This window comes from Xanthomonas sp. 3793 (assembly GCF_024806835.1).
Taxonomy (GTDB): Bacteria; Pseudomonadota; Gammaproteobacteria; order Xanthomonadales; family Xanthomonadaceae; genus Xanthomonas; species Xanthomonas arboricola_F.
On the sequence record NZ_JANTYU010000007.1, the window covers coordinates 113,637 to 169,291 of the forward strand.

Sequence of the window (55,655 nt, forward strand, 5' to 3'; positions counted from 1 at the left end):
ACCGCACGCTCGGCTTCCGGGCGCAGCGCGTAATGCTTGCCATTGGGCGCATCGAAGCTGAGGTCGCCGCGCACGGCGGCGGCCAGGGTGCGCTGGCCGGCCAGCAGGTTGCGCCAGGTCGGCGCGGTGGAATCCTCGAAGTCGGCCATGAACACCTTGGCGCCGGAGTTCAGCGCATTGATGACCATCTTCGGATCGGTCGGGCCGGTGATCTCCACGCGCCGGTCCTGCAGCGCCGCCGGCAGCGCGGCGACGCGCCAGTCGCCGGCGCGGATGGCGTGGGTGTCCGCACGAAAGTCCGGCAGCTGGCCGGCATCGAAGGCGGCCTGGCGGGCACGCCGCTGGGCCAGCCGCTGCTGGCGGCCGGGCTCGATCGCCCGATGCAGCGACACCAGCAGTGCCAGCGCGGCTGGCGGCAGCAGCTCCGCCTGCCCTGCAACCTGTGTGGTCAACGACAAACCGGGCGTGGCGCGGTCGGTGGGACGTGAAGCGAAAGCGGTGGCAGACATGTGGAGGTCCTTGTGCGTCCGGACCTGCACCGTGCGCCGCCAGCAACTATTTGACAAAGCAGTTTTATCAATGCTGTAAATAAGCTGTACTTATATTCAATCCGGAAGCCAGCTCCATATGGCGCCAACCCCTCGATTTTCCTACAAATCCGACCGTCTCAAGCCGCTGCGTGCGTTCTGCCAGACAGTGCGGCTTGGCTCGGTCTCACGGGCGGCTGAGGCGCTTTACGTCAGCCAACCGGCAGTAACCCTGCAGCTGCAAGCCCTGGAGCGCGATCTCGGCGTGGCCCTGTTCGAGCGCTCCGGGCGCCGCCTGGCCCCCAGCCGCGAAGGACAGCTGCTGTACGACATGGCACTGCCGCTGGTGGAAAGCCTGGACGGGCTGGAGGCCAGCTTTCGCGAGAAGGTACGTGGGCTGGATGCCGGCGAGCTCAATATCGCCGCCAACAGCTCCACCATCCTGTACCTGCTGCCGCGCATCGTGGCGAACTTCCGCGCGCGCCATCCGGACGTGCGCCTGACCCTGCACAACGCGATCAGCGCCGATGGCACCGACCTGTTGCGCGAAGACGCCGTCGACCTGGCGGTCGGCTCCATGCTGGACGTACCCGCCGACCTCAACTACGCGCCGGTGTATCGCTTCGAGCAATTGCTGATCACCCCGCCCGACCACCCGTTGGCCGGCAAGTCCACGGTCACGCTGCAGGATCTGTCGCCGTATCCGTTGATCCTGCCGCCACGCCGACAGGTGACCTATCGCCTGGTCGACCTGATCTTTCAGCAGGCACGCGTGCCGTACACCGTCGCGCTGGAAGTGGGCGGCTGGGAAGTGATCAAGCAATACGTGGCGATGGGCATGGGCATTTCCATCGTCACCGCGATCTGCGTCACCGATGCCGATCGCGACAAACTGGCCACGCGCTCGCTCAAGGACTACTTCCCCACCCGCAGTTATGGCGTGGTGGTGCGCAAGGGCAAGTATCTGTCGCCGCAGGCGCGTGCCTTTATCGAGCTGATCCAGCCGGATCTGTTTACGCCGCGCGGGTACGACGAAGGCGGCGATTCGGAACGTTGAGCCACCCGCATGCGTGCTGCCGTCGGGCTCGCCACGCGCACGGATGCCGCACGGTTCGCCTGCAAGCAGCCTCGCGCGGTGCAGCGCGGCTGTGGACCGGCGCTGTAAAGCGGCAGGTCAACCGAGGCGGGAACGTGGGATTGCCGCTTCGGTGCGCATCGGTGCGGGTGCTTGCCTGCGCCATTGCCAGCGCGCTGCAACGGCGCAGGCCTGGCGCCTGGAGCGGGAGCGATCATCGGGACCAAGGCGCCGCACAGGCAAGGCAAACACATCGGATCGCCGTGCACCGCTCGCAGGCCACGCTTGCGAGCGCCAGTCCTGCGCTGTGACACACGCCAATGCTTCTGGCCACGGATCAAGCTCTGTGTCGATGCAGTACAGTGCTGTGCGGCCGGTCCGCAGGGAAGGCCGGCCATGCCCACGCCGCCTGTCCTGCGGCCGTGCCGACGCAACCCATGGAAAAGCGAAGCAGATGAATCCGACCACGTTGTTATTGGTGCAACTGGCAGTGATCCTCGGCGTGGCACGCGGATGCGGCGCGTTGCTGCAACGCGTCGGGCAGCCGCCGGTGATCGGCGAAATGGCGGCCGGTTTGTTGCTGGGTCCGATCGCCTTCGGTGCCTGGTTCCCGCAGATGCATGGTGTGCTGTTCGCGGCCAAGAGCTTGCCGCCGCTGTCGGGCCTGGCCAACATCGGGGTGGTGCTTTTCATGTTCATCGTGGGCGTGGAGCTGCGTGCGCCGGAAGGCAACAAGGCGCAGATCCGCTCGTCGGTGACGGTCGGCATCGCGGGGATCGTATTGCCGTTGCTGCTGGGCCTTGCCGCCGCGCCTTGGTTGTTTGCGCGCTTTGCTCCGCACGGCATCGGCTTCTGGCCGTTCGCGTTGTTCATCGCTGCGGCGATGTCGGTGACCGCGTTTCCGGTGCTGGCGCGCATCCTCAAGGACCGCAACATGACCCGCACGCCGGCAGGGCGCCTGGCATTGGGCGCGGCAGTGATCGACGACGCCACGGTATGGATCTTCCTGGCGGTAGTGCTCACCCTCACCGGAAACAGCGCGCACGGCGGCGTGGCGTTTACCGCAGTCGGTGCGCTGGTCTTGCTCGCCCTGGTGTTCGGCGTGCTCAAGCCCGTGTATGCGCGGCTGCTCGCGCCGCGCGCGCGCGACGGCCGCCATGCGTCCAGCGCATTGGTGTGGGTGCTGATCGGCCTGCTCGGCTGCGCCGCAGCGGCCGAATGGATCGGGTTGCATGCGATTTTCGGTGCCTTCGTGTTCGGCATCTGCCTGCCGCGCGAAGACCGCTTGCTGGAGCATCTGGCCGAACGCATCGAGCCGCTGGCGATCGCCTTGCTGATGCCGGTGCTGTTTGCCGTCGCCGGCCAGGCCACCAGCCCCAGCGCGTTTGCCGGCGCCGGCATTGCCGGTTTGCTGCTGGTGATCGGCGTGGCGGTCACCGGCAAGCTGGTCGGCTGCACCTTGGGCGCGCGGCTGAGCGGCCACGATTGGCGCGACAGCCTGACCGTGGGCTCGCTGATGAACGCACGCGGCCTGATGGAACTGGTGGTGATCAAGATCGGCCTGGACAGCGGCGTGATCGGGCCGGACCTGTTCACCCTGTTGTTCGGCATGACGCTGGTGACCACAGTGATGGCCTCGCCGATGGTGGCCTGGTTCCATGGACGCCGGTACGCGGACACCGCCGGAGCACTGGATACCGGTCGTTCCGGTCGCTGACGGGTTCTGCGACGTTGCGCGCGTGCTGATACCCGGCAGCGAGAGCATTTCGGCTATGCGCTACAGCAGCTGACGCTATTGCCGGTTGCGCCAGGCTGCAATCAACCAGGAGATGAGGTCCATGCCTACCGCTACCCGGAACGATCCTGCCGCGACACCGGGCCGGCCCGAGCGCCCGGGCGGCCGCGTCGACACATCGGCAGATGCAGCCATCCGGCTGCGCTGACGCGTCTTGCCACAGACCGCTTCCATGCCCCCGGACTCCGAATCCCGCTACGCGCAGCTCCCGCCGCCGCCCGACCTGCACACACAGCTGCGCTGCAGTTGGCGGTATCGGCAGGGTGCGGCGAGCGCACCGGTGCGGGTGTTGCCGGATGGCTGCGTCGATCTGATCTGGGATGGCGCCTCGCTGTTCGTCGCCGGCCCAGACCAGACCGCGAACATGGCCTGCCTGGCGGCCGGCAGCGTGCTCACCGGCGTGCGCCTGAGCGCGGGTGCGGCCGCAGGCGTGCTTGGCGTCCCGCTGCATCATCTGGCCAACCAACGTGTGGCGCTGGAGGAGCTGTGGGGCGCCCGTGGACATCACTGGCAACAGCGGCTGCACGAGGGTGGCGATGCGCTGCAGGCGCTGCATGCGTTATGTCGGCAGCATGCCACGCCGGTGGATCGGCGCATGGCCTGGACCTTCGCGCAGCTGGCAGACCATGCAGCGCTGCGGGTGCCCGCGTTGTGCGCAGCGCTGGGCATCAGCGAGCGCCAGCTGCGGCGGCGTTGCCACGTGGCATTCGGCTACGGCCCCAAGACCCTGGAACGCATCCTGCGCCTGCAGCGCTTCTTGCGCCTGGCTGGTCACTACCCCACCCTCACCGCTGCCGCACTGGAAGCAGGCTACGGCGATGCACCGCATCTGGTCCGCGATGCGCGCCAGCTTGCCGGGTTGAGCCCGCGCGAGTTGGTGCAGCAACACGCGCGTTGATGGCCGTTTTCGCCAAGTCGGTCGAGGCCTGGCAGCCCATGCTGTGCAGCCACCCGACACGCGAGATCACCATGCACCGCAGCGAACAGCATCACCGTATCGACTACCTGGAATTTGCAGTCACCTCGATCGAGGTCGCCAAGGCGTTTTACGGCGCGGCGTTCGAGTGGACCTTCCAGGAGTACGGCCCCGACTATTGCGAGTTCCGCGACGGCCGACTCGCCGGCGGGTTCTTCCACGGCATACCGCAGCCGGGCGGCGCACTGGTGGTGCTGGCCTCCGACGATCTGGCGGCCACGCAGGCGCGCATCGAAGCGGCCGGCGGCACCATCACTCGCCCGGTGTTCGCATTTCCCGGCGGGCGACGTTTCCACTTCACCGATCCGCATGGCTATGCGCTGGCGGTGTGGGCGCAGGACGCTGACGGCACGTGAGTGGCTCTGCGCGGTTTGCCTGCCGCGCCAGGATGCGCGCCCACGCCGTCGGCTGCGCCGGACGCGTGCAGCAATCCGCAGCGCGCACATGCCGCCGGTGACATGCGCTGCATGCCTTGCCGCTCTGCGTGTAGCAATAGCTCGGCATTTCTCGCTCGCAGGCGTCAGCGCAGATGACACCACGCGCTCGGCCGCGAGTGCGCACAGACGCCGCTGAGCGACCGACAAACCGAGCAGGTGCGTCAGGTGCGCGAGGGCCGTGCGCAAGGGCCGCAGTGCGCGACCGCTACTGCGGCTTCCAAGCAAGAACCAGCCAGTCGGCGCACGCGGCCGCGCTGCCACGACGCTTACTCGCGCCCGTAGAGCGCCAGAAACATCTCCACCGCCGATTCGGCCACCTGCGCCTGCTGGGCGGGCGACAGCGGCGGCTGCCCCATCGCCAACTGCGGCCAGAACGCAAACCCCTTCACCAGCGCCTGGAGTTGTTGCGAGGCGAATTCCGGATCGACCTCGACCAGGCGGCCATCGGCCAGTGCGGCACGCAGCCAGGTGGTGGTGCCCTCTTCCTTGCTGCCCAGTTGCGCCAGCAGCGCGCGGGCGCGTTCGGGCGAGTGGATACCTTCGGCGATCGCCACGCGCGAGAGGTCGATAAAGGCGGCATCGTCGAGCAGCCGCAGCTTTTGCTGCAGCAATTGCGTCAACTGCGTGCGCAATGATTGGTCGGGGCGGTACGCCAGATTCACCGCTTCGGCACTGCGCTGCCACAGCCCGCGCAGGATCTCGCCAAACAGCGCGTCCTTGCTGGGGAAATGGTTATAGACGGTGCGCTTGGACACGCCGGCCGTGGCCGCCACGCGGTCCATGCTGGTGGACTCGAACCCGTGCTGCCGGAACTCGGCAATGGCCGCCTCGACGATGGCGTGGCGCTTGCGGTCGGTGAGCCGTTGCTGCGCCGGCGCCGCGTCGGATGAACTGGACATGGCGCAATGTTACACCGCCTGGTTTACATTTCCCAAGATAAAACTACACTGTGTAGTGTACTCATACCACCGGCGCTGCCGGTTCGCCCGCCCTCATCGATGGATCGCGTCGTGCTCACCCAGTCCCGTCATCTGCCACGCACCGCCTCGCATGCCGCCTCGCCGCAGTTCCGCAACGGCCGCTTCCGCAACGCACTGCCCACCCGCCTGAGCCAGCCCGGTGTGTTGGGTGGCCTGCGTCTGTTGTGGGAGGTGCTGTTCAACAAACCCACGCACACGGTGCCGTCGCAGGCGCTGCCGGTGCTGCCGCTGAGCGCGGCGCAATTGCGCGACGCGCCGGACCACAGCCTGTTCCGGCTCGGTCATTCCACAGTGCTGATGAAACTGCGTGGCGGCCTGTGGCTGACCGATCCGGTGTTCTCCAAGCGCGCCTCGCCGTTCACGTTTGCCGGGCCCAAGCGCTTCCACGCGCCGCCGATCGCGCTGGATGCGCTGCCGCCGCTGGCCGGGGTCCTGCTGTCGCACAACCACTACGACCACCTGGACCGCGCCACCATTGCCGCCCTGGCCGACCGTGTCGGGGTGTTCGTCGCGCCGCTGGGCGTGGGCGACCTGCTGGTGCGCTGGGGCGTGGACCCGGGCAAGGTGCGGCAGCTGGACTGGTGGCAATCGGTGGAGGTGGGTGGCCTCACCCTCACCGCCACGCCGTCGCGGCATTTTTCCGGCCGCGGCCTGTTCGACCGCGACCGCACGCTGTGGTGCTCGTGGGCGATCCAGGACGCCGACCTGCGGGTGTTCTTCAGTGGCGACGGCGGCTACGGCCCGCACTTCAAGACGATCGGCCAGCGTCTGGGGCCATTCGATGTGGCACTGATCGAAAACGGCGCCTACGACCAGATGTGGCCAGACGTGCACATGCAGCCGGAACAGAGCCTGCAGGCGTTTATCGATGTCGGCGGGCGCACCTTGCTGCCGATCCACAACGGCACCTTCGATCTGGCCATGCATGTCTGGTCCGAGCCGCTGGAGCGCATCGTGGCGCTGGCCGCAGCCGCGGACGTCGCGCTGGCTACCCCGCAGATGGGCGAGCGGGTGGATTTGCGCCGTCCGGCCAGCGGGCAGCGCTGGTGGCGCACATTGCCCGAAACGCTGGCATTGGCGCCATGACCGGCTGGACCCTGGCCGACCTGCCACCGCAGCGCGCAAAGGTCGCCGTGATCACCGGCGCCAGCGTGGGCGGGCTGGGCTATGAGACCGCACTGGCGCTGGCCGGTGCAGGCGCCAGTGTGGTGCTGACCGCGCGCAGCCCCGACAAGGGCGAGACCGCGCGGCAGGCGCTGCTGGCCGTGCATCCAGATGCCACGGTGCGCGTGGAACTGCTGGATCTTGCACGCCTGGCATCGGTGCGCGCGTTCGCCGAGCGGCTTGCCGCGGACCAGCAATGGGTGGACCTGTTGATCAACAACGCCGGCGTGATGGCGCCGCCACAGCGGCAGACCACCGCCGACGGGATGGAGCTGCAGTTCGGCAGCAATTATCTGGGGCATTTCGCGCTGACCGCGCAGTTGCTGCCGCTGCTGCGTGCGGCGACGGCGCCGCGCGTGATCAACCTGTCGAGTCTGGCGCATCGCCATGCCCGCATCGATTTCGACGATCTGCAGACCGCGCGCCCGTATCGCCCGTGGAAGGCGTATGGCCAGTCCAAGCTGGCCATGCTGATCTTCAGCATGGAACTGCAGCGACGCAGCGAGATGCACGGCTGGGGCCTGCAGGCGCTTGCCGCGCATCCCGGCTTCGCGCGGACCGCCCTGATCGCCAATGGACCGGCGATCGACGGTCGCCCCGGCGTGCTCGGCGCGGTCAACCGGGTGCTCAGTCCCTACATCAGCCACTCTGCAGCCGCCGGCGCGCTGCCTACCCTGTATGCCGCTACCGACCCGCAGGCACGCGGCGGTGGGTATTACGGTCCGGACGGCCTGCTCGAACTGAAGGGTGCCCCCGCCCCGGCAACCATCGCCCGCCAGGTCCACGACCGGCAGGCGGCGACGCGCTTGTGGGAGACCTCCTGCACGCTGGCGGATGTGGCGTTCTGATCAGCGCGCAACGCAAGCAGTTGCGCATCGGCTGCGCGTGTTCGCTGCGCGTCGCCACGCGCCGTGCGGGCGCCAGCGACTACAGGCGCTTCCACTCCAGGCCTTCGCCGCGCCGGTAATACACTGCCACTGCCTTGCCGTACACCGCCGAAGCATCGACGAAACCGAAATAGCGCCCATCCTGGCTATTGCCGCGGTGGTCGCCGATGGCCAGTATCTTGCCGGCCGGCACCCGCACATCGTGCAGATCCGGCCCACCGCCGGCATCCAGGTTCAGGTGCGCAATACGTGCGCCGAAGCGCTCACGCTCACCATCGTCATCGATCTGCAGCGGTTGGCCGTTGATGGACAAATGCCCACCGCGCAGATCCACGCGGTCCCCTGCCACCGCCACCACGCGCTTGATCAAGCGCGTGCCGTCGTGCGGAGAATCGAACACCGCCACATCCCCGCGCTGCGGCCGATCGCCACCGACGACGATGCGGTTGCTCAGCGGCCAGCGCCAGCCATAGGCATGCATATCCACCACCACGCGATCGCCTGGCTGCAAGGCGGGCTGCATCGAGCCGCTGGGGACCTGATAGTGATTGGCAAACGACGAACGCGCGGCGGTGAGTAGTACCAGCATGACCAGCAGCGGCAGCAGTTCCTTGCGCGACCACTGTGCGGCGCGCTGGAGGCGGGAGGTAGTCGCAGTGGCTTGGCTCATGAGGCACCTGTCGGCTGGAATGGGGGTGGCTGGCGATGGCCTGAGCAAGATGCACCTGGTGCCGGGCCGGTGGAAGTGACGAAAGGCATGGCACCCGTTGTGTCGTTATTCTGGATGCCGCTTGAGTGACTGCTCCGCTATCGCCAGTCTTGCTGCGGGGGTAGCGACCCAAACGACAAACAACGCAGCGCCACAGGCAGAGGCAATCGCAACGCCATCATCTGAAGCACCATCCGCAAACAAGAACGGGATGGCGCGTGGCCATCCCGTCTCGATTGCTGACTGCAGCGACTCCACATGCATGCGCCAACCACGCGCATGCACCACTCAGTCACTCACTCCGTCAAACCGCGATTTTCCAGCAGCGCCTTGACGCTAGGGTCCTTGCCGCGGAAGTCGCGATACAAGGTGGCCAGATCGACCGTGTTGCCGCGCGAGAGGATCTTGGCGCGGAAGATGTCGCCGTTCTTGCGGTTCAAGCCACCGTTTTCCTTGAACCATTCGAACGCGTCGTCGTCGAGCACTTCCGACCAGAAATACGCGTAGTACCCGGCCGAATAACCGCCGCCCCAGATGTGGTCGAAATAGCTGCTGCGGTAGCGCGGCGGCACTTCGGCCAGGTCGACCTTGAAGCGCTTGAGCGCGTCGGCTTCGAACTTGCTTACGTCCTGCAGCGGCGCGTCGGCCGGCTGGGTATGCCAGGCCAGATCGAGCAGCGCGGCCGACAGATATTCGGTGGTGGCGTAGCCGCTGTTGAAGGTCTTGGCCTTCTTGATCTTTTCCACCAGCTCGGCCGGCATCGCTGCGCCGGTTTGATAATGCTTGGCGTAGTTGGCGAAGACCTTCGGATCGGAGGCCCAATGCTCGTTGAACTGCGAGGGGAATTCCACAAAATCGCGCGAGGTGCTGGTGCCGGCGATCGAGGGGTACTTCACCTTGGAGAACATGCCGTGCAGCGCATGGCCGAACTCATGGAACAGCGTGGTGACGTCATCGAAGCTCAACAGCGCCGGCTGGCCGGCGGCCGGCTTGGTGAAGTTGCAGACGTTGTAGACCACCGGCTTGGCGCCGGTGAGGCCGTCCTGCTCGACGAACACATCCATCCAGGCGCCGCCGGACTTGCTGTCGCGCTTGAAATAGTCGGTATAGAACAGCGCCATCGAGGTGCCGTCGGCATCGAAGACTTCATACACCTTCATGTCAGCGTGATAGGTCGGGATGTCGGTGCGCTGCTTGAAGGTGATGCCGTACAACTGCGTGGCCGCATAGAAAACGCCGTTCTGCAGCACGTTGTCCAGCTCGAAATACGGCTTGATCTGCGCCTCGTCCAGGTCGTACTTGGCCTTGCGCACCTGCTCGGCGTAAAAATCCCAATCGGAGGCGGCGAGTTTGAAATCCCCCTTCTGTGCGTCGATGACCTTCTGCATCTCGCCCACTTCGCGACGGGCCTTGGCGGTAGCCGCCGGCACGGTGTCGGTCAGCAGCTTGAGCGCGGCGTCCGGGGTCTTGGCCATCTGATCGCCCAGGCTGTAGGCGGCGTAGTTGTCGAAGCCGAGCAGCTTGGCCTTTTGTGCGCGCAGCTGCGCCAGGCGCTGGATGGTCTGGCGGGTGTCGTTGGCATCGCCCTTTTCTGCGCGGGTTTCGGAGGCCTTCAACACCTCGGCGCGCAGTGCGCGATCCTTCAACGAAGCGAGCACCGGCTGCTGGGTGGTGTTCTGCAAGGTCAGCAGATAGTTGCCATCGAGCTTGCGCGCCTTGGCGGCATCGGCGGCGGCGGCGATGTCGCCCTCGCTCAGCCCATCGAGTTTGGCCTTGTCGTCCACCACCACTGCACCGGCAGCGGAGGCTGCAACCAGACGGGTATGGAACTGCGTGGACAGCGTGGTTTCTTCCACGTTGAGCTTGCGCAGGCTGTCCTTGTCGGCATCGGAGAGCTGCGCGCCGGAGCGCACCAGTTCTTCGTAGTCGCGCTCGACCAGGCGCTTTTGTTCCGGCTCCAGATTCAGCGTATCGCGCTGGTCGTAGAGGGTCTTGACGCGTGCGAACAGCTTCGGATCGAGGTTGATCTCGTCCTGATGCGCGGCCAGCTTGGGCGCGATCTCTTCCTGGATCTTCTGGCGTGCATCGCTGGTATCGGCCTGCACCAGCCCGAAGAAGATGCGCGAAACGCGCGTCAGCGTCTCGCCGCTGCGCTCCAGTGCCTCGATGGTGTTGTCGAAGGTGGGCGCTTCGGTGTTGTCGGCGATCTTGCGCACCTCGGCCAGATGCAGGCGCATGCCTTCTTCGAACGCGGGAAGGTAATCGCTGTCCTTGATCTTGTCGAACGGCGGCGCCTGGAATGGCAGCGTGCTGGCGGTCAGCAACGGGTTCGGCGCTGCGTCCGCGGCCGGCGTGGTGGTCTTTTCGGGCACGGTGGTGGACTCCTTACCGGATGGCTCTTTTCCAGAACATGCGGCCAATGCCAGGGTGATGGCGGCGGCCAGAACGACGGTACGCGACATGGCGTGTGATTCCTGAGTGGTTGTTACGGCAGCCGGTCACGCTAGCGGGTTTGCCGGCCGCTGGCATGTGCCGTTGGCTGGGGGATCGATGACTGGTTGTGCAGCTGACGTGGCCAGCATGCCTTGATCCGTGCGCTGATCTGTATGCTGGGCCCCGTCAGAGCGTCTCGTCCTTGAAGATGGCCACATGCGCGGTGCCGTCGGCACCGATCCAGCCGCGGTACATGCCCTGGGTATTGAACGGGAAGGCGATGTTGCCTTGCGCATCCAGCGCGATGGCGCCGCCATCGCCGCCGGCCTTCGGGATCTGCTGATCGATCACCGCCTCGGCGGCCTGTTGCAGCGATTGCCCGGCGTACTTCATGCGCGCGCAGATGTCGTAGGCGGCTACCGCGCGGATGTAGAACTCGCCCCAGCCGGTGCCGGACACCGCGCACTGCGCATTGGCGTAGGTACCGGCGCCGATGATGGGTGCATCGCCCACGCGGCCATAGCGCTTGTTGGTCATGCCGCCGGTGGATGTGCCGGCGGCCAGATGACCGTCGCGGTCCAGCGCCAACGCGCCGACGGTGCCGAAGTGCTTGGCGGTTTCCAGATCCAGTTCGGCTTGTGCCTTGCGGTCGCCGGCCTCGGCCTTGAGCGCTTTTTGCAGCTGCTGCCAGCGTTTGTCGGTGCGAAAGTAACTTGGGTCGACCAGGGTGACGCCCTGCTCGCGCGCGAACTGTTCGGCGCCATCGCCGACCAGCATCACGTGCTTGGAATGGTCCATGACGCTGCGCGCCAGCTGGATCGGGTTCCTGATCATATGCACGCCGGCGATCGCACCAGCCTTGCCGCTGGCACCGTCCATGATGGCGGCATCCAGTTCGTTCTTGCCGTCATGGGTGAACACCGCGCCGCGCCCGGCGTTGAACTGCGGCGCATCCTCCAGCACGGTGATGGTGGCCGCCACTGCATCCACTGCACTGCCGCCGCGCGCCAACACAGCATGGCCGGCACGCAGCGCGCGTTGCATCGCCTCGCGCGCCTGGACTTGTTCGTCGGGTGAAAGACTGGACTTTTCCACGCCCGCCCCTCCGTGGATCACCAGCATCGGGGTGGCGGCCAGCGCGGGGCCGGCACACAGCAGCAAGGAAAGGCACAACGCACGGGTGGACGAAGCGATCATGGTGTTTCCTCAAACCTTCATGGCAGTGAATGGCGACACTGGCGCTGCGGGAGGTGCCATGAGCAAGACAGTCTCGTCTCATGCACGCTTCCCTGCTCTATCGAATACGCCCTGGATACGACAGCAACGCGAAACGGTGTCGGCCTGAATGAAGCAGTAGCTGCGTTACTCATAACCGCGCCCAGCCCAGAGAAATAGAGCGAACGCCTGCCAAGGATTGCTTGGCTTGGGTCCAGGCAGCTCGCCGAAAGATGAGCTAGTTGCCCACGCGGATGCTGCCTCGAGAAAATCTGCGATTGACTGATTAGCCCACTCCCCCTGAAACCCATCAAGAGTCACTGCAAGAGAATCTGCTGAACGACGATCAGCAGCCAGGAGCTCAGCAAAGCCCACGAACGATGCCTCATCCTGCACGGCTTCGAGAACTTCGAGCAATCTGTCTCCCATTGCGCGTTTGAACCCTCGGTCTTTTGTCTGGGTAGGTAGCGCCATTGAGTCACGCAGGAAGAAGCTGCCTCATGCAAGAGCCCTAACTTGCCCGCTGCTCTTATGTCTGGCGCAGCATCTGTGGGCAAGGCACATCGGCACCCTGCACGCTACGCCACCTACAACGTATCGCGATGCTTGCCGCGCCACGGGCGGTACCAGGTGCGGATGGCGGCGATGTCGGCCGCCATGTCGGTGCCGGTCCAGAACGGCTCGCCGATGCCCACGGTCTTGCTGGGGTAGTCGAAGTACACCGGCAGGATCGGCACCTTGGCATCGGAGGCGATCTTCCAGAAACCGGCCTTCCAATTCTCCACGCGCTTGCGGGTGCCTTCGGGGGTGATCACGTACCACATCTGCTCGGAATTGCGGATCAGCCGCACCGCCTGGCCGATGGTGCCCTGTGGCGAGCTGCGGTCCAGCGGGATGGCGCCGAGCTTGCGCAGCAGCGGCCCCAGCGGCCACCAGAACAGCTGCGTCTTGCCCAGCACGCGCACGTCGAAGCCCAGCGCGAACTTGGCCGCAAAGCCCAGGAAGCCGTCCCAGTTGGACGAATGCGGCGCGACGATCATCACCAGCTTGGGCTCGTCGGGCAGACGCCCGAGCAGGCGCCAGCCGGTCAGACGTAGCGCCGTACGCCCCAGCCAGCGGCCGAAGCGGCCGTGCGCCCGCGGCATTCTGGGAGGGGATGGCTGCAGCAGGATGTTGGCCTGTGTTACCGGTGGCAACGACGGGTCGGTGTGACTCACGCTTACTCCCAGTGGGACGCAGAGCGTCCACGCTTGATATGGCTGCGCTCACGCTTGGCATCCAGCCGCCGCAGCTTGGCACCGTGACTCGGTTTGGTGGCGACCCGGCGCTTTGGCACCGACAGGCACGCACTGATGATCTCGGCCAGCCGCTCGCGCGCATCCTCGCGGTTGCGGTCCTGGGTGCGGAAGCGCTGCGCGTCGATCACCAGCACGCCTTCGGCGGTCATGCGGCGGTCGCGCCGCGACAGCAGCCGCGCGCGCAACGGTTCGGGCAGCGACGGCGAGCCGGCCACGTCGAAACGCAGTTCCACTGCGGTGGAGACCTTGTTGACGTTCTGCCCGCCCGCGCCGCTGGCGCGCACGAAGCGTTCGACGAGTTCGCTGGGCGGAATCGTCAGGCTGGAGGTGATCTGGATCGGGTCGCTGGCCATTGTCCGGCGATTGTATCGGCAGCGGCGTGGACGCGCGCGCGAACACCGGCTTCCCGTATGCTGCGGCCGGTTCCCCGATTGCAGGATGCTCCGATGACACTCGATTCGCTCGCCGCCGCCGGCGCACTCGCCCGCCGCCTGTTGCTGCTCGCCCTGCTGGCGGTGGCCGCGCCGGCCGCGCTGGCGCAGGCGCCCACCGATGCCGACGTCAACCGTCTGCTGGCCGCCTCGCGCGCGCAGACCATGCTGGACACCATGCTGCCGCAGATCGAAGCGATGCAGCAGCAGCAGTTCGCCCAGCTCACCGCGCAGCGCCAGCTCGACCCCGACCAGAAGGCGCAGCTGCAACGCATCCAGGAGCGCACCCGCCAGACCGTGCGCAAGGCGCTGTCGTGGTCGGAACTGCGCCCGATGTATGTGGACATCTACAAGCGCTCGTTCTCGCGCGAGGACGTGCTGGCCATGGCCGAGTTCTACGAGAGCTCGGCCGGCCAGAGCCTGCTCGACAAGACCCCCGCCCTGACCCAGAACCTGATGGGCGCCATCCAGCAAAAGATGCTGCCGCTGTTTGCCGATCTGCAGAAGGACCTGGAGAAGATCGTCAACGAGCCGGCAGCGGCACCGCAGAAGCCCTGAAGGGCGGGGATTCGGGATCCGGGATTGGGGATTGGGGAATCGCAACGGCGTGGCGGCGGTTGCGGTGCGTTGCCGATCAACGCAGTGCATCCGTTTTTCCGCTGACCGAAGCAGCCCCGCTCCCGTCGGGAGCGCTGTTGTCCTGAGGCACAGTGGCGGGCTTGCCCCCATCCGCCCTTCGGGCACCTTCCCCCGCAAGCGAGGGAAGGAAGCAAGTTGGAAGGCGAGCAGGGAAGGCGGGAACGCGGGAAGGCGAGGAAGGCGAGCAATGATCGTCGTGCCTGAGCCCCTCTCCCGCCTGCGGGAGAGGGGTTGGGGTGAGGGGACGCCTGCGCAGATTTCCTGCAGGCTGAGTGGACGTCCCGATCGCTGAACCAGGCACGCCCCGTCACGCCGTCGGCACGACTCCCAACCCCGCCATCTCCCACCCGAACAACGCACAGGCCTTGGCGAATTCCACATCCAGCGGCGCAGTGACGCTGATGCGCCGTCCATCGGCCGGATGCGGAAACCCCAGGCGCTCGGCGTGCAGCAGCATGCGGTGGATGCCGAGCATGCGGAAGCTCCGGTTGTGGCGGCCATCGCCGTGGCTGGTGTCGCCGATCATGTGATGCGACAGATGCTTCATGTGTCGGCGAATCTGCCGGAACCGCCCGGTCTGCGGCTGGCAGCGCAGCAATGCATAGCGCGACGTGGCAAAGCCGGTGGACGGGATCTCCAGCTCGCCGGTGGCCAGGCGCTGGAAGTGGGTCACCGCCGGCTTCTTGACCGGCTTGCCGGGGCCGCCGTCCAGGTCGTGGTCGACGCTGAAGCGCTCCTCGGCCGGCCAGCCGCGGCACACCGTCAGATAGTCCTTTTCCACTTCGCCGGCCATCAAGGCCTTGCCCAGCGCGCTGGCAGCGTCGCGGTCGAACGCCAGCAGCAGGCAGCCGCTGGTGGCGCGGTCGAGCCGGTGGACCAGGAAGATCGGCTTGCCCAGCTGCTCGCGCAGGCGGTCGGCCAGAAAGTCGTCCTCCCCGCGCGCCAGCTTGCTGTCGTGGACCATCAGGCCGGCGGGTTTGTCGACGACGGCCAGGACATCGTCCTGGTAGAGAATCTGCAGATGCTTGGGGAATGTGCTCACCGGCGGATTATCCGCATCGCCGACAGCGTATGCCACCGCGTCGCTGCGCCGATCAACCGGTTGAACTGACCCACGGCGGTGGCCAGCCCGCGGATCGCTCACCACAAGCGCCCTCAGTAAGGCGTGCCGTCCTTGTGCCGGTACGACCACTGCCCGTCTTCAGTGCTGACCAGCATCAGATCGTCGTCCGGGTAGGTGATGCAATCGCCGGCGCTGCGGTCGCCCACTTCCAGATACGTCACCGCCGCCTGGCTACGATTGATCAGGCAATGCGCATCGCCGTCCCCGGCGCGGAATCCGGCGCACATGCCCGGCTGCAGCAGTCGCTCGCCTGCGTTGCTTATCAGGCTCGGCGTACCGCTGACGATGTAGACGAATTCATCCTGCAACGAATGCCCGTGCCGCAACGCCGAGCGTGCACCCGGCGCCAGCGTGGTGAGGTTGACGCCGAAGTTGCGCAGCCCGAACAGGGCACCCAGCGCACGCTTCTGGCGGCCGTCCATCTGCGCAGCGAACACCGGCGGATAGCTGGAACTCTGCGTACGCGGCGGTACATCCAGTGCGGCAATCGGCACAGCAGGTAGTGCATCGGTTGCGTCGTCGGACATGGCCGAATCCTATCGCCGTAGCCAGGCGACCAGCAGGGCCGCCGACCCGGCGCCGCCGCTGATCCAGCTCCACACCGGCACCGTACCCAGGTACCAGCCGTCCGGATGCAGGCCATACAACACGGCCGCCACCACCAGCAAGCCGCTGCCGGTGATCGCCGTGACCACGCGGGTCTGCAGCTTGCGCAGGCTGATGTCCAGCGCGCGCAACTCGGCCGAGCGGATGTCGAGCTGATGGCGGCCCTCCACCTGCTGCTTCAACCAGCTGTGCACCAGGCGCGGCATGTCCGGCGCGTGGGTCATGATTTCCGGTAGCCGCTTGCTCAACTCGCCCAGCATCCTGCGTGGGCTGTAGCGCTCGCGCAGGATGCGTTCGAGCACCGGTCGCGCCACCGCCCAGATATCCAGCTTGGGGTCGAGCTGACGGCCCACGCCTTCGATGTTGAGCAAGGTCTTCTGCAGCAGGATCAGCTGCGGCTGCAGGGTCAGTTCATAGCGCTGCGCCACGCGGAACAGCTTGATCAGCACCTGCGCCAGCGAAATCTCCGACAGCGGCCGGGTGAAGTAGGGCTCGCACACCGAGCGCGCAGCCGCTTCCAGTTCGTCGATGCGCACGTTGGACGGCATCCAGCCCGCCTCCACGTGCAGCTCGGCCATGCGGCGGTAATCCTTGTGGAAGATCGCCATGAAGTTCTCGGCCAGGTAGTACTGATCCTCCTGCGAGAGCTGGCCCATGATGCCGAAATCCAGCGCGATGAAACGCGGATTGAGGCGGCGCTCCGGATCCGAGTCGACCCAGATGTTGCCGGCGTGCGCATCGGCATGGAAGAAGTTGTCGCGGAACACCTGGGTGTAGAACACGCGCACGCCCTTGGCCGCCAGCGCCTTGCGGTCGATGCCGGCGGCATCGAGCTTGACGATATCGTCGGACGGAATGCCGTACACGCGCTCCAGCGTGAGCGCGCGCTCGGCGGTGTGCGACCAGATCACTTCCGGCACGTACAGATCGTCAGAGCCTTCCCAGAACCGGCGCAGCACGCTGGCATTGGCGCCTTCGCGCTGCAGGTCGAGCTCGGCCGACAGCGTGCCTTCGATCTCGGCCACCACTTCGCGCGGGCGGATCTTGTCGGCGCGCGGGTGGGTGCGCTCGACCAGCGTGGCCAGCGAATGCAGCAGCGCGATGTCGGCATCGATCTGGCGCTCGATGTCCGGGCGCAGCACCTTGACCACCACTTCGCGGCGCACGCCATTGGCGTCCGGCGGCAAGGTGGCCGCGTGCACTTGTGCGATCGAGGCCGAGGCCAGCGGCACGGTGTCGAAGGAGGCAAACGCCACGCTGACCGGCAGGCCGAGCGCGCCTTCCACGATCAGACGCGCGGCCTGCCCATCGAATGGCTTGACCCGGTCCTGCAGCAAGGTGAGTTCTTCGGCCACGTCGGCGGGGATCAGGTCGCGACGGGTCGACAGGATCTGCCCGAACTTGACGAAGATCGGCCCCAGTTCCTGCAACGCCAGCCGCAGCCGCGCACCGCGCGATTGCGCGGCGATCTCGGCGCTGGCACGCGGCACGAACGGCTTGGCCACACGCAGCCAGCGCTCGGCGGCCGTGCCTTGCAGCAGGTCGTCCAGGCGGTAGCGCAGGATCACCCGGCCGATGCGGCTGGCCCGCAGGATCGCCTTCATGGCGTGCCTCCGGCGGCGCGCAGGCGAGTGACGCGCGCAGCCAGCCGTTCGACATCGTCGCGCAGCTCGTCCACGTCGTCATGGAAGGCTTCGAGCTCGGCCCGCGGCACCACATCGCGCGATTCCTCGGTGACGAATTCGGCCGCGCTATGCGCCAGATCCGATGCGCTGCGACGGGCCTGCTGCAACGCTGCACGCACCGCGCCGGCAATCTGTACACCCAGGATCTGCCCGAACACCGTCACGAACGGCAGCTGCCAATCCGGGTCGAAGCGCCCGGCCAGTTGCTGCAGCTGGCGCGCAAGCTCCGCGTCGCCGGAGACCTTGAGCCGCCCCGCCGGCGCACCGTTGCGACGCGCATTGGCCAGAAACGGCAGCTGCCCCAGCAGGCCGGCCAGGCTGCTGCGCACCGCCAGATCCGGCTCCTGTGCCTGATCCACCGGGCCGACCAGCAGCCGTCGCTCGTGCACGCGGATCTGCAGCGCAAGTGCGGGCGCGTCCAGGGTCAGCGCGATGCGCTGGCCTTCCAGCGGCAACAGGGCGTCGCGGGTATCCGGGTCCAGCGCCAGGGCGCGATTGAGCGCGGCCTGCAGGGCCTGGCCGGCGAGCGGCTTGAGGGAATTGAAAAGTGATGCGGACATGGGCGCATTCTACCGCCCCCGCATGTCGCAGCTGGCTGACGATGGTGGGGCGCTGCGCGCCGGAGGCTGCTGCGGTGGCCACGGCAGGCGTTTGCCTGGCGGTGGAACGATCGATGCACCGGTCGTCGCCTGGGGTGTCTGGCCCGCTGGCGCTGCACGGCGGCTGACCAGGATGGTGCGCTCGCGGCGCGGTGCGGGCGGCCCGTCGCGACCAACGCTCCCTGCGCCGATGGGCGCAGCGTCCGCGCACAGTTGCCGCCCCGCCCAATCTGCCGGCTTCCTTCGGCCTGCCGGTCACGGGCATGCTGGCGATCTTTTCGAATAGTTGGCAGGAGCAGGCGATGCGCAAGATCCGGGTCGGTCTCATCTTTGGCGGCAAATCCGCCGAGCACGAGGTCTCGCTGCAGTCGGCACGCAACATCCTGGACGCGCTCGACCCGCAGCGCTTCGAGCCGGTACTGATCGGCATCGACAAGCAGGGCCAGTGGCATCTGAGCGCGGCGGACGGCTTTCTGCACGATGCCGACGACCCGGGCCGGATCGCCCTGCACCGCAGCGGACGCTCGGTGGCGGTGCTACCCGGCGCCGAGCAGGCGCAGCTGCGGCCGGTGGACACCGAGCAGGCGCTGGCGCAGATCGATGTGGTGTTCCCGATCGTGCACGGCACCCTGGGCGAAGACGGCTCGCTGCAGGGATTGCTGCGCATGGCCAACCTGCCCTTCGTCGGCTCCGGCGTGCTTGGCTCGGCGGTGGCGATGGACAAGGACATGGCCAAGCGCGTGCTGCGCGATGCCGGCCTGGCGGTGGCGCCGTTTGTCTGCTTCAACCGTCACACCGCCGCGCACGCCGATGTGGATGCGTTGATCGCGCAGCTGGGGTTGCCGTTGTTCGTCAAACCGGCCAATCAGGGCTCGTCGGTGGGCGTCAGCCAGGTGCGCAGCGCGGACGCCTTTGCCGCCGCACTCGCCTTGGCGTTGTCCTACGACCACAAGGTGCTGGTGGAAGCGGCCATTGTCGGCCGCGAGATCGAATGCGCGGTGCTGGGAAATGCCGCGCCACGGGCCAGCGTGTGCGGCGAAGTGGTGGTGCATGATGCGTTTTATTCGTACGACACCAAATACATCAGCGCGCACGGCGCCGACATCGTGATCCCCGCCGAGCTGGATGCGCAGACGCAGCAGCGCATCCAGCACCTTGCGGTGCAGGCATATCAAGCGCTGGATTGTGCCGGCATGGCGCGCGTGGATGTGTTCCTGTGTGCGGACGGACGCATCGTGATCAACGAGGTCAATACGCTTCCGGGCTTCACCCGCATCAGCATGTATCCCAAACTCTGGCAGGCAAGCGGGCTGGACTATCGCGGCTTGATCACGCAGTTGATCGAACTGGCATTGCAACGGCATGCGGACGATCAATTGCTGCGCAGCGCGGTAGACACCCGCGCATGAGCGCCGCGCAGCCGCGCGCAGTGCAGGCGCACGACCATGCCGCATTGCTCGCACTCAACAATGCCCATGCCACCGCACTGTCGTTGCTCGATGCCGATGGGCTGGCCGCGTTGTTGCAGCTGGCATGGCATGCCAGCGTGATCCCGCCGGCAGACGGCCTGTTGATCGCACTGGATCAGAGCGCTGACTACGCCAATGCCAACTTTGCGTGGCTATCGAAGCGCTTTGCGCGCTTTGTCTATGTGGACCGCATCGTGATCGGCGTCCATGCGCGGCGACGCGGCCTTGCCGGGCAACTGTACGCCGACCTCATCCGCAGCGCGTGTGCGGCAGCGCAGCCGCGCCTGGTGTGCGAAGTGAATCTGAGCCCGCCCAATCCGGCCTCGCTGGCGTTGCATCGGCAACTGGGATTCGTACCGATCGGCGATGCGGTGCTGGCTGGTGGCAAGCAGGTGCAATACCTGGAAAAACTGCTGTGAGGGGCAAGGACCCCACTGAAACACCGCCATAACGCACATGGCCCGCCTCCTTGCGGAGGCGGGCCATGTGAGCACCGATCGGCAGCGCCGCTGCCGTGGCGTATCGCAGCGGGACGTTAGACCTTGCCGCGACGGAACATCGAGATCACTGCCAGGATCAGGAACACCACGAACAGGATCCAGGCAATGTTGGTCGCCGCACCGGCGATACCGCTGAAGCCCAGCACAGCGGCGATGATGGCGATGACGAAGAAGATGATGGCGTAATGCAGCATGGCAATGATTCCAGAAGTTGTCGTGCCGAATCGGCGCAGACGTATCCTGAAGATGTGGCAGTCTTTATCGAGTGATGGCGATGTCGTTGGAAGATGAGGATCGCAGCCGTTGCAGGCCTTCTTCGATGCTGATGCGTGGCACATAGCCGAAGTCGCGACGCGCAGGTTCCATGCTGTACCAATGCGGCGTGCACAACTGTTCTACCAGAAAACGCGTCAGCGGCACTTCGCCAGGCAGACGCAACAGTGGCCACATGGTCTCGCAGATTGCACCGATTGTGTACGCCGTCTTGAACGACAGCGAACGCGTCACCGCCGGTGCGTCCACTGCCGCAAGCAGGCGATTGAGCAACTCGCGCATCGGCAACGGTTCGCCGTTGGAAATGAAGTACGCCTTGCCCGCGCAGGCAGCGCCCGGCGCAAGATGGTCGAACGCATCGAAATGCGCTTGCGCGGCATTGTCGATGTACGTGCTGTCCACCAGGTTGCTGCCATCGCCCACCATGCGCAGGCGACCGGCGCGCGCGCGTGCCGCCAGCCGCGGCAACAGATGATTGTCGCCCGGCCCCCAGATCAGCCGCGGACGCAATGCCACAGTGGCCAGCTGCGCATCGTTGGCTGCCAGCACCGCACGCTCGGCGATCGCCTTGGTCGCCGCATACGCGGCGCGCAGGTCTTCGCCATATGGCACCTCATCGGCGCCCAGACCCTCCACCGGGTTGGTGGCGCGGTGGGTGACGCTGGGTGTGGAGGTGTAGATCAGCCGCGGCACGCCATTGGCGCGGCATGCGTCGAGCACGTTCTGCGTGCCCACCACATTGGCCTGGTGATAGCTGTCGTAGCTGCCCCATGCACCGGCCTTGGCGGCGTTGTGGAAGACCGCATCGATGCCGGCGAAGGCATGCCGCACCGCTTGCGGGTCGGCCAGGTCGCCACGGATCTGGCCCACGCCCAACGTCTGCAAGACCGGGTAATCGCCGCGTTGAAAACTCACCACCTCGTGCCCGCGCGCGCGCAAGCCGCGGCACAACGCCTGGCCAAGAAATCCACCACCGCCGGTCACCAGAATCTTCATCGCTTTGCACCGATCACAAGAGGAAACACGGAAGAACCACTAAGCTGCGCGCACCGCTGCATGTGCTTACGCACGCTGTTGCGCCGCCCAGACCGCCAGTTTCTCGCGGCCGATCTTGGCGTTGTGGCGGATGTCGACCGGAAAACCGGGATGCCGCAGGAAACGTGCGATACCGGCGGTATGGGGATGCGCGGCGCCCAGCGCACGCAATGCGGTTTGCACGTCCGCGAAGGCCGATGCCGATACGCCAGGGTGCAACTCCACGCACAGCACCGGTTGCTGTTGTCCGGCTGCGCCTACACCGACCAGCGCCGTGCGCCGCACCTGGGGATGCACGTTGAACACCGGCTCCACCTGCTCGGTGTACAGCGGGCCTGTGGCCGTCTCCACGCGATGGGTCTTGCGCCCGCAGAACCACAAGCGTCCTTCCGCATCGAAATAGCCCACATCGCCCATGCGGTGCACGATGCGTTCGCTGCCATCGTCGCTGCGCTCGCGGATCTTGGCGATGCGGGTGGCCGCATCGCGATTGAAATAGGTATCGGTGGTGGTCGGGCCGGCGACGGTGATCTCGCCGACTTCGCCCATGGCCAGCACGCGTGCGCCGCTCCAATCGGCAATGGCCGCATCGTCGATGGCGATGATGCGCACCTCATTGGGCGCGACCACCTGTCCCACACAGGTTCCGGCACCGGCTTCGGTGGCAGCGCGGGTTGCGTCCAGGGTGCGGCCTTCGATTGCCGCCACCGGCAGGCATTCGGTGGCGCCATACGGCGTCCAGAATTGCGCATCGGCCGGCAGCAGCGCGCGGATGGTGGCCACCACGTCTGGCGGCACCGGTGCGCCTGCCGACGTCGCCAGGCGCACCTTGGGCAGCGGCTGCCCGTAGTCGGCCAGCACGCGCATCAATGCCGGCGAACCGAACAATTGCGTCACTCCGAAGCGGTTGAGTGCATCGTGCAGCTTGCGCGGGTCGGCAGTGGCCGGGCGGGTCGGATCCATGTCCGGAATCACCGAGGTCAGCCCCAAAGCAGGATCGAACAAGGCAAACGGCGGGAACGTCGGCAGATCCACGCCACCGGGCTGCATGCCGAAGGCATTGCGCAGCAACTCGATCTGGCCGACGAAATGCCGGTGTCGGTAAACCACGCCCTTGGGCACGCCGGTGGAGCCGCTGGTGAACAGGATGGCGGCCACATCGTCCGGCCCGGTGTTGGCCAGCTGACTGCCAGCGCCGGCGCCATCGCGCTCCACGCGCGCCAGTGTCACCCCGCCCCACCCGTAACGGCCACCGACGCTGACGATCTGCTTTGCAGAGCGCGCCCAGCGCAGCAGACGACGCGCCAACTGCGCAAGCGGTATGCCGATAAACGCCTGCGGCTGCGCCTCGTCCAGACACTGTTTGAGCGCGCGCTTGTCGATGCCCGGATCGACCAGCACCGGCACCGCACCGGCCTTGAACAAGGCAAACATCAGCAGGAAGAATTCCGGCGACGGCCGCACCATCACCACCGCGCGCGCGCCACGGCCGATGCCGTGCAGCGCCAGGCCGGCGGCGATCGCATCGCTGCGCGCGTCCAGTTCGGCATAGCTCAAGGTCACATCGTAGGCGGCAAACCCATTGGCGGCGCGGCGGCCGGGGCAGCGAATGGCGATCTGATCGGGGCGCTCGCGCGCCAGCTGCGGCAGGGTGGCCGCGATATTGCAGAGAGTGGTCATCGCCGTATTATCACCCATGCACTCACGGTGCTGGCCGCTTGTGCGCAGGGCGCACCTGCACCTGCGGCGGATGCGCGCCGTGGTCGGGGCACGCGCCCGCCCGATGCCGACGCATGAATCGCTTAGCGGCGGCGGCCGCATGCCTCTTGTATCGCAGCACGGTTCGGTCAGAATGCCGCGCTCCCCACGCGATTTCGCCGCGCCAGGCCCGGCATTCCATGGCACACCCCTGCCTTACCTGCGGCGCTTGCTGCGCCTATTTCCGCGTCAGTTTCCACTGGAGCGAAGCCGATCCCGCATTGGGCGGCAGGGTACCGATCGAACTGACCGACTCCTTGCGCACGCACGAGCGCGTGATGCGCGGCACCTCGCAATCGCAACCGCGCTGCATCGCCCTGGATGCCGACATCGGCCGCTATAGCCGCTGCAGCATCCACGACCGCCGCCCGTCCTCCTGCGCCGCCGTGCCGGCGTCGCTGGAATTCGGCCAGCGCAGTGCGCAATGCGACAAGTCGCGCCTGGCGCATGGTCTGCATGCGCTGACGCAGGACGATTGGATCGGCGTGGACGATGCGCAGCGCAATCCGCTGCCAGTGCCGTGACCGGACCTGGCTGCTGACGCATACGCCATCGGCGCATTGATCGGTGTCGGACGCCTCGCTTACAGCGGATGCGTATCCAGGAACGTGCGAATCGCCGGCACCAGCACCTCGTGCTTGTCTTCCAGCACGTAGTGATTGGCATCGTCGAACGCGGTCACCTCGGCGTTCGGCAATGCCTGGCGAAAACCGGCCAGGAAGTGCTTGTCGAAGCAGATGTCGCGCAGGCCCCAGGCGATGAACGCGGGGCGGTCGGCAAACGACGGCAAGGCCTGTGCGGAGCGCTCCAGCAACGACCAACCCTTGTCGGCCGGCGACAGCGGAATGTCCTGCATGAAACGGATCGTGGAGATGCGATTGCGCCAGGTGTCGTAAGGCGCGACATAGGCGCGGCGCACGGCCGAGGGCATGCGCCGCGACACGCCAAACCATGAAGCACCGGACGAAAACGCATTGAACGTGCGGATGAACCATTCGCCCGGCCGCCAATGCCGACCCATCGCGATCTGCCACGGCATCGGTTTCTCCGGCGGCAACGGGAAGGCGGCGGTATTGGTGATCACCAGGCGCTTGACCTGGGCGTGATGCGACAACGCCCAGCCGAACCCGATCATGCCGCCCCAATCGTGCACCGCCAGCGTGACCGGACCGGTGATGCCCAAGTGCCGCAACAGCGTGTCCAGATCGTCCACGCGCGACTGCAGCGTGTAGTCGTAACGCGGCTGCGCATCAGGCGCATCGTCCGGCTTGTCGGAAAGCCCCATGCCGATATGGTCGGGCACGATGCAGCGGTACCGATCCGACAGGCCACTGACCAGGTGCCGCCACAGATAACTCCACGACGGATTGCCGTGCAGCATCACGACCACCTCGCCATCGCGCGGACCTTCGTCCAGATAGGACATCGCAATGCCGGGACGCACCTCAAGGCGCTGGGGAGTGAAGGGATAGCCGGGGTAGTTCATGGATCTCTCTATTTGCTAAAGCTTTGACTGGGTGTGGCTGGCAAGTCACCAGCTACATCGCCACGACAGTATCGAAAATACGTCAGGTGTCTCCGCATCGTCGGCAACGGCCGTGCGCAAGCCGATCGCTCACAGCGGCTGCGCTCCTTCGCTGAGGATGTCGAGATAGGCGTGGTAGGCAAAAATACGATGCCGCTGCTGGCCGGTGAGTTCGTTGACGATTTCCAGCTCCTGCAGGGTGCGTACTGCGGCACGGATGGTGGGCGCACTCAACGACAGGGTGGGCGCCACTTGCGGCACCGCCAACACCACGCGCCGCGCGAACTGCTCAAACACCAGGCCGACGTTGCCTGCTCGCTGGCCCAAAGCGGCAATGCGGGCCCGATCACGTGCCAACAGTGCCAGCAGGCGCTGCGCGGTGTCGACGGCTTGTTGCGCGGTCTCTGCCACACCATCCAGAAAGAAGCCCAGCCATCCTTCCCAATCACCGTTGAGTCGCACCGCATTGAGGCGATCGTAGTAATCGGCACGACGGCGCTTGAAATACAGGCTCAGATACAGGCTGGGCTCCCGCAGCACGCCTTCGCTGCACAGGATCAAGGTAATCAACAGCCGTCCCAGGCGCCCATTGCCATCGCTGAAGGGATGGATGGTTTCGAACTGCACATGGGCAAGCGCCGCCTTCACCAACGGCGGCATCTGCCCCTGCGGCGCATGCAGAAACTGTTCGAGTGCCGACAGCGCGTCGGGCAATGCATCTGGCGGTGGCGGAACAAAGTGTGCAAGTGCAGGCGAGGCCCCGCCTACCCACACCTGGCTCCGGCGAAATTCACCTGGCTGCTTGCCGGCTCCACGCCCGCCCTGCAGCAACAGCGCATGCATCTCGCGGATCAAACGCAGCGACAGCGGGAAATCGTCCTCGCGCAGGCGCCGCAAACCATGGTTGAGGGCCGCGACATAGTTGGACACTTCTTCGACATCGCCGACAGGCACGCCCGGTGCCGCATCCATCTCGAACAGCAACAGGTCCGAGAACGATGACTGGGTTCCTTCGATCTGGGACGACAGCAAGGCTTCCTTGCGGATGTACTGATAGAGAAACACTTCCGGGTCCGGCAGCATCAGCGTGATGCCGTCCAGTCGCCCTAGTGCCTGGTCGGCGCGCTCTTTGCGCGCCACCAGTTCAGCCTGTGCGAAATCCAGTGCCGGCACTGCCGGCAACGGATCAGGGCCGAACGCCTGGTAACGGCTCCCTGCGAGAGCGCCAGCAACATAGTGTCCGGTGATGCGCTGAGCCATCGTCTTTCCTTACAGACTGCAGCTGTTCCTGCAAGGAAACTTAGATACCACTTTTTTACCTAAGCAGCGATCTTGCCCGGCGTGCAAGAGCATCGGCCGGCCACCATCACACGCATTACCAGACCACTTCCGCCATCGAGCAGTTCAGGCCAGAACCAATCCCCATCAGCGCGATCCGGTCGCCCTTCTTCAAGCGGCCGAGCTCCTTGAGCTTGCTCAGCACGATCGGCACCGAAGCCGGGCCGATGTTGCCGTGTTCGCCGAAGATGGTCATGACCTTGGCCGGGTCGATGCCGAACGACTTCACGAACGAAGCGGTGTGCGGGCGGCTGACCTGGTGGATGACGAACTGGTCCAGCTCGTCCACCGCCCAGCCCATCGCCTGCTTGGCGGCCAGGAAGGTCTTCTGCGCCAGCTTGATGCCTTCGATCAGCAGCAGGCGGGTGTCGGTGACCATGCGGTCCAGGTTGCCGCGGCACAGCTTGTTCCACTCGGTGGCCGAACGGGTCACGCCGCCCTTGTAGCGCGGCGCGTCGGGCACCAGCTCGGTGCGCGCCATGACCATGGCCGCGGCACCGCAGCCCAGGGTCAGCGCAGCGAGTTCATTGCGGAATTCTTCTTCGGTGACGTCGGGCGAGGTCATGCGCTCGAGGGTCTTCTCGTACACCAGGTTGGCGGTCTCGCCGTCGACGACCAGCGCATAGTCGATCTCGCCACGCTCGAGCATGCGCGCGGCGATGTCCATGCCGTTGATGAAGGCAAGGCAGGCGTTGGCGACGTCGAAGGTGACGCAGTGGTCGCCGACCCCGAGGTTGCCGGACACGATGGAGGCAGTGGACGGCTCCAGGTAGTCGCGGCTCACCGAGGTGTTGACCAGCAGGCCGATCTTCTCGATACCGATGCCGGCGTCGAGCAGTGCCTTGCGCGCAGCCTGGGTGGCGGCGTCCGAGGCCTGGACATCCTGGTCCCACAAGCGCCGTGCATGGATGCCGGCAACGTCGCCCAACACGTCGGTCTTGATTCCGAGGCGGTCGTAGGTCGGTTGCAGGCGCTCGTTGATTTCCTTGGAAGTCAGCGTGTGCGGCGCATCAATATGCGCCAGTCCCGCGATGGAGACATTCTGGAAGAGCATCGAAGTAGCGCCATGGCGTCAGGCGAGGGGGCGCTAGTCTAGCTGCTGGCTGGTTTTACCGCATCTTTACATTTGAATGGCCGCCGCCCCAGCCCAACGGTTCAGCGCGGCGGGCAGCGGAAGGCGTTGAAGCGCTGGCTTCCGTCGGCCGGCTGGCCTTGTGCCTGCACGGCGTTGGCATTGGCACCCGGGGCCTCGTTGCGCGCCAGCGTTTCCAGCTCCTCCTGCACGCGCAGCGGGTTGCGGTTGTAGAAGCCGACCTTGCTCTTGACCGACACCACCACCTCACCCTGCTGCTGACAGCCAGCCGGCACAGGGCCTGCGGGCAATACCTGCACGCTCTTGCCGCTTTGTTCGATCGGCACCCAGGTGCACGCCGCGGTGGTGGTGGCAACCAGAACAGACAGCATCAGCACGCGCATAAGTCATCCACACCGAAGGGTAAAGCCGGATTGTGCCGCAGTTGCCCGGCAGCCAAACGCGTGCCCGGCATTGTCCATACGCCTCATTCAGCACAGCGCAACCGCCACTCAATCGCCCGATGCAAGCGGCGGTGGATGCCGCCCGGTGCCTGTCGCTGCGTCCGGGTGTCCGGACGCGGACACTGGTTGATTCTGAAAAATTCTTTAAAAACAACACCTTAAAGATGGCACGCGGCTTGCTGCAGTCACGTGGCCATCGAAGCGCATGACGCAAAGCTGACTGCCTGCTGAACAAGTGAAGGAAAGCTCCGAAAGTTCTTGCGAATACCGAAACGGTGTACTACCTTACTACCACACCACTGATCACCCACACCAAGAGACCTCGCCATGAAGACCCAGACCCTGCGCATCGCCCTCTCCGCCGCCCTCCTGGCCGGCACCAGCTTCGCCGGTTTTGCCCAGGCCTCCAGCCTGACCACGCTGGATGCGGTGCAGGTGCGCCCATCTGCCGACCAGATCGCCCAACAGACGCTGGAACGCAGCAGCGACATCCGTACCCTGGCCGCCGTCCAGGTGCACCCGTCCGCCGAACAGCTGGCTGCCCTGGCCGCCGAACAGGCTGGTCCGCGCGTGATCACCCTGGCTGCAGTGCAGGTGCGTCCGTCGGCCGAACAGCGCGCCGAGTTGGTGGTCCGCAGCAGCGCCGCCACCGCCCAGAGCGCCTCCGGCCAGGCCGCTGCCGCCATCGGTGCGCTGATGGGTCAGGTCATGGTCAATCTGCCGGTGCCGCAGCTGCAGCCGTCGCCGGCGGAGCTGGAAGCCCTGGTCAGCGCAGCCGTCCGCCTCTAAGCCTGCGCGCAGCTACACTTGCGCGCATGCCAGCACCCGTCCTCGATGTCATCCTGTTCCAACCGGAAATTCCGCCCAACACGGGCAATGTGATTCGCTTGTGCGCCAACACCGGCGCGCGCCTGCACCTGATCGAGCCACTGGGCTTTGACCTCAGCGACAAGCAGCTCAAGCGCGCCGGCCTGGACTACCACGAATACGCAACCCTGCAAGTGCACGCCGATCTGCCTGCTGCATTGGCTGCCATCGCGCCCACGCGCGTGTTTGCGCTGAGTACGCGCAGCACGGTGCGCTACGACACACCGCAATTCGCCGATGGCGATGCGTTCTTGTTTGGCCCGGAAACCCGCGGCCTGCCGGCCGAGGTGCTGGAGTCGATCCCGCCGCAGCATCGTCTGCGCCTGCCGATGCGCCCGGACAACCGCAGCCTCAACCTGTCCAACACCGTTGCAGTGATGGTGTTCGAAGCCTGGCGGCAGTGGAACTTCGCCGGCGGTCAGTAACCGCGACGCAGCACCATCGCCCACAACTGCGGCTCCGCTCCCGGCAGTGGGGATGGACCGCCGTAGGTTCGGTTCTTGAGCCGGATCTGCAGAGGTCTAACCCAGCCATTGACCAGGCCTGATCGGACGCCAGACACCCGGCACAGCCCACCTCCCACGGCACGCTCTGCTTGCCGTGTTGCCTGCATGCGCACTGCGCGTGCTGCGTGCTGCGTGCTGCGTGCTGCGTGCTTGCATCAAGGCTTGCGCCCCCGCCTGTCCAGCGCCAGGCCGCACGCACCGCTCGCGATGGACTCCAGGACACACGCGCTTTCTTGCACGCGCCTGCGGCGCCACTACGGCGCGGTCTGCACGCCGGTCGCTGCCTGCAACATGCCGCGACACCCTGCCCATAACGCAACGGCCAGCAAGGCGATTGCGCCCAGGCTCAAGAACGCGACGCGGTAGCCGAAGGCGTGCGCGAGCCAGCCGCCGAAGGCCGGGCTGAGCGCCGCACCAATCCCCTGCACTGTCATCACCGCGCCCTGGCCGACGTTGACCCGGCCGGTGCCACGCAGCAAACGCGCCACCAATGCCGGGACCACCACGCTTTGCAGGCCGGCACCGAGCCCATCGAGGATCTGCACCGGAAACACGCCCCAGCCGTGGATCACCGAGGCCGCCACCAGCGCGCGCAACGGCAAGGCCATGAAGGCCAGCAGCAACACCCACCAATGTCCGTGCACGCGGATCCAGCGCATCGCCAGCAAGGCGACCACCACCATCGTGGCCTGGGCGACCACGATGGTGGTGGCGGTGAGCGCGCTCGGATCGCCGGCGTGGGCGGCCACGATCGCCATGCCGTATAACGGCAGCATCGCCGCGTTGCCCAGATGAAACAGCCCCAGGGTGACCGCCAGCAAGGCCAATGGCCGGCTGGTCAGCAATACCCGCCAGGCACTCAGTGCGTCTGCGCCATCGGCATGCGCTAGGCCGCGTGCAGCGCGGTGGTCGATGGCGGTTGCCGGAATCGACAGCACGGCCGCCAGCGCCAACACGCCGAACACCGCAGTCAGCGCGAAGATCGCGCCAAACCCGTAGCGCCATCCCAACCAGCCGGCCAGCACTGCGGCCAGCATGTTGCCGGCGTGATTGGCGACCTGGTTGCGCGCCAGTTGATGATCGAACCCGCGCGCACGCACCAGGCCCAACGTGATGCCGGTGAGCGCCGGGCCGATGCCCGCCGCAGCCAGCGCCGATGCGATCTGTGCGGCGACCACCCCGGAAGCGGTCGGGCGCAGCCAGATCAACGCGGTGGCGAGCAGGATCGCCAGACAGCCGATCACCACCACGGCGCGCTTGCGCCGGGTGGCATCGACCAATGCGCCTGCCGGCGTGGTGGCGAGCATGCCGGCAATCCCGCCCACGCTCATCACCGTGCCGATCGCCGCCACCGACCAGCCCTTGGACTGCAAAAACACACTCAAAAATGGCCCCAGCCCGTCCTGGACATCGGCCACGCTGAAATGCAGCGCTTCCAGCGCGCGCGTGCCAGGCGGTCGGCGTGCGGTGCTCATGCGCATCGCCCTGTTGCCTGTTGCCAGGCACGGCCTGCCTGCATGACAACGCCGATGACGACCTGCTCATTCCAGCGCAGCGGACACATACGCGGCGCCTAGTGCTTGGGCTTGGGCTTGGGCGCGCCCGGGCCATGCGGCGGATGCTCGATCTGCTTCAACCCGGCGGCCTTGCTGCCCAGCGCGTGCGCGTGGATCAACACGCCATGCGGTGTCGCCTTGGTATCGCCTTCGACCACCAACGGCTTGCCGACCACCAGTTGCCTGGCGAAGTCGGCGCCGGCATGCGGCGGGAAGCGTACCGTCACTTCATCGTCCAACAGCACGCCATGCACCTGCCCATGCGGACCATGCAGCAGCCGCGCGATGGTGCCGGCGTGCTGGGTGAGCTGCGGCTTGGGCGGCTTGCCGGCCGGCGGTTTGGGCTTGGGCTTGGGCTTGGGCTTGGCATGCGGCCCATGCGGGCCTTCGTCGAGGATGCGCTTGCCGCCGGCCGGGTCGATCGCCAGTGCCACCAGCATGTCCACATCGCGCGGCTTGAGGCCGCGTACGGTCAAGGCGCTGCCCGGCTTGAGCGCCTTGAGCAGGGCTGCCGACAGATGCGGCGGGGTGTGCACCTCGGTGCCGTCGGTCAACAGCAGGCCATCGATATCGGCCTTGGGATTGAGCAGAAAACGCGCCAGGGTGCCGCGGGTTTCAGGGAGGAAATCAGGATCGACCCAATGCATTGTGGACTCCAACTAGGTAGGACCGGCCAACGCCGGCAAGCCGCGCCCGCCGCCACGCACGGGCGCGGCGGAGGTGCGTAAACGAATGTTGCGCGTGGGCGCCGCCGTCGCCTTCGCGGCGGCGCCCCGGGTCAGCGCGGTGTCGGCGGTGCGGCCGGTGGCACGGGCGGCCCCGGTGGTGCCGGCGGCGGTGGCAGCGGGCCATCCGGACGCGGAGCCGTGAACAACGCACGCTGCGAGGCGCGGTCGCGGCCTACCTCGGTAGCCTCGATCGAACGCCCGGCGGCGGTGGCGACGCCGAACCCGCGCACGCTCAGCGGTGCTCCGGTGCGCAGCAGGTCGCCCAACTGCAGTGCCAGATGCGGCGGCATCCGCACCACGGTGCCGTCGCTCAACAACGCACCGTTGGTTTCGCCGCCCGGGCTATAGACGAGGCGCTCGATGCGACCATCCGCTGTTAACGGCGTCAGTGCAGCAGGCGGGGGCGGCGGGGGCGGCATGTCGCCGGCCAACGGCGGGCGGTCCACTACCTCACGCTTGCTGCGCGTGGAGCGGATGCTGCTGGCACGCAGCACCGGCAGATCGCCGAGGCGATAGCCCTGCACGCTCACCGTATCGCCGCGGCGCACGGCTGCCTGCAGTTCATCGGACCGATGCGGTGCAAACCCGATCTGGGTGCCGTCGCGCAGCCACAACCCCTCCACCTCACCATTGGGAGTGAGCATGAACCGCTCGACGGTGCCAGTGACCTGCACCGGCGCGGCGGCCACCGGTGCTGGCGGCACAGGCGGCATCGGCGGCGGTGGCGGTGGCGTGCCCACCGGCGGACGCGGTGCGGCAGGCGCGGCAGGCGGCGGTGGAACCTGCGCCGCAGCGGTGGCCACGCTGCAGGCCAATGCAAAGGCAAGTGCGGTCTGACGAAGCATGTGATGTCTCCAGCGCGGCAAGGAGTGCCGCTCGCAGTAGGTACAACGCAGGCATCGTGCCAACTGTGGAAGCCTTGTTTTTCAAGGCGGAGGGCCTGGAACGGGGCGAATGGACGTCTGCATTTCATCCAACCGCGTCCGTTTTGCAGACACCCTGCGCTGCGCTGTCCGCTTGAAGAACGGCGTCAGCGCTTGCAACCTGCGGGTGCGGCTACGCGGCTGACTGTGCTGGCCCAGGGCTGCCTGGCCGATTCACTGCCTGCGGAATGCAGCGGCATGCAACCTTGTGCCGGCGCGGGTCAGGACGGGCCGGCGAACCGTTCGATGAGCACCACCTGATCGCCCATCCGCACCGCTGCACTGGTGCCGCCCGCGCGCCTACTGCAACCCATAGTCGTCGAGCTTGCGGTACAGCAGTTGGCGATGAATGCCGAGCCGGCGCGCTGCCTCGGCACGGTTGCCGCCGCTATGCACCAACGCGTCCTGGATCATCTGTTTCTCCAGCCGCGCCACCGCCTCGGGAAGCTGCATTTCCGCAGCGGCCGGCATCGCCTGCGGCGGCGCCATCTCGCCGAGCGCCTCGTCCAGATCGTCCGCCTCGATGCTGTGCCCGCGCACCAGCACCTGGCTGCGCTGCATCACGTTGCGCAACTCGCGCACGTTGCCCGGCCAGGGGTAGGCCAGCACACGCGCCTGCGCGGCCGGCGACAGCGTGCGCGCACCGCCTGGCCCGGTCCGCAGGAAGTACTGGGCCAGCAGCACGATGTCCTGCCCGCGCTCGCGCAGCGGCGGCAGTTCGATCGGTACCACGTTCAAGCGGTAACGCAGGTCGCTGCGAAACTGCCCGGCCGCCACCCACGCGGCCAGATCGCGATGGGTGGCCGCCAGCACGCGCACGTCCACCTTCTGCGCACCGCGGCCGCCCAGCGGCGTCACTTCGCCTTCCTGCAGGAAGCGCAGCAGCTTGGCCTGCATCGGCAGCGGCATGTCGCCGATTTCGTCCAGGAACAAGGTGCCGCCATCGGCCTCGCGGATCAGGCCGATCCGGTCGCTGGTCGCACCGGAGAAGGCGCCCTTGCGATGGCCGAACAACTCGCTCTCCATCAACTCCAGCGGAATCGCGGCGCAATTGACCGCCACGAACGCCGCCTCCGCGCGCGCACTGGCACGATGCAACGCGCGCGCGGCCAACTCCTTGCCGGTGCCGGTCTCGCCAGTGATCAGCACCGGCAGCTCCGATGCGGCCGCCAGCCCGATGCGCTTGTGCACCGTGCGCATCGCCGGGCTGTGGCCGACCAGCGCATCGTCTTCTTCGGGCAGCGGGATCGGCGGCTCGGCGGTCGCAGCATCGGCGCGGCTCAGCAACGCGCGCTCCACCACATCGACGATATCGGCACGCCCCACCGGTTTGACCAGGTGGTCGAACGCACCCAGCGTCATCGCCTCGATGGTGTTGCCGCTGGACACATGGGCGGTCAGCATCACCAGCGGCACCTGGGCCGCCTGCGCATCGCCTGCCCGCGCGCGCAGCACCTCGATCCCATCCATGCCCGGCATGCGGAAGTCCACAAAGGCCAGGTCGATACCGCCTTCGCGCAACTGCGCCAGGCCCTGCGCGCCGTTGCTGGCGGCGATCACGCGATGCCCGAGCGAGCGCAGCGTCGCCTGCAAGGTGGCAAGAAACGCTGCGTCGTCGTCGATGATCAGGATACACGCCATGGCAGCTCCACAATGAAATGGGTCATGCCGTCGGCATGGGTGTACTGCGCCTGGCCGCCGTGCGCGCGTGCGATCTCGCGCACCAACGCCAGCCCCAACCCGTTGCCGTCGCTGCGACCGCTGACGAACGGTTCGAACAGCTGTGCTGCGATCGGCTCGGGGACCGGTGCACCGTGGTTGCTCACCTGCAGATGCAACGCAGCTTCGCGCTGCTGCGCGCGCACTGCGACCTGCGTGCCGGGGTCGGCATGCTGCAGCGCATTGCGCAGCAAATTGTGCAGCGCGCGTCCCAGTTGCTGCGGATCCAGTTGCCACTGCAGCGGCGCATCCGGCACCTGCAGCTGCAGTCGATGCGCGGCGTGCGGCAACAGCGCCGGATCCAGCAGCTCTTCCAGCCAGTCCTGTACCACCACCGTTTCCAGCTGCAGGCGGATCGGCTGCACCATGCCGAGCAGGCTTTCGACCACGCCATCCAGGCGCCGGATCTGCGCCAGCATCAGCGCACCATGCGCCGCATCGTCGGGGGTGAGATCACGGCGTGCGATCTCGTTTTCCACCGCAAGCCGCATGGTGGCGATGGGGTTGCGGATTTCATGCGCGACCGTTGCGGTCATGCGCCCGAGCGCGGCGAGCCGCTCATGCCGCGACAGCTCGTCGGCCAGCTTGCGGGTCTGCGCAATCGCCTGCGCAGTGCGCTGCGCGTACCCGGTGACCGCAGCGCCGAGCCGGTCGAGTTCGGGCGCGCCGGTATGCGGAATCTGCGGTATCTCGGTGTCGGCCGCCAACGCGTGTTGAATCTTCTGCAGGCGCTGGCTCCAGCGCCGCACCACCACCCCAAGCGCAATAGCCGACACCGCCACCATCGCAAAGATCAACACCATGCCGATCGCCAGCGGCCGCCACGCGTCCGAGCTGCTCGCCGGCACTCGCGACATGGTCCACGCGGCGGTACCGGCCGCCAACGGGCAGGCGCTGATCAGCAGCACCTCGCGACTGCCATCGCGACGGAACTGCACGGGCTTGCGTCCCTGCGCGCTTTGCCGCGCGGTGCCCACGATGGTTGCCCACTCGGCCGCCGGGATATCGGTCTTGTGATCGCTACCGTCGTAGGTGGGGTAGGCATAGGCGATGAAACCCTTGTCCACATTCCACACGCCGCCTTCCACACCGGGCGCATCGGCCAGCACCAATTGCACCACCACCGCAGCCAAGCCGGCGCCGTTGTCGCCGCTACGCGCGGCCTCGCTTGCGCCGGCATAACGCTGCACGATGCGTGTGCACTGGTTGCCCAACTGTTGCCGCGCATCTTCCAGCCGCACGCCTTCGGTCTGACGGTACAAGCCGTACAACATCGTGGCCACGCCCAGGCAGGCGGCCACGATCACCACCCAGATCAGCAGCAGTTGCCGCAGCAGCGAACGTGGCATGAAGGCAATCCGAGGAAAGTCGGCCGATGATAGAACCGGCAGTGTTAGCGCAGGTTGGTCTTGACCAGCTCGATCACCTCATCGCCCCGCCCGCTCATCACCGCCTTGAGCAGATACAGCCCCATGCCTTTGGCCTGTTCGAGCTTGATCGCCGGCGGCACCGCCAGCTCCTGCGTGGCGATGCGCACATCCACCAGCGCCGGACCGGAATGCGCAAATGCCTGCCGCAACGCGCGCTCCAGCTGCGCCGACTCATCCACGCGGATACCCAGGATGCCCATCGCATTGCTCATCGCGGCAAAATCCGGGTTGCGCAGCTCGGTGCCGGTATCCAGGTAACCGGCTGCCTTCATTTCCATCGCCACAAACCCCAGCGAGGCATTGTTGAACACCACCACCTTCACCGGCAGGTTCAACTGCGCCAGCGAAATGAAATCGCCCATCAGCATGGCAAAGCCACCATCGCCCGACAGCGAAATCACCTGACGCCCTGGAAACGCCGCCTGCGCGCCCAGCGCCTGCGGCATCGCGTTGGCCATCGAGCCATGGTTGAACGATCCCAGCAGACGGCGCTTGCCGTTCATGCGCAGGTAGCGCGCCGCCCATACCGTGGGCGTGCCGACATCGCAGGTGAACACCGCATCCTGGTCGGCGATCTGGCTGATCAGCCGGGTCACGAACTGCGGATGCAGCGGCTCGCCCGGATCCGCCGGCACTGCCAGATCGTCCAGCCCTTGGCGCGCCTTGCGATAGTGCTCCAGCGATTTTTCCAGGAAACGGCGGTCTTCGCGACGCTGCAACTGCGGCAGCAAGGCCGCGATGGTTTCGCCGACATCCGCCGCAATGCCCAGCTGCAACGGCGTGCGCCGTCCTAGCGCGCCCGGGTCGCGATCCACCTGCACGATGGTCGCGTCCTTCGGATAGAACTGCCGGTACGGGAAATCCGTGCCCAGCATGATCAAGGTGTCGCAGTTGAGCATCGCGTGGTAGCCGGAACTGAAACCGATCAAGCCGGTCATGCCGACATCGAACGGGTTCTCCCACTCCACATACTCCTTGCCGCGCAACGCATGCACGATCGGCGCGCCCAGGGTATCTGCCAGTGCCACCACCGCATCATGCGCACCGGCGCAACCGCTGCCGCACAGCAGGGTGACCGCCTTGCTCTGCTGCAACACCTCGGCCAGCTGCTGCACATCGTCGGCAGCGGGTAACACGCGCGGCGCGCGCAGGGCCGGCCATGCGCTGGACAGATGCTTGTCCACCTCCAGCAGCGCGATGTCGCCGGGGATCACCACCACCGCCACGCCCTGCTGCAGGATCGCCGTGCGCATCGCACGATGCAGCACTTCCGGCAGCTGCGCCGGATTGGTCACCAGTTCCACAAAGTGGCTGCACTCGCGAAACAGTTCCTGCGGATGGGTTTCCTGAAAATAATTCAGCCCGATCTCGGACGAGGGGATGTGTGCGGCGATCGCCAGCACCGGCTGCCGGCTGCGATGGCAGTCGAACAAACCGTTGATCAAATGCAGGTTGCCCGGCCCGCAACTGCCGGCGCACACCGCCAGCTCGCCGGTCACCGCCGCCTCCGCGCCTGCGGCGAACGCGGCAACTTCTTCGTGACGCACATGCATCCACGCGATGGTCTGCATCTCGCGCAATGCATCGGTCAGGCCATTGAGGCTGTCGCCGGTCACCCCCCAGATCCGCTCCACCCCCGCGCTATGCAGCGTCTCGGCCAGAAACCGCGCCATCGTCTTCTTCTTTGCCACGATGCTGCTCCGCTACCAATCAAGAGCGTGCAATGCTCACAGCGGCGATGTCAGTGCAGTGTGCTCGGGCGTCGAAATGGCCGAAAAACCCGTGTGTTTTCGTGTTTGTGCACGCGCGCGTCACATCGCCGGTGCGGAGTGAATGTCGCATCACGTTTTGCACGTGCGCTACTCGCATCGCATGACGGCCACAAGAAAGCGCAGCTGAATCTGGCGCGATGATTCATTCACTGCTCAGTTCAAAATTCATGTCGCGTTCCATCGAATAACGGAGAATTTACATCTCGGCAGCGAACGGCATCCGCCTCAGCGCCGGCCCAAACCATAAGTACAGGTATTGATCATGAAGACTTCACTGCTGGCCCTCGGCCTCCTCGCAGCCCTGCCGTTTGCGGCCTCCGCTGCTGAAAACCTCTCTTACAACTTCGTCGAAGGCGACTACGTGCGCACCCCGACCGAAGGTCGCGATGCAGACGGTTGGGGCCTGAAGGCTTCGTATGCCGTTGCTCCGAACTTCCACGTGTTCGGTGACTACAGCAAGCAGAACGCCGACGACAACGATAACGTGTTCGAAAGCTCCAACTCCGACTTCCAGCAGTGGGGCGTGGGTGTGGGCTACAACCACGAGATCGCCACCAGCACCGACTTCGTTGCGCGCGTTGCGTATCGCAAGCTGGACCTGGACACCCCGAACATCAGCTTCGACGGCTACAGCGTGGAAGCCGGCCTGCGTAACGCCTTCGGCGAACACTTCGAAGTCTATGCCCTGGCTGGCTACGAAGACTTCTCCAAGAAGCGCGGCATCGACATCGGCGACAACTTCTACGGCCGCCTTGGCGCCCAGGTGAAGTTGAACCAGAACTGGGGCATCAACGGCGACATCCGTATGGATGGCGACGGCAACAAGGAATGGTCGGTCGGCCCGCGCTTCAGCTGGTAAGCCGCACGTTTGACTGCAACGCGACTCTCTCTCCCGCGTTGCATTGGAAGCCCGGTCCCCCGACCGGGCTTCTTTCTTTTGCGCGATCGGTCCGCAAAGCGCGTGCAGAAACGGCAGCAAGCCGATGCAACGGGTATGGCATTCGATAAGGCAATGCGCGTGAATGGCTGCAGCCGCCCTGCGGCGTGCGATCATCGGCCAACAAAAAGCCCGGCAATGCCGGGCTTTTTGTTGATGCCATGCAGCGCGCAAGCACGCCGCACGTCGATCAGGTAAACAGGGTCTGCGGGTACTCGGGCTTGCGCTCGCGGGCCAGCAGCCCCTTCAACCCGGCTTCCGGGGTGATCTCGCCATGCAGGACCGCGCGCACGGCGTTGGAGATCGGCAACTCGATGCCGTGATGCTCGGCCTGACGCATGACTTCATCGGCGGTCTGCACCGATTCCACCACCTGGCCGATCTCGCGGATCGCATCATTCAGGCTCTGTCCGCGTCCCAGCGCCAACCCAAGCCTGCGGTTGCGCGACAGATCGCCGGTGCAGGTGAGTACCAGATCGCCCAACCCGGCCAGGCCCATCAGGGTCTCCGGGCGCGCACCGATCACTGCGGCCAGACGCAGCATCTCGTTCAAGCCCCGCGTGATCAAACCGGCCCGCGCGTTGAGGCCAAGCTGCATGCCGTCGGCCACGCCGGTCGCCACCGCCAGCACGTTTTTCATTGCGCCACCGAGCTCGGCGCCGACCATGTCATCGCCGGTGTAGGCACGAAAGGTTGGGCCATGCATGGCATCGGCCACGACTTGCGCAAACGCCGCATCGTCGCCGTGTACGGTGATGGCAGTGGGCAAACCGAGCGTGACTTCCTTGGCGAACGACGGCCCGGTCACCACCGCCAGCGCAACCCCGGGGCCCAGCAGGTCACGCGCCACCTCATGCAGGAACCGCCCGGAACCGGGTTCGAAGCCCTTGGTTGCCCAGGCAACGCCAGCACCGGCCGGACGCAACGGAGCGATCAGGCGGATGGTTTCGGTAAATGCATGTGACGGCACCACGACCAGGATCCAGTCCGCATCGGCAACGGCGGCCTGCAGATCGGTCGTGGCACGTAACGTCTCCGGCAGCGGAATGCCGGGCAGGTAACGCACGTTCTCGTGGGTGCGGTCGATGGCCTCCACCATCGCCGCATCGCGCCCCCAGAGCACGGTCGGGTGACCATGTCTGGCGAGGAGCGCGGCCAGAGCCGTGCCCCAGGAACCGGCGCCGAGAACGGCGATCTTGCGGGTCGAATCGCTCATCGGCGCAGACAGTGCTTAGGCGTTGCCAGCCGGCTCGGAATCGGCCAGCGAGGTGCCTTCGCCCTGCGAACGCTGACGCAGGGTTTCGGCGTACAGGGCTTCGAAGTTGATCGGCTGCAGGTAGAACGGCGGGAAGCCGCCGGCCTGGATCAGGTCGCTGACCAGGGTGCGCACGTACGGGAACAGGATGTTCGGGCACTGGGTGCCGAGCAGCACGTCGATTGCCTGCGGCTCCAGGCCGACCAGGCCGAACACGCCAGCCTGCTGCACTTCGGCCACGTAGGCGGTCTTGCCGCCGGCGGTGCAGGTCAGGGTCACGGCCAGCACGACTTCGAAGGCGTTGTCGTTGAGGCGCTGGACCTTCTGATTCAGGTTCAGCTGCAGCTCGGGCTGGTTGGCGTCGTTGAAGACAGCCGGTGCATTCGGCGATTCGAAAGACACGTCCTTGACGTAAATCTTTTCGATGGTGAAAGCGGGGCCAGCAGCGGCGTCGGCCGGCGCGGCGGCGCCGTTGAGGATTTCGTCGGACATTCCTAACTCCAGAAGCGGTTCGGTGGGTGCAGCGTTGAGTGATGCAGACGTGAAAACGCAAGTATCTCACGCAAGCAATGGGGGCTTGCGAGCTGCCGCACAAGGCGGATCAGCGGCCCTTGATCAGTGGCAACTCGGCCATTTGCCAGGCGGCGATGCCACCTTCGAGCCAGTACACCTTCTCGAAGCCGGCTTTCTTCAGCGTCTTGGCCGCGCCTGCAGAGGTGGTGCCGCTACGGCAGACCACCACCACCGGCGATGCCTTGGCATTGGCGAGCAGCTTGCCGGCCGGGTCGAACTTGGCCAGGGCCACGTTGCGGCTGCCGGCGATATGGCCTTTTTCGAAATCGGCGGTGGGCGACAGATCGATCACCAGCGCGTCTTCGCTGTTGATCAAACGGGTCAGCTCGGCCGGCTTGAGTGCGCGATACCCGCGGAACAGGCGCGCAACCTCGGTGACGATCAGGGCGATGGTCAGGCCCACCAGGGCCAGCGACAACATGGGGTTGCGGCCGACAAAGGCCTGCAGCTCTTCGAAATTCACGGGGTCAGGGTCAGTCGAGCGGGCGGGAATTGTCGCACAGCTGGCGCACGCGACGGCCAGCCGGGCAGCGGCCGGGCTACTGACCCTTCCACAGATCGGGCAGGCCGCTGACCAGCCACCAGCGCTTCTGTTCGGGGTTCCAGTGCCAGATCTCGATGCTGCGCACCAGCCGTTCGGCCTGGGTATTGCGGTTGATCACGCGCAGTTCGACCTCCCGGCGCAGGTCGCCATTGGGATCTTCGCCCACGCGCACCTCGCGGTAGCCGGAGATCTGCACCTGCTCATAGCGCGAGCGTTCCAGGTCGCTGAGCGGATGGGCCTGGGCGTAGGTCGGTTCGACAAACCCCTGCGCGGCATCGAAATCGCTCCAGCGCACCGCCGCCGTATAGGCGGCCTGGGTGGTTTCCAGCGCACGCGCCTGGGCACGGCTGCCCGCAGTGGCCAGCCCGCTCAGCATCGCCAGCCCCAGCAGGACCATCGCCCCAATCAGTGCACGCATGCGCATTCCCCCTTGATCCAGCCCGCATCCTACCGTTTTGGAAACGCCACGAAGCGCCCGCTCAACGTGGCCGCCGCCGCGCCCGACCCGAGTGCAATCTGCGCGCGCATGCCGATGCGCGCCTTGCCGCGCTGCCGGAAGGTCGCCAGAAAGGCATCCCAGCCACCCAACTCCGCGGGCTCGGCATCGGCCACCAGGTCTTCGTATACGGGCGCGACATAACGCAGCTGGCTGTCGGCGACATACACGTCGGCTTCGTGGCCGGCCAGTTGCAGTTGCAGGGTCAGCCATCCCCAGCTGGCCAGCGTCATCAACGAGGCCAGGCTGCCGCCGAACGCATTGGCCTTGTCGTTGACGTTGGCCTGCAGCGGCGCGCGCAGGCGCAGCGCGCCATCGTGCAAGCCATCCACAGCAATGCCCATCGACAGCACCGGCGGCATGGCGATGAACTGCTGCTGCAGCGACTGCAGGGCGGAGACGAGCGTGCAAGAAGGAGTCATCGACAATGGCTGGCTGACGGCGAAGGGCGGCATCATGCCGCAATGTCCGGCGAGCGTCTTGTGCATATGGATGACATGCGGTACCGCATGGTGAACGCGTGCAGCCTCGGGTGGTTGCACGGTGGGTGTTGCGTCGTCAAAACCGCAGATCCATAGGCATCAGCTGCCGCCGCATTGGCGCGCAGCGTCAGCGCGCCAATGCGCAGCTACAAGACCTGCGATCACCACGGCGCCACCGTGTCGAGCGTGGTTTTACGGTGCGAACACGACCTTGCGATAGCCCTGCGCCACGCGCAACAGCGTGGTTGCCTTGGCCTTCCAGTGCGCGCTGCGTTGTTTCTGCGCGCGTGTCAGCGGCACATCGATGGTGCTGGTGAACACGATCTGCTCCGGCGCTGCGTGAAAGAACTTGTCCTGGATGCAGGCTGCCGGTGCCAGCTGATAGGTGGACAGCTGCTGCGCCACCGGCGATTCGTTCCAGCCAAACAAGAAGATATCGGCCATCGTGTGCCAGCGCGCGTCGGCGGCCAGTAACAGTCGCGCCGCCTCGCGGCTGATGATCAGCGCACCGGCGCAAACCGGCCAGCAATGTTGATAGGTCGATGGACGCACCAGGCGCAGCTGGCGCCCGGCGATGTCGGCGACCTTGGCATCGAGCTTGATCCGGTTGTAGGACGGTTCCAGGCGCACGACACTGCTGCCCGGCGGGAGCCAGTGGGTGCTGCGCAGCATTGCGGGCAGCGCATCGGACAGGTGCATGTCGTCTTCGAAGATGGCGGTGTAGGCATCGTCGGACTCGGCCGCGATGCGCCAGGCCGCCTGATGACTGAGAAAGCAGCCGATGTTGGACGCGTTCCATTTGCGCGGGCCGGTGCTGAAGGCATCGCCGGAATTTTCCAGCGGACGCTCACGCACGAAGGCGGCGATCTGCTCAGGCGTGAGCGTGGCGCCATCGACTGCAGGAAGGCGCTCGAACGCAATCCCCAACGCCTGGAACCGCGCCGACATCGCCTGCAGGCGATCGCCGCTGCGCTGCATGTTGATGAGGTAGGACTTGATCACGGCGCCACTCCAGCTCGATTGTCGTGGCGGATCGTGGGCGGAGGCGGCAATCGGCACAGACCCCAGCGCGAGGTTGTGGCCGCAGAAACGCAGGCATCCTGCTGAGCGGCACACAACGCAACACCAGGCGCGCGGATGAAGCGCGACGACCAGAGCGACTGCGTGGCCATCGGAGGGGCGCGACCAGGTGCCGGAATCGGCATGTACCGCGCTGACTTGCCGACTCCAGGGAGCCGTCGGCGCCCCTCTGGCAGCGGCGCGCCACTTCTGTGCAGGCCGGTCTAAATCCCCGTCCGCGCCAACACAGCACGCGATACCCACCCCCAGACGGCAACGCTCTCGCATAATCGCCAGATGACCCGCCCTCCCCGGCTCGCCGATACATTGACCCTGCTCTCGCTCCGTCCCAGCGGCGAGCACGCGCCGTTGCGACGGGCGGTAGCGCGGCATGGCGGGCGGCTGCTGGCACTGTCGCCCTGGCGCCTGCAGACCAACGACACCATGCAGGCGCGCGCCGCCTTGCAGGGTGCGCTGGAGGCGCCCATCGCGGTGTTCACCAGCCCGGCGGCCGTGCGCGCCGCGCATCAGCTGCAGCCATTGCAGCAGCCGGCGCAGGCGCAGTGGGTGAGCGTGGGCGAGGGCACCGCGCGCGCGCTGCAGGCCTGTGGCATCGATGCGGTCGTGCGTCCTGCGCGCATGGACAGCGAAGGCCTGCTCGCATTGCCGCTGTTCGCGGCGCCGTTGCAAAGCGTCGGTCTGATCACCGCGCCGGGTGGACGCGGCATGTTGGCGCCTGCCCTGGAACAACGCGGTGCGCGCATCCTGCGGGCGGATGTGTATCAACGCGTCCCGCTGCGTTTGCGCCCATCGGCGCTACACGCCTTGACCGACGCACTGCCGCGCAGCGTACTGGCCATGAGCAGTGCCGAGGCGCTGACGCTGGTGCTGCAGCAGTTGCCCGCAGGATTGAGCGAGGCAGTGCGGCAACGCCCGCTGGTCGCCTCCAGCGAACGCCTGTGCGACGCCGCGCATGCCGCAGGCTTCAGCCGGGTCGTCCGCGCCGCAGGTCCGTTGCCGGAACAGCTGGTTGCCGCTGCGGCAGCCATCGTGACGCCGTCGCGACCTTGCTGAACTGCGAACCCAAGCACAGCTTGCGGCGCTCTGCCAGCGCACGCCATGCTGTGCCAGATGACTGCGGCGCCTGCGCCGGTCGTGACTGCCCGAGGATGTTCGAATGACCGAAATGCCCGCACCCACGCGACGGTTTCCCTGGGCCTTGCTGCTAGTGGTGCTGGCCGTTGCCGCTGTGGGCGTGGCGCTGTTTCTCGGCTGGCGTGCATGGCAGGGCTATCACCAGACGCAGTTGCAGGTAGCGCAGGCGCAGCAGCAGCGCTGGGACGGTACCCAGCAAATGCTGGAAACACTGCGACGCGATCAGCGCCTGGCCAACGAGCGCCTGCAGGACGCTGCGGCCACCAATCGCGTGCTGCGCGATGAAATGCTGGGCCTGGGCCAGCGCAGTGCCTTGCTCGAAGACACCGTGCAGAAGCTTGCCGACCCGAACCGGCATGGCGCACAGGCGCTGCGGCTGGACGAAGTGGAACTGCTGCTGCGGCTCGGCCAGCAGCGGCTGAGCATCGCCGGCGACGCCGATGGCGCCCGCCGCGCCTACGCGCTGGCCAACGCCGCACTCAATGGCATCGACGATCCGGGCTACCTCAATCTGCGCCAGGCACTGGTGCAGGAGCGCGATGCGCTGGATCGCCTAGGCGCCGGTCCGCAGGCCCAGGTGGGTCAGGCGCTGGACCAGTTGGCCAGCGATCTGCAACGCCTGCCCGAACAGTCGGCGCAAGCGACCGAGGCGGCGCGGCCGTGGTGGCAGAAGGCGTTGGCACCGTTGGTGGACATCCGTCCCAGCCGTGGCGACGCCTTGCTGACTGCCGGCGACCGCCATGCCGCCAGCGATGCCTTGCAGATCGAAATCAGTCTCGCCCGCGCCGCCGCCGAACGCGGCGATCCGCAGGGCTTTGCACAATCGCTGCGCCGCGTGGACACCTGGACCACACGGTTGTGGCCGGAATCGCCGCAACGCCGCCAGGTGCGCACGCGCCTGCGCACGCTGCAACAAGCGCCACTGCGTCCGCAATTGCCGGAACTGGGCACCACCCTGCTGCAACTGCAGGCCATGCGTGAAGGGAGATCCACCCAATGAAAGTGCTGCGTACCGTCTTGATCCTGTTGGTTGCCGTGGCCCTGGGCGTGCTCGGTGCGCAGTGGCTGTCGCATCAGAACAGCTACGACCTGGGCAACGTGGTGGTCAGCGTGGGCGGCAACGACTATCGCGCCGCGATGCCGCAGGCAGTGCTGATCCTGATCATCGCGCTGTTGGTGCTGTGGTTGCTGTGGACGCTGATCAGCCTGCCGTTCCGCGTGTGGGGCAAGTACCGCCGCAAGAAGGGCCGTGCGCGCCTGATCGAAGGCCTGCGCGCCGCCGACCACGGCCAGTGGCAGCGCGCAGAGCGGCTGCTGGTCACTGCCAGCGAAGACGACGAAGTCAGCGGCATTGCACTCGCCAGCGCGGTGCGCGTGGCCGATGCACGCGGCGACGAGGCAGCAGCCAATGCGCTCGCACAGCAGTTGGCCGAGCGCGACCCCACAGCGCATGCGCTGTTGCAGGGTGAGCGGCATCTGGCGCGGCAACGCCCGGTCGAGGCGATCAATGCGCTCGATGCCGCCAACGCGCAGCCGCTGCCGGCACGCGGCCTGTTGCTGCGCACGCATGCGCTGACGCAGATCGGACGTGCCGACGAGGCCTACGGCCAGCTCGGCGCCTTGCGTCAGCAGGCGGTGCTCGCACCGGAGGCTTATAGCGCGCTGGAGGCCACGCTGGCCGAACAGACCCTGTTGCAGGCCGGCGATGCCAATGCGCTGGCCGAGCGTTGGGAAGCGCTGCCCAAGCCGCTGCGCACCTACCCGGCCGTGGTCGGTGCCTATGCGCAACGTGCCGCGGTGCTGCATTGGGACGATGCCGCCGTGCACAGTCTGGAACAGGCGCTGGATACGCAGTGGGACGAATCGCTGGTGCGTCTGTACGGCGTGCTGCCGCTGGAAAAATACGATTCGCGCCGGGCCAGCGCGCAGCGCTGGCTGACCCAGTATCCGGACAGCCCCGGCCTGCTGTTGACGCTGGCACGTCTGGCTCGCCATCAGCAGCAGTGGTCGCAGGCCGAAGAGTTCCTGCACCGCGCGCTTGCCAACGGCGCCGGCAGCGAGGCCTGGGAAGAGTTGGGCCATGGATTTGCCGCCGCCGGCGACCTGCTCTCGGCGCAGCATTGCTATGCCAATGCGTTGCGTGCCGCCCGCGGTGAGCCGGTGCATGAGCCCATGCCGCAGCAGTCGTTGCGTGGGCCGTTGGTAGCGACAGGTTCGACACCGGTGTCCGACTCACTCGCGCAGGACGATCGCATCCTGTAATCGATGCGGCCCGTTCGACGTTGCAGCGGCGCCCACCCCAGGTGCGCCGCAGTGCATCAGCGCTGGCGCGATACCTGCGGCGGTGGCGGCAGGTCGCTCAGGAAGGCATCGCAGGCGCCCAGATAGCGCGCCTGCGCATGGTCGACCTGGGTCGGCGATAACACGCGCGCGCCCAGCCGTCCGATCAGCAGCATCGCTGCCATCACGCCGGCACCGATCAGCCAGCAGAACTGGCTATCGATCGACAGCCCGCAGACCAGCAACGCCACTACCGATGCCATCGCCACCGCGACATAGCGCACGCGGCGGCGCTCGTGTTGCGCGCACAAGGTAAGCACGTGCGCGCTGCGCTTGCGCAACGCAATGGCCAGGATCAGGTACGGCAACACGCCGAGCAGCAGCGCCGCGTAGATCACCGGGTGGTGCCAATGGAAGATGTAGCGACGCGGGGGCATGTCGGCCGGCACATTGCACTTGACGCACCGCGGCGGCAGATTGGCGCCCGCCGTACACACCAGCACATCGCCTTCGCGCCACACATCGCCCTGCGCCGGAGGCAGATAGAGCGTAGGCGGTTCGTGTGAATCAACGTTCGACATCCATGCGTCCTTGCAGGTTTGGGATTGGGGATTGGGGATTGGGGATTGGTGAAATCAGGAGTCCGCGCCTGCTTTTGCGAATCCCCAATCCCGAATGCCCAATCCCACGCTGCGCAGCAGCGTCAGCGCTCCACGATCGCCACCACGCCCATGCCGCCGGCGGTGCAGATCGAAATCAGCGCGCGGCCGCCGCCGCGTTCTTCCAGTTGCTTGGCGGCCGTGGCCACCACGCGTGCGCCGGTGGCAGCGAAGGGGTGGCCGGTGGCCAGCGACGAGCCCAGCGGATTGATCTTGTCCGGGTCGATACGGCCCAGCGGCGCGTCCAGTCCCAGACGCGTGCGGCAGTAATCCTCGCTTTCCCAGGCGCGCAGCGTGCACAGCACCTGCGCGGCAAACGCCTCGTGGATTTCGTAGATGTCGAAGTCCTGCAGGGTCAGGCCCTGGCGCGCCAGCATCTGCGGCACCGCAATGGTGGGCGCCATCAGCAGGCCTTCGCCATGCACGAAATCCACCGCCGACACCTGCGCATCGCGCAGATAGGCCATCGGGGTGTGGCCATGCGCCAGCGCCCAGGCTTCGCTGGACAACAGCACTGCGGCCGCACCGTCGGTCAGCGGGGTGGAATTGGCCGCGGTCAGCGTGCCGCGGCCGGAGCTCTTGTCGAAGGCCGGACGCAGCGTGGCCAGCTTTTCCAGCGAGGTGTCGGCACGCAGGATGTTGTCGCGCGAGACGCCGCGGAACGGCGCGATCAGCGTGTCGAAGAAGCCGCGCTCATAGGCAGCGGCCAGCTTGTGGTGCGATGCCACCGCCCACTCGTCCTGCGAATCGCGCGAGATGTTCCATTCCTTGGCCATGTCCTCGCAATGGTCGCCCATGCTCTTGCCGGTGCGCGGCTCGGCCACGCCGGGGAATTCGGGCTTGAGTTCGCTCAGCTTGAAGCCGCGCAGCAAGGCCTTGAGCTTGTCGCCGGTGGCCTTGGCGCGGTTGGCCGCCATCAGCCGCGCGCGCAGCTTCTTGCCGTAGACGATCGGCACTTCCGAAGTGGTGTCCGAGCCGCCGCCGATGCCCGAATCGATCTGGCCCAGCGCGATCTTGTTGGCGATGGTGATCACCGAATCCAGGCTGGTGCCGCAGGCGCGCTGGAGGGTGATGCCCGGCGTCAGCGGCGACAGCCCGGACGACAGCGCAGCCTCGCGGGCCAAGTTCCAGTCCGAGGAGTGCTTGATGACTGCGCCCATCGCCACTTCGCCCAGTTGCTGCCCATGCAGGCCGAAGCGCTCGACCAGCGCGCCCAGCGTGCGCACCGACATGCCCAGGTTGCCCACGTCCGCGTATGCGGTGTTCTGACGACAGAACGGGATACGAACGCCGCCCAGAATGGCGACGGGACGGGCTGCGGGCATCGGTTGACCTGGCATGAAGGACTCGGGGACATGGCCTGCACAGGGCCGGCAGGCATAATGGCCGCAGTGTAGCTTCGACCCCGTGATGGGCCAACCGCGAATCATGAGCAAGACCGAACACGGCGTGACCGCCATGGGTGTGATGGCGCTGGAATTGACGGGCGGCACCGCCCCCGAGCGCGGCGCCCTGGCGCCGGAGCAGGCCGGCATGCTGGCCGAACGCATCGGCCGCGACCTGGCGCAGTGGATCCCCGAGGTGCGCGAACTCGAGCTCAGCGTGGGCATGGCGCACTTCGACCCGGCTGAAGTGCTGCGGCCGGGCTGGCCGCTGCACCGCCGCCTGGAAGAACTGCATGCCCGCGCCCCGGGCCGCGACCAGGGCCCGCGGGTGCTGGCCTTCGGCGCCGATGCGCAGGGCGAGATTCCGCTGCCGTTCCAGGCCGATGCGCAGCTCACCGGTGGCGGGCTGCGCGTATTGCCGTTCCTGCTCACCGGCAACCCGCAGATCGTGGCCACCGTGGCCGAGGCGATGGAAGAGGTGCTGTTGGCCCAGGGCATGGCGCAGGCCGACACCGCGCTGCTGGCGCAGGAAAGCTTCGGTGCACGCATCGAACACGCGCGTTACCTCACCGCGCACGATCTGGCGGCGATGATCTCCATGCAGTACGACAACCAGGGCCTGGCCCCGTTGTGGCCGCTGATCGAAGCCGCCCTGCTGGCGCCGCATAGCGAAGAATGGCTGGAACAGCCGCCCGAGCCGGTGCTGCGCTACGTCGATGGCGAAGTGCGTATCGCGCTGTTCGACCCGGCCGGCTGGTGCGATTACTACGCGCACGACCGCGAAAACTGCGAGCGCCTGCGCGGCGTCTACGAACAATTCCTCTCACGCCAGCGGCAAATGGCCGCAGTGCTGGAGGCGCATGGCCTGCCGGTGCTTTATGTGCATGTGGAGCCAGGCCAGGATCCGCGGCAGGCATTGTCCGCATAAGCAGCACGCAGGTGTCCGCGATGCCTGCCTGACGACTGGGCGTGTTGGAGACCTGAGTGTCCGTGGCAGAGCTCGAGCGTGCCTGCGTCTTTCATGCGGGCGTGCCTTGCCTGCAGCAGATACGCCGAGACGCGCGCATGGCGACGTATGCGATTGCGCCCGCGCAGGTGTTGCTCCTGCAAGGCAGTACGACCACGGCTGTGCGCTTGCCCGGCAGCACCATTGCGCGCACGACGGATGCGGACACATCCACGACGCGTTGGCGATCGCCACCATGGGTAGGAGCGCGCTTGCGCGCGATGGGGCGTGATCGGTGAGGGCATTTCTCGGGTAACGCTTCATCGCGCGCAAGCGCGCTCCTACGGTGCTACGTGTTCTGCCGGCGTCGTGTTAGACGCACGCCACGCAGTGGCACGCGGTCGCCACGATGACGCACCAGTTGTTGATTGCATCGCTCGTCGGTGTGCCGGCCGCCTGGACGCATTGCAGCCCTCGGCGCAAGTCACCATGGCATTGGTAGGAGCGCGCTTGCGTACGATGAGGCGTGATCGGCGGGGGCATTTCTCCGGTAACGCTTCATCGCGCGCAAGCGCGCTCCTACGGTGCTACGTGTTCTGACAGCGTCGTTGTGGTCACGCCGGGGCATACCGCGGCGTGACCATCGACATTCATTTACTTGGTCGGTGCGGGCGCGTTGTCGGTGGTGATCACGCCGCAAGCCAGGCGGCCACCCGCATTGCCGGTAGGCTGGGTTTTGTAGTCGTCGGCATCGGCGTGCACGATCACCGCGTGACCAGCGATATCGAACTGGTCGGCCTTGCCGAGGTTGACGTTGCTCGACACCGGTCCGTCGATACTGGCATTGCCTTGCGCGTCGGCCTTGATGTTGGGCATGTCGCCGCCGTGGTGCGGGTCGGCACTGACGTTGCCATGGTCGGACTGGGCCGGATTGAAATGGCCGCCGGCGCTGCTGCCGTCCGGCGCGCTGCAATCGCCCTTTTCGTGGATATGGAAGCCGTGCTCGCTGTTGGGCTTGAGCCCACTGAGTTGACCGCTCACCCGCAACGCGCCGTCGACGGTCTTGAAGGTCACCGTGCCCTTGACCTCACTGTCCTTGGTCGGCTTGAGTTCGGCGGTGGCCGTGGTGGTGGCGGCCGCTTCGGTCACCATGGCGGCGGCGTGCTCGCCGCCGTGGGCCGCCTCTGCCGGCGTGCTGGCCGTCGGTGCGGGCGCGGGATCGGCCGGTGCGGGCTCGTCGCGTTTGCACGCGGTCAGCACCAGCGCGGTTGCCAGAAACAGGGTGGTGGGAAGAATGCGCATGGGAAAACTCCTGTAGAGACCGCAGTTGCGGCCATTGATGCCCCAACTCAGGGCTGCGAAGGGGGTGTGCGCCACTGGGTGACGCGGATGACGCCGCAGGCCAGACGGGCGCCGGCATTGCCGCCGGGTTGGCTGCGATAGTCGTCGGCATCGGCATGCACGATCAGCGCCTTGCCGATCACATCGGTGGGGGCGGCATCGCCCAGGGTGATGCCGGCGACGATCATGTCCAGGTGCGCGACACCTTCGGCATCGGCGCGCAGATTGTCCATGTCGCCGGCATGATGAGGATTGCTGCCGGCACGTCCGTGCGCCGATCCGGAGGGATTGAAATGCGCGCCCGCACTGCTGGCATCGGCCGCGCTGCAGTCGCCGCGTTCGTGCACATGGAAGCCCGCCACGCCGCCTGGACGCAGGCCGCCGACCGTGCCGGTGATGCGAATACCCTGCAGCGCTGGCACCAGCACGACCCGGCCGCTGACCAGGCTGCCCGAGGCCGAAGCCAGCGCGGCTTCGGCCTGCTGCACCGGACGCGCGGGCACAACGCGCGCCGCAGGCGGGGGCGGCGGTGGGGGCGGCGGGGTGGTGCTGCAGGCGGCAAGCGCCACAGCGGCTAGGGCAACGATCGTGGACGACCGATAACGCATCGAGCTGTTCTCCTGATCAGGCTGAAAACCTATGCGGGCGCGTGTTCACATGTCATGAAATGCGCTCGGGGCAGCTCACGAGTTTACGGGGCTGGTGTGTGGCCGGCCGGGATGCGCGCAAACAGCGCCCTCACCCCAACCCCTCTCCCGCAGGCGGGAGAGGGGCCCGAGCATGACGCTCGCTGCTCGCCTTCCCCGCGTTCCCGCCTTCCCTGCTCGCCTTCCGGGTTGCTTCCTTCCCTGCTCGCCTTCCGGATTACTTCCTTCCCTCGCTTGCGGGGGAAGGTGCCCGAAGGGCGGATGGGGGCGTCGTGCGCCGCCAGGTCATCGAGACAGTGGTGCCTGCGTGCAAGAACGCGGCGCGCTCATGCACGCTTGCCGGGGTGATGCTCGTCAATCTCGTCTGGTTCGCTGCTTGGCTCAACCACCTGCGCGCGCAGCACGGCGCTCCGCAGGCGCCCCTCACCCCAACCCCTCTCCCGCAGGCGGGAGAGGGGCTCGACTCCGGGTGTGGGCCAATCAGCGGCGCTTGCGCCCCGGCCCGAGCTTGCGGGTGACGGTGTTGCGGCCCAGCCCCAGGCGCGCGGCCGCTTCGGCACGACGGCCCTGGGTGAGTTGCAGGGCGGCTTCCAGCAGGGTCTTGTCCAGGCGCTCGCGCGCTTCGGCATGCAGGCCCTGGGCGCCTTCGCTCAGGCGTTGCGCGGCCCAGCTGGACAGCATGTCGTCCCATTGCCCGGCGCTGCTACGGCCGGTGCGCTGGCGGCCGCGCGCCAGTGCCGCGTCCACGTCGATCACATCGATGATGTCGGCGGTGGCCAGGGCGGCCAGGCGCCAGCAGACGTTTTCCAGTTCGCGCACGTTGCCGGGCCAGTCGTATTGGCGCAGATCTTCCAGCGCCGCCGACGACAGCCGCTTGGGCAGCATGTCGAGCTTGCGTCCGGCCATGGCCAGGAAATTCTCAGCCAGTTGCGCGATGTCGCCGCGGCGCTCGCGCAGCGGCGGCAACTGCAGGCGCACGACATCCAGGCGATGCAGCAGGTCGGCACGGAAGCGGCCTTGCTCGACCAGCGCTTCCAGGTCCTGGTGGGTGGCGGCGATCACGCGCACATCGACCCGGATCAACTCACGTCCACCGACGCGAAAGAATTCGTTCTCTGCCAGCACGCGCAGCAGGCGCGTCTGCAACGGCAGCGGCATGTCGCCGATTTCGTCCAGGAACAAGGTGCCGCCATCGGCTTGTTCGAAGCGGCCGATGTGCCGTTTGGTGGCGCCGGTGAATGCGCCGGTTTCATGGCCGAACAACTCGCTTTCCAGCAACTCGGCGGGGATGGCGGCGGTGTTAAGCGCCACGAAGGGTTTGCGCGCGCGCGGCGATTCGTTGTGCAGCGCGCGCGCGACCAACTCCTTGCCGGTGCCGGTTTCGCCGTTGATCAGCACCGACAGCGGTGCCTGCGCCAGGCGGCCGATGGCGCGGAACAAGGCCTGCATCGCCGGGGTATCGCCAATCAGCGCGGCCGACCCTTCGGCCAGCGGCATGCCGATGAGCTCGTCGACACCGGCACCGGCGTCGGGCAGCGCGCGGGCAGCCAGCGCCACCGCATCGTCCAGATCGAAGGGCTTGGACAGGAATTCGTGCGCACCGCCGCGGAAGGCGCCGGCGGTGCTGGCGACATCGGTATAGGCCGACATCACGATCACCGGCAACTGCGGGTGCTTGGACTTGAGCTTGTCGAGCAGGCTCAGGCCGTCTTCGCCGGGCATGCGCACGTCGGTGAACAGCAGGTCCGGGGTGGGCCGCATGGCCAGTGCCTGCAATGCGGCGGCGGCACTTTCGAAGCCATCCACCGCGTAGCCTGCGTCGCGCAAGGCGGTGGACAGCACGAAGCGCACCGAACGGTCGTCGTCGACCACCCAGATGTGGTGGGATGCGGCGGCGGCCTCAGCCATGCAGATGCTCCTTGTCGTGATCGCCGGCCAGCTCGGGCAGCAGCAGGGTAAAAACGGTATGGCCCGGACGCGAGCGGTAGGTCAGGGTGCCGTGGTGTTCGCGCGAGACCTGCTGGGCCAGGGCCAGGCCCAGCCCGCTGCCTTCCGCGCGGCCGCTGACCAGCGGCAGGAACAGGTGTTCGGCCAGTTCTTCCGGCACGCCGCCGCCGTCGTCGATGATTTCCAGCCGCAGCGACATCGCATGCACGCGGTCGCGGATGCGCTGGCCGTGTTCGACGCGGGTGCGCAGGGTCACCCGCGTGGCGCCGGCCTGGAACGCGTTGCGCACCAGGTTCCACACCGCCTGGGTGAGCCGGTCCACATCGCCGAGGATGTCGGGAATGCTGGGGTCGTAATCGCGTTGCACCTGCACCGACCAGCCGCCTTCGGCCTCGGCCAGGCGCAGCACGCGCTCGAGTACCACGTGGATGTTGAGGCGATCGTGCGGGCGCAGCGGCGATGGCGAGAGCAGGCGTTCGAGCAAGGTGTTGAGGCGTTCTATCTCGGTGCCGATCAGCTCGATCAGCTCGCGCTCGTCTTCATCGCGACCGGCCGAGCGGCGTGCCAGCAACTGCGCGGCGCCCTTCAGGCCGGCCAGCGGGTTACGCAGTTCGTGCGCCAGGCCCTTCAACGCAGCGCTCAAGGCATTGGGCAATGCGTGAGTGGGGTCCAGCGCGGGGAATTCGTCGACCGGGTGCGTCTCCAGCAACCAGCCACCATCGTCCAGCCGCGACAGCCAGCCTTCGGCAAAGCGTGGTGCGTCATTGGGCAGGCCCAGCGCCAGCCGGTGCAGGCGCAGCACGTCGCGTTCGTCGTTGAGCAGGAAACGCGCCAGTGCGTCGCCCTGCACTTCCAGCGCAGCCAGCGGTTGATCGACCAGCCGCCGTGCGCTGACGCCGAGCCAGCGCGCGAATGCCGGGTTGACCCCCAGCACGCGGCCTTCGCGGTCGGCCCAGGCCACCGGGGTGCCCAGGCTGTCGAGCGACGGTGTTGAGGTCGTCATCAGCATTGCACCAATTTAGTGCAAGCAGCATTGGCGTGCGCAACCGGCGCGCCGACCGCAGCCTGCAGCGAAGTGTCTAGGGCCGGGTCGCAATGGCATGGCCAGACCCGGCTCGCATCCGCGCCGACAGCGACGGGCGTGGGGCTGGTCATGCAGGCACCTCGGCAGTTGGTCCGCAGCCAGCAGGGCGGCGGCGGGAAAACGGACCCGGCGGGTTCTCCCGGCCGGGTCGTTGCGCCATCCGCGGCAGCGTGGCCGCGGGTGTGCATGCTCAGGACTCGTATGCGGCTTCGCCGTGCGAGGTGATATCCAGGCCCTCGCGCTCGGCTTCTTCGGTGACGCGCAGGCCGAACACCAGCTTGGCGACCAGGAAGCCCACCACCGACACCACGCCGATCCACACCACGGTGATGCCCACGCCCAGGGCCTGGATCTTCACCTGATGCAGGATGTCGTAGTCGCCGCCCTTCTGGCCGCCCAGCGAGGCCGCCGAGAACACGCCGGTCAGGATCGCGCCGATGATGCCGCCCAGGCCATGCACGCCGAACACGTCCAGGCTGTCGTCCGCGCCCAGCAGGCGCTTCAGGCCGGTGACGCCCCATACGCACAGCACGCCGGCCGCCAGGCCGATCACGATGGCGCCGAACGGACCCACGGTGCCGCAGGCCGGGGTGATGCCGACCAGGCCGGCGACCATGCCCGAGGCCACACCGAGGGCGGACGACTTGCCCTTGATGATCTTCTCGGTCAGCGACCAGCCCAGGATGGCGGCCGCGGTAGCCAGCAGGGTGTTGAGGAAGGCCAGCGCCGCACCGGCATTGGCTTCCAGGTTGGAACCGGCATTGAAGCCGAACCAGCCCACCCACAGCAGCGAGGCTCCGACGAAGGTCAGGGTCACGTTGTGCGGCTTGATCGCCTCACGCCCCAACCCGGCGCGCTTGCCGACGAAGTAGGCACCCACCAGACCGGCGATACCGGCGTTGATGTGCACCACGGTGCCACCGGCAAAATCCAGCGCGCCCAACCCGAACAGGTAGCCGCCGGTGGCCCAGACCATGTGCGCCAGCGGCAGGTAGCCGAAGGTGAACCAGATCACCGAGAACAGCAGCACCGCAGCGAACTTGGCGCGTTCGGCAAAGGCACCGACGATCAGCGCGCCGGTGATGCCGGCAAAGGTCGCCTGGAACGCCACGAACACGTATTCCGGCAGGCTGACGCCCTTGGTGAAGGTGGCCGACAGGCTCTCGATGGTCACGCCCTTGAGCAGCGCCTTGTCCAGGTTGCCGATCCACGGACCTTCGCCGGAGAACGCCAGGCTGTAGCCGTAGAGCACCCACAGGATGGTGAGCAGCGAGAACACCGTTGCGACCTGGATCAGCACCGACAACACGTTCTTGGCGCGCACCATGCCGCCGTAGAACAACGCCAGGCC

General features: G+C 66.7%; 54 protein-coding genes (2 of these 54 cut by a window edge). 17 read left to right on the forward strand and 37 right to left on the reverse strand.

The window, feature by feature from the left end; genetic code table 11:
* On the reverse strand, window positions 1–509 hold the start of the coding sequence (gene aceB, locus FHY18_RS20290; protein WP_259159480.1) for a malate synthase A. The gene continues 1,108 nt to the left of window position 1, outside the view; 509 of the gene's 1,617 nt are visible here — the first part of the coding sequence; the start codon lies at window positions 507–509; its stop codon lies off the left edge, out of view.
* Between the two features lie 118 nt (window positions 510–627).
* On the opposite strand from aceB, the gene FHY18_RS20295 reads away from it, so the two are divergent.
* From FHY18_RS20295 to FHY18_RS20310, 4 genes are all read left to right on the forward strand, one after another.
* Window positions 628–1,584, forward strand: coding sequence for a LysR family transcriptional regulator (locus FHY18_RS20295; RefSeq protein WP_259159482.1), 957 nt, complete (start codon window positions 628–630; stop codon window positions 1,582–1,584).
* Window positions 1,585–2,056: 472 nt separating this feature from the next.
* On the forward strand, window positions 2,057–3,319 hold the full coding sequence (locus FHY18_RS20300; protein ID WP_259159484.1) for a cation:proton antiporter: 1,263 nt from the start codon (window positions 2,057–2,059) through the stop codon (window positions 3,317–3,319).
* A 250-nt stretch (window positions 3,320–3,569) separates the two neighbouring features.
* Window positions 3,570–4,295, forward strand: a complete 726-nt coding sequence (locus FHY18_RS20305; protein ID WP_259159486.1) for a helix-turn-helix domain-containing protein — start codon at window positions 3,570–3,572, stop codon at window positions 4,293–4,295.
* 71 nt (window positions 4,296–4,366) lie between these two features.
* Entirely contained in the window at window positions 4,367–4,729 is a 363-nt protein-coding gene (locus FHY18_RS20310) for a VOC family protein (protein ID WP_259159698.1), read from the forward strand.
* A 347-nt stretch (window positions 4,730–5,076) separates the two neighbouring features.
* Here FHY18_RS20310 and FHY18_RS20315 read toward each other — a convergent pair whose 3' ends face one another.
* Window positions 5,077–5,709, reverse strand: a complete 633-nt coding sequence (locus FHY18_RS20315) for a TetR/AcrR family transcriptional regulator (RefSeq protein ID WP_259159487.1) — start codon at window positions 5,707–5,709, stop codon at window positions 5,077–5,079.
* A 99-nt stretch (window positions 5,710–5,808) separates the two neighbouring features.
* Between FHY18_RS20315 and FHY18_RS20320 the strand changes: the two genes are divergently transcribed.
* Together FHY18_RS20320 and FHY18_RS20325 are read left to right on the forward strand one after the other, a co-directional pair.
* Window positions 5,809–6,876, forward strand: coding sequence for an MBL fold metallo-hydrolase (locus FHY18_RS20320; RefSeq protein WP_259159489.1), 1,068 nt, complete (start codon window positions 5,809–5,811; stop codon window positions 6,874–6,876).
* Window positions 6,873–7,802: an oxidoreductase gene (locus FHY18_RS20325; protein WP_259159490.1), complete on the forward strand. Its 930-nt coding sequence runs from the start codon at window positions 6,873–6,875 to the stop codon at window positions 7,800–7,802. Before FHY18_RS20320 ends, FHY18_RS20325 begins: the two co-directional genes overlap by 4 nt.
* Window positions 7,803–7,881: 79 nt before the next feature.
* Here the strand turns inward: FHY18_RS20325 and lepB are convergent, their stop codons facing one another.
* The 5 genes from lepB to arfB form a co-directional block, all read right to left on the reverse strand.
* Window positions 7,882–8,511 (reverse strand): signal peptidase I, encoded by a 630-nt coding sequence (gene lepB / locus FHY18_RS20330; RefSeq protein ID WP_259159492.1) that lies wholly within the window; start codon window positions 8,509–8,511, stop codon window positions 7,882–7,884.
* A gap of 335 nt (window positions 8,512–8,846) precedes the next feature.
* Window positions 8,847–11,012 (reverse strand): peptidyl-dipeptidase Dcp, encoded by a 2,166-nt coding sequence (gene dcp / locus FHY18_RS20335; RefSeq protein ID WP_259159493.1) that lies wholly within the window; start codon window positions 11,010–11,012, stop codon window positions 8,847–8,849.
* Window positions 11,013–11,169: 157 nt separating this feature from the next.
* Entirely contained in the window at window positions 11,170–12,180 is a 1,011-nt protein-coding gene (locus tag FHY18_RS20340; RefSeq protein WP_259159495.1) for an isoaspartyl peptidase/L-asparaginase, read from the reverse strand.
* Window positions 12,181–12,785: 605 nt separating this feature from the next.
* On the reverse strand, window positions 12,786–13,415 hold the full coding sequence (locus FHY18_RS20345; protein ID WP_104611846.1) for a lysophosphatidylcholine acyltransferase: 630 nt from the start codon (window positions 13,413–13,415) through the stop codon (window positions 12,786–12,788).
* Window positions 13,416–13,417: 2 nt separating this feature from the next.
* Entirely contained in the window at window positions 13,418–13,849 is a 432-nt protein-coding gene (gene arfB / locus FHY18_RS20350) for an alternative ribosome rescue aminoacyl-tRNA hydrolase ArfB (RefSeq protein WP_259159497.1), read from the reverse strand.
* A gap of 57 nt (window positions 13,850–13,906) precedes the next feature.
* On the opposite strand from arfB, the gene FHY18_RS20355 reads away from it, so the two are divergent.
* Window positions 13,907–14,485 carry a DUF2059 domain-containing protein gene (locus FHY18_RS20355; protein ID WP_259159498.1) on the forward strand — a complete coding sequence of 193 codons (579 nt, stop codon included), beginning with the start codon at window positions 13,907–13,909 and terminating at the stop codon, window positions 14,483–14,485.
* Between the two features lie 388 nt (window positions 14,486–14,873).
* On the opposite strand, the gene FHY18_RS20360 is transcribed toward FHY18_RS20355, so the two are convergent.
* The 4 genes from FHY18_RS20360 to FHY18_RS20375 are packed head-to-tail and all read right to left on the reverse strand — an operon-like array spanning window position 14,874 to window position 18,540.
* Entirely contained in the window at window positions 14,874–15,710 is an 837-nt protein-coding gene (locus FHY18_RS20360) for a pseudouridine synthase (protein ID WP_259159499.1), read from the reverse strand.
* Between the two features lie 11 nt (window positions 15,711–15,721).
* On the reverse strand, window positions 15,722–16,216 hold the full coding sequence (locus FHY18_RS20365) for a cupin domain-containing protein (RefSeq protein ID WP_259159500.1): 495 nt from the start codon (window positions 16,214–16,216) through the stop codon (window positions 15,722–15,724).
* 9 nt (window positions 16,217–16,225) lie between these two features.
* Window positions 16,226–17,899: a ubiquinone biosynthesis regulatory protein kinase UbiB gene (gene ubiB, locus FHY18_RS20370; protein ID WP_259159501.1), complete on the reverse strand. Its 1,674-nt coding sequence runs from the start codon at window positions 17,897–17,899 to the stop codon at window positions 16,226–16,228.
* The gene (locus tag FHY18_RS20375; RefSeq protein ID WP_259159502.1) at window positions 17,896–18,540 is read right to left on the reverse strand and encodes an SCP2 sterol-binding domain-containing protein; all 645 of its coding nucleotides are present in this window, start codon (window positions 18,538–18,540) and stop codon (window positions 17,896–17,898) included. The genes ubiB and FHY18_RS20375 overlap by 4 nt, the downstream gene beginning before the upstream one ends.
* Window positions 18,541–18,881: 341 nt before the next feature.
* On the opposite strand from FHY18_RS20375, the gene ddlA reads away from it, so the two are divergent.
* A complete protein-coding gene (ddlA, locus tag FHY18_RS20380) occupies window positions 18,882–19,988 on the forward strand; it encodes a D-alanine--D-alanine ligase (protein WP_259159503.1) in 1,107 nt (368 codons plus the stop codon).
* On the forward strand, window positions 19,985–20,467 hold the full coding sequence (locus FHY18_RS20385) for a GNAT family N-acetyltransferase (protein WP_259159504.1): 483 nt from the start codon (window positions 19,985–19,987) through the stop codon (window positions 20,465–20,467). The genes ddlA and FHY18_RS20385 overlap by 4 nt, the downstream gene beginning before the upstream one ends.
* 116 nt (window positions 20,468–20,583) lie before the next feature.
* Here the strand turns inward: FHY18_RS20385 and FHY18_RS20390 are convergent, their stop codons facing one another.
* From FHY18_RS20390 to oleC, 3 genes are all read right to left on the reverse strand, one after another.
* A complete protein-coding gene (locus FHY18_RS20390) occupies window positions 20,584–20,742 on the reverse strand; it encodes a DUF1328 domain-containing protein (protein ID WP_003468167.1) in 159 nt (52 codons plus the stop codon).
* 64 nt (window positions 20,743–20,806) lie between these two features.
* The gene (gene oleD / locus FHY18_RS20395) at window positions 20,807–21,817 is read right to left on the reverse strand and encodes a 2-alkyl-3-oxoalkanoate reductase (protein WP_259159505.1); all 1,011 of its coding nucleotides are present in this window, start codon (window positions 21,815–21,817) and stop codon (window positions 20,807–20,809) included.
* Window positions 21,818–21,883: 66 nt separating this feature from the next.
* Window positions 21,884–23,536 carry an olefin beta-lactone synthetase gene (gene oleC, locus FHY18_RS20400; RefSeq protein ID WP_259159506.1) on the reverse strand — a complete coding sequence of 551 codons (1,653 nt, stop codon included), beginning with the start codon at window positions 23,534–23,536 and terminating at the stop codon, window positions 21,884–21,886.
* Window positions 23,537–23,754: 218 nt separating this feature from the next.
* Between oleC and FHY18_RS20405 the strand changes: the two genes are divergently transcribed.
* Entirely contained in the window at window positions 23,755–24,138 is a 384-nt protein-coding gene (locus tag FHY18_RS20405) for a YkgJ family cysteine cluster protein (RefSeq protein WP_259159507.1), read from the forward strand.
* Window positions 24,139–24,197: 59 nt separating this feature from the next.
* On the opposite strand, the gene FHY18_RS20410 is transcribed toward FHY18_RS20405, so the two are convergent.
* The 4 genes from FHY18_RS20410 to FHY18_RS20425 all read right to left on the reverse strand — a co-directional run bounded on the left by FHY18_RS20410 (window position 24,198) and on the right by FHY18_RS20425 (window position 27,953).
* Complete coding sequence (locus FHY18_RS20410) at window positions 24,198–25,100, reverse strand: alpha/beta fold hydrolase (protein WP_259159508.1); 903 nt, start codon at window positions 25,098–25,100, stop codon at window positions 24,198–24,200.
* Between the two features lie 129 nt (window positions 25,101–25,229).
* Window positions 25,230–26,399 carry a Fic family protein gene (locus FHY18_RS20415; RefSeq protein WP_259159509.1) on the reverse strand — a complete coding sequence of 390 codons (1,170 nt, stop codon included), beginning with the start codon at window positions 26,397–26,399 and terminating at the stop codon, window positions 25,230–25,232.
* A 115-nt stretch (window positions 26,400–26,514) separates the two neighbouring features.
* Window positions 26,515–27,531 (reverse strand): 3-oxoacyl-ACP synthase III, encoded by a 1,017-nt coding sequence (locus tag FHY18_RS20420; RefSeq protein ID WP_039814176.1) that lies wholly within the window; start codon window positions 27,529–27,531, stop codon window positions 26,515–26,517.
* A gap of 101 nt (window positions 27,532–27,632) precedes the next feature.
* Complete coding sequence (locus tag FHY18_RS20425; protein ID WP_104611858.1) at window positions 27,633–27,953, reverse strand: DUF4156 domain-containing protein; 321 nt, start codon at window positions 27,951–27,953, stop codon at window positions 27,633–27,635.
* Window positions 27,954–28,340: 387 nt separating this feature from the next.
* Here FHY18_RS20425 and FHY18_RS20430 point away from each other — a divergent pair, with 387 nt between their 5' ends.
* Entirely contained in the window at window positions 28,341–28,802 is a 462-nt protein-coding gene (locus FHY18_RS20430) for a hypothetical protein (RefSeq protein WP_259159510.1), read from the forward strand.
* Between the two features lie 26 nt (window positions 28,803–28,828).
* The gene (locus tag FHY18_RS20435; RefSeq protein WP_259159512.1) at window positions 28,829–29,305 is read left to right on the forward strand and encodes a tRNA (cytidine(34)-2'-O)-methyltransferase; all 477 of its coding nucleotides are present in this window, start codon (window positions 28,829–28,831) and stop codon (window positions 29,303–29,305) included.
* A gap of 335 nt (window positions 29,306–29,640) precedes the next feature.
* On the opposite strand, the gene FHY18_RS20440 is transcribed toward FHY18_RS20435, so the two are convergent.
* The 6 genes from FHY18_RS20440 to poxB all read right to left on the reverse strand — a co-directional run bounded on the left by FHY18_RS20440 (window position 29,641) and on the right by poxB (window position 37,415).
* Entirely contained in the window at window positions 29,641–30,867 is a 1,227-nt protein-coding gene (locus FHY18_RS20440; RefSeq protein ID WP_259159513.1) for an MFS transporter, read from the reverse strand.
* Window positions 30,868–30,959: 92 nt separating this feature from the next.
* Window positions 30,960–31,589: a hypothetical protein gene (locus tag FHY18_RS20445; protein ID WP_259159514.1), complete on the reverse strand. Its 630-nt coding sequence runs from the start codon at window positions 31,587–31,589 to the stop codon at window positions 30,960–30,962.
* 131 nt (window positions 31,590–31,720) lie between these two features.
* The gene (locus FHY18_RS20450) at window positions 31,721–32,515 is read right to left on the reverse strand and encodes a hypothetical protein (RefSeq protein ID WP_259159515.1); all 795 of its coding nucleotides are present in this window, start codon (window positions 32,513–32,515) and stop codon (window positions 31,721–31,723) included.
* 378 nt (window positions 32,516–32,893) lie between these two features.
* Complete coding sequence (locus tag FHY18_RS20455) at window positions 32,894–34,234, reverse strand: sigma-54 dependent transcriptional regulator (RefSeq protein ID WP_259159516.1); 1,341 nt, start codon at window positions 34,232–34,234, stop codon at window positions 32,894–32,896.
* A complete protein-coding gene (locus FHY18_RS20460; RefSeq protein ID WP_259159517.1) occupies window positions 34,219–35,661 on the reverse strand; it encodes a HAMP domain-containing sensor histidine kinase in 1,443 nt (480 codons plus the stop codon). Before FHY18_RS20460 ends, FHY18_RS20455 begins: the two co-directional genes overlap by 16 nt.
* 44 nt (window positions 35,662–35,705) lie before the next feature.
* Window positions 35,706–37,415 carry a ubiquinone-dependent pyruvate dehydrogenase gene (gene poxB, locus FHY18_RS20465; RefSeq protein ID WP_259159700.1) on the reverse strand — a complete coding sequence of 570 codons (1,710 nt, stop codon included), beginning with the start codon at window positions 37,413–37,415 and terminating at the stop codon, window positions 35,706–35,708.
* Between the two features lie 361 nt (window positions 37,416–37,776).
* Between poxB and FHY18_RS20470 the strand changes: the two genes are divergently transcribed.
* Window positions 37,777–38,373, forward strand: a complete 597-nt coding sequence (locus FHY18_RS20470; RefSeq protein WP_064507944.1) for a diffusible signal factor-reguated Ax21 faimly virulence factor — start codon at window positions 37,777–37,779, stop codon at window positions 38,371–38,373.
* Between the two features lie 268 nt (window positions 38,374–38,641).
* Here FHY18_RS20470 and FHY18_RS20475 read toward each other — a convergent pair whose 3' ends face one another.
* The 6 genes from FHY18_RS20475 to FHY18_RS20500 form a co-directional block, all read right to left on the reverse strand.
* Complete coding sequence (locus FHY18_RS20475) at window positions 38,642–39,667, reverse strand: NAD(P)H-dependent glycerol-3-phosphate dehydrogenase (protein WP_259159518.1); 1,026 nt, start codon at window positions 39,665–39,667, stop codon at window positions 38,642–38,644.
* A gap of 15 nt (window positions 39,668–39,682) precedes the next feature.
* A complete protein-coding gene (secB, locus tag FHY18_RS20480) occupies window positions 39,683–40,198 on the reverse strand; it encodes a protein-export chaperone SecB (RefSeq protein ID WP_055853720.1) in 516 nt (171 codons plus the stop codon).
* Window positions 40,199–40,307: 109 nt separating this feature from the next.
* Window positions 40,308–40,742, reverse strand: coding sequence for a rhodanese-like domain-containing protein (locus tag FHY18_RS20485; RefSeq protein ID WP_104611868.1), 435 nt, complete (start codon window positions 40,740–40,742; stop codon window positions 40,308–40,310).
* 76 nt (window positions 40,743–40,818) lie between these two features.
* Window positions 40,819–41,241, reverse strand: coding sequence for a hypothetical protein (locus FHY18_RS20490; RefSeq protein WP_259159523.1), 423 nt, complete (start codon window positions 41,239–41,241; stop codon window positions 40,819–40,821).
* 29 nt (window positions 41,242–41,270) lie between these two features.
* Entirely contained in the window at window positions 41,271–41,741 is a 471-nt protein-coding gene (locus FHY18_RS20495) for a YiiD C-terminal domain-containing protein (RefSeq protein WP_055853726.1), read from the reverse strand.
* A gap of 252 nt (window positions 41,742–41,993) precedes the next feature.
* Window positions 41,994–42,803: a glycosyltransferase family 25 protein gene (locus tag FHY18_RS20500; protein WP_259159524.1), complete on the reverse strand. Its 810-nt coding sequence runs from the start codon at window positions 42,801–42,803 to the stop codon at window positions 41,994–41,996.
* 285 nt (window positions 42,804–43,088) lie between these two features.
* Between FHY18_RS20500 and FHY18_RS20505 the strand changes: the two genes are divergently transcribed.
* The 3 genes from FHY18_RS20505 to FHY18_RS20515 all read left to right on the forward strand — a co-directional run bounded on the left by FHY18_RS20505 (window position 43,089) and on the right by FHY18_RS20515 (window position 46,277).
* On the forward strand, window positions 43,089–43,934 hold the full coding sequence (locus FHY18_RS20505; protein WP_259159703.1) for a uroporphyrinogen-III synthase: 846 nt from the start codon (window positions 43,089–43,091) through the stop codon (window positions 43,932–43,934).
* 103 nt (window positions 43,935–44,037) lie between these two features.
* Window positions 44,038–45,015 carry a uroporphyrinogen-III C-methyltransferase gene (locus FHY18_RS20510; RefSeq protein ID WP_259159525.1) on the forward strand — a complete coding sequence of 326 codons (978 nt, stop codon included), beginning with the start codon at window positions 44,038–44,040 and terminating at the stop codon, window positions 45,013–45,015.
* The gene (locus FHY18_RS20515) at window positions 45,012–46,277 is read left to right on the forward strand and encodes a heme biosynthesis HemY N-terminal domain-containing protein (RefSeq protein ID WP_259159526.1); all 1,266 of its coding nucleotides are present in this window, start codon (window positions 45,012–45,014) and stop codon (window positions 46,275–46,277) included. Before FHY18_RS20510 ends, FHY18_RS20515 begins: the two co-directional genes overlap by 4 nt.
* Window positions 46,278–46,333: 56 nt before the next feature.
* Here the strand turns inward: FHY18_RS20515 and FHY18_RS20520 are convergent, their stop codons facing one another.
* Together FHY18_RS20520 and FHY18_RS20525 are read right to left on the reverse strand one after the other, a co-directional pair.
* The gene (locus FHY18_RS20520; RefSeq protein ID WP_259159527.1) at window positions 46,334–46,876 is read right to left on the reverse strand and encodes a hypothetical protein; all 543 of its coding nucleotides are present in this window, start codon (window positions 46,874–46,876) and stop codon (window positions 46,334–46,336) included.
* Between the two features lie 122 nt (window positions 46,877–46,998).
* Window positions 46,999–48,294 carry an acetyl-CoA C-acetyltransferase gene (locus FHY18_RS20525; protein WP_259159528.1) on the reverse strand — a complete coding sequence of 432 codons (1,296 nt, stop codon included), beginning with the start codon at window positions 48,292–48,294 and terminating at the stop codon, window positions 46,999–47,001.
* 88 nt (window positions 48,295–48,382) lie between these two features.
* Here FHY18_RS20525 and FHY18_RS20530 point away from each other — a divergent pair, with 88 nt between their 5' ends.
* Window positions 48,383–49,267, forward strand: coding sequence for a hypothetical protein (locus tag FHY18_RS20530; protein WP_259159531.1), 885 nt, complete (start codon window positions 48,383–48,385; stop codon window positions 49,265–49,267).
* A 672-nt stretch (window positions 49,268–49,939) separates the two neighbouring features.
* Here FHY18_RS20530 and FHY18_RS20535 read toward each other — a convergent pair.
* The 5 genes from FHY18_RS20535 to FHY18_RS20555 all read right to left on the reverse strand — a co-directional run.
* A complete protein-coding gene (locus FHY18_RS20535) occupies window positions 49,940–50,587 on the reverse strand; it encodes a superoxide dismutase family protein (protein WP_259159533.1) in 648 nt (215 codons plus the stop codon).
* A gap of 47 nt (window positions 50,588–50,634) precedes the next feature.
* Window positions 50,635–51,234 (reverse strand): superoxide dismutase family protein, encoded by a 600-nt coding sequence (locus FHY18_RS20540; protein WP_259159534.1) that lies wholly within the window; start codon window positions 51,232–51,234, stop codon window positions 50,635–50,637.
* Window positions 51,235–51,753: 519 nt separating this feature from the next.
* Window positions 51,754–53,181, reverse strand: coding sequence for a nitrogen regulation protein NR(I) (gene ntrC, locus FHY18_RS20545; protein WP_259159535.1), 1,428 nt, complete (start codon window positions 53,179–53,181; stop codon window positions 51,754–51,756).
* Window positions 53,174–54,229: an ATP-binding protein gene (locus FHY18_RS20550; protein WP_005992718.1), complete on the reverse strand. Its 1,056-nt coding sequence runs from the start codon at window positions 54,227–54,229 to the stop codon at window positions 53,174–53,176. The genes ntrC and FHY18_RS20550 overlap by 8 nt, the downstream gene beginning before the upstream one ends.
* A gap of 265 nt (window positions 54,230–54,494) precedes the next feature.
* On the reverse strand, window positions 54,495–55,655 hold the 3' portion of the coding sequence (locus tag FHY18_RS20555) for an ammonium transporter (RefSeq protein ID WP_259159536.1). 282 nt of this gene lie beyond the right edge of the window; 1,161 of the gene's 1,443 nt are visible here — the last part of the coding sequence; its start codon lies beyond the right edge, outside the window; its stop codon occupies window positions 54,495–54,497.

Coding starts and splice junctions, on each gene's coding strand:
- secB (WP_055853720.1), bottom strand. CDS start 40,198: ATGTCCGACGAAATCCTCAACGGCGCCGCCGCGCCGGCCGACGCCGCT.
- FHY18_RS20520 (WP_259159527.1), bottom strand. CDS start 46,876: ATGTCGAACGTTGATTCACACGAACCGCCTACGCTCTATCTGCCTCCG.
- FHY18_RS20305 (WP_259159486.1), top strand. CDS start 3,570: ATGCCCCCGGACTCCGAATCCCGCTACGCGCAGCTCCCGCCGCCGCCC.
- FHY18_RS20430 (WP_259159510.1), top strand. CDS start 28,341: ATGAAGACCCAGACCCTGCGCATCGCCCTCTCCGCCGCCCTCCTGGCC.
- poxB (WP_259159700.1), bottom strand. CDS start 37,415: ATGGCGCGGTTTCTGGCCGAGACGCTGCATAGCGCGGGGGTGGAGCGG.
- FHY18_RS20425 (WP_104611858.1), bottom strand. CDS start 27,953: ATGCGCGTGCTGATGCTGTCTGTTCTGGTTGCCACCACCACCGCGGCG.
- FHY18_RS20295 (WP_259159482.1), top strand. CDS start 628: ATGGCGCCAACCCCTCGATTTTCCTACAAATCCGACCGTCTCAAGCCG.
- FHY18_RS20475 (WP_259159518.1), bottom strand. CDS start 39,667: ATGAGCGATTCGACCCGCAAGATCGCCGTTCTCGGCGCCGGTTCCTGG.
- ntrC (WP_259159535.1), bottom strand. CDS start 53,181: ATGGCTGAGGCCGCCGCCGCATCCCACCACATCTGGGTGGTCGACGAC.
- FHY18_RS20310 (WP_259159698.1), top strand. CDS start 4,367: ATGCACCGCAGCGAACAGCATCACCGTATCGACTACCTGGAATTTGCA.
- FHY18_RS20410 (WP_259159508.1), bottom strand. CDS start 25,100: ATGAACTACCCCGGCTATCCCTTCACTCCCCAGCGCCTTGAGGTGCGT.
- FHY18_RS20445 (WP_259159514.1), bottom strand. CDS start 31,589: ATGCATTGGGTCGATCCTGATTTCCTCCCTGAAACCCGCGGCACCCTG.
- FHY18_RS20315 (WP_259159487.1), bottom strand. CDS start 5,709: ATGTCCAGTTCATCCGACGCGGCGCCGGCGCAGCAACGGCTCACCGAC.
- FHY18_RS20440 (WP_259159513.1), bottom strand. CDS start 30,867: ATGCGCATGAGCACCGCACGCCGACCGCCTGGCACGCGCGCGCTGGAA.
- FHY18_RS20460 (WP_259159517.1), bottom strand. CDS start 35,661: ATGCCACGTTCGCTGCTGCGGCAACTGCTGCTGATCTGGGTGGTGATC.
- FHY18_RS20525 (WP_259159528.1), bottom strand. CDS start 48,294: ATGCCAGGTCAACCGATGCCCGCAGCCCGTCCCGTCGCCATTCTGGGC.
- FHY18_RS20435 (WP_259159512.1), top strand. CDS start 28,829: ATGCCAGCACCCGTCCTCGATGTCATCCTGTTCCAACCGGAAATTCCG.
- FHY18_RS20300 (WP_259159484.1), top strand. CDS start 2,057: ATGAATCCGACCACGTTGTTATTGGTGCAACTGGCAGTGATCCTCGGC.
- FHY18_RS20540 (WP_259159534.1), bottom strand. CDS start 51,234: ATGCGTTATCGGTCGTCCACGATCGTTGCCCTAGCCGCTGTGGCGCTT.
- ddlA (WP_259159503.1), top strand. CDS start 18,882: ATGCGCAAGATCCGGGTCGGTCTCATCTTTGGCGGCAAATCCGCCGAG.
- FHY18_RS20455 (WP_259159516.1), bottom strand. CDS start 34,234: ATGGCGTGTATCCTGATCATCGACGACGACGCAGCGTTTCTTGCCACC.
- oleD (WP_259159505.1), bottom strand. CDS start 21,817: ATGAAGATTCTGGTGACCGGCGGTGGTGGATTTCTTGGCCAGGCGTTG.
- FHY18_RS20340 (WP_259159495.1), bottom strand. CDS start 12,180: ATGATCGCTTCGTCCACCCGTGCGTTGTGCCTTTCCTTGCTGCTGTGT.
- FHY18_RS20490 (WP_259159523.1), bottom strand. CDS start 41,241: ATGCGTGCACTGATTGGGGCGATGGTCCTGCTGGGGCTGGCGATGCTG.
- FHY18_RS20515 (WP_259159526.1), top strand. CDS start 45,012: ATGAAAGTGCTGCGTACCGTCTTGATCCTGTTGGTTGCCGTGGCCCTG.
- FHY18_RS20535 (WP_259159533.1), bottom strand. CDS start 50,587: ATGCGCATTCTTCCCACCACCCTGTTTCTGGCAACCGCGCTGGTGCTG.
- FHY18_RS20470 (WP_064507944.1), top strand. CDS start 37,777: ATGAAGACTTCACTGCTGGCCCTCGGCCTCCTCGCAGCCCTGCCGTTT.
- FHY18_RS20375 (WP_259159502.1), bottom strand. CDS start 18,540: ATGTCCGCATCACTTTTCAATTCCCTCAAGCCGCTCGCCGGCCAGGCC.
- oleC (WP_259159506.1), bottom strand. CDS start 23,536: ATGACCACTCTCTGCAATATCGCGGCCACCCTGCCGCAGCTGGCGCGC.
- FHY18_RS20495 (WP_055853726.1), bottom strand. CDS start 41,741: ATGACTCCTTCTTGCACGCTCGTCTCCGCCCTGCAGTCGCTGCAGCAG.
- dcp (WP_259159493.1), bottom strand. CDS start 11,012: ATGTCGCGTACCGTCGTTCTGGCCGCCGCCATCACCCTGGCATTGGCC.
- FHY18_RS20405 (WP_259159507.1), top strand. CDS start 23,755: ATGGCACACCCCTGCCTTACCTGCGGCGCTTGCTGCGCCTATTTCCGC.
- FHY18_RS20550 (WP_005992718.1), bottom strand. CDS start 54,229: ATGCTGATGACGACCTCAACACCGTCGCTCGACAGCCTGGGCACCCCG.
- FHY18_RS20320 (WP_259159489.1), top strand. CDS start 5,809: ATGGATCGCGTCGTGCTCACCCAGTCCCGTCATCTGCCACGCACCGCC.
- FHY18_RS20450 (WP_259159515.1), bottom strand. CDS start 32,515: ATGCTTCGTCAGACCGCACTTGCCTTTGCATTGGCCTGCAGCGTGGCC.
- ubiB (WP_259159501.1), bottom strand. CDS start 17,899: ATGAAGGCGATCCTGCGGGCCAGCCGCATCGGCCGGGTGATCCTGCGC.
- lepB (WP_259159492.1), bottom strand. CDS start 8,511: ATGAGCCAAGCCACTGCGACTACCTCCCGCCTCCAGCGCGCCGCACAG.
- FHY18_RS20420 (WP_039814176.1), bottom strand. CDS start 27,531: ATGCTCTTCCAGAATGTCTCCATCGCGGGACTGGCGCATATTGATGCG.
- FHY18_RS20385 (WP_259159504.1), top strand. CDS start 19,985: ATGAGCGCCGCGCAGCCGCGCGCAGTGCAGGCGCACGACCATGCCGCA.
- arfB (WP_259159497.1), bottom strand. CDS start 13,849: ATGGCCAGCGACCCGATCCAGATCACCTCCAGCCTGACGATTCCGCCC.
- FHY18_RS20510 (WP_259159525.1), top strand. CDS start 44,038: ATGACCGAAATGCCCGCACCCACGCGACGGTTTCCCTGGGCCTTGCTG.
- FHY18_RS20390 (WP_003468167.1), bottom strand. CDS start 20,742: ATGCTGCATTACGCCATCATCTTCTTCGTCATCGCCATCATCGCCGCT.
- FHY18_RS20355 (WP_259159498.1), top strand. CDS start 13,907: ATGCTGCGGCCGGTTCCCCGATTGCAGGATGCTCCGATGACACTCGAT.
- FHY18_RS20325 (WP_259159490.1), top strand. CDS start 6,873: ATGACCGGCTGGACCCTGGCCGACCTGCCACCGCAGCGCGCAAAGGTC.
- FHY18_RS20365 (WP_259159500.1), bottom strand. CDS start 16,216: ATGTCCGACGACGCAACCGATGCACTACCTGCTGTGCCGATTGCCGCA.
- FHY18_RS20530 (WP_259159531.1), top strand. CDS start 48,383: ATGAGCAAGACCGAACACGGCGTGACCGCCATGGGTGTGATGGCGCTG.
- FHY18_RS20415 (WP_259159509.1), bottom strand. CDS start 26,399: ATGGCTCAGCGCATCACCGGACACTATGTTGCTGGCGCTCTCGCAGGG.